Origin of the sequence: Martelella sp. HB161492 (assembly GCF_013184775.1) — a bacterium.
In the GTDB taxonomy this organism is placed as follows: domain Bacteria; phylum Pseudomonadota; class Alphaproteobacteria; order Rhizobiales; family Rhizobiaceae; genus Martelella.
In genome coordinates this window covers 171,294-214,322 of sequence record NZ_JAATVV010000010.1, presented here as the reverse complement: position 1 = coordinate 214,322, position 43,029 = coordinate 171,294, and the positions used below count along the sequence as shown (strand labels likewise).

Sequence of the window (43,029 nt, the reverse complement as noted above, 5' to 3'; positions counted from 1 at the left end):
GCCCGGTGCAATCAGCGGGGTCGAGATCTTGAAGACCTTGCGATTGAAGAAGGCCTTCGACCGGCTGTCGGCCTGCACCTCCGGGTCACCGGCTTCATTCATCCCCCATTTGGCAAGATCATCCTGCACCTGGGCGCGCGGCGAGATCATCGACAGGCCGGCCGCCGAATTGGCACCCGCCGCCTGCACCGCCCCGCGCCCGTCGATCCGTTCCTTGTAGAGGATCGAATTGCCACCGTCGCGGCTGCCATCGGCAAACAATGCTCTGACCGAGGTCGTCTCGCGTAACAGCGGCATCAGCTTGGTCTTCGACCAGCGCGAGGCGTTTTCCTCTGTCGGGTGGACATAGAGGAAGTCGCAGGGGTCGAGTTCCAGCGTACCGAGCAGGAAGATGTTTGCCAGCACCGTGCCACCGACCTGGGCGGATTTGGCCAGCGAGACAATCGAACAGGGATCATCCGGCGAAAGCGCCTTCAGGATCTCTGAGAAGAATGGAAACATATCCTCGCGATAAGGGCCGGGAAAGGCCGAGATCCGCTCGGAGAAGACGATGTTGTCCTTTGCCCAGGCGAGATAGTCGACCGGTGGCGGTGGTTCGCAGACTTCCGCCAGCGCCTCATAGATCAGCCGCAGCGGGTTGAACAGGATCGTCATGATCTGGCATGTCCTCGTCATCCGGCGCTTCAAGCGTCTCCGGGGTCTTGTCCCTGATGGCGCGGAACGCCTCCGCTGCGGCCTGCCGGATCGACCGCCATTTGCGGGTCAGTGCCTTTTGCAGGTCCCGCTGCGGCAGGCCGAACTCTTCAGAAAGCGTCGTTGCCAGATCCGGCAGCCCCTGCTCCATCACCTTGAAGGCTTCCGAGATCCCCCGGCCGGCCTCGCGCTTTGCGTCTTCCGTGCGGACATAAATGCCCGCCTCTTCACGTTCCTGCCGCGCCATCTGGGCGGTCTTGTATTTTTGCTGTTGCAGCCGCTCGCGGGCGAGAAGCTCGGCCAGATCCTCCTCGGGTGACGGCGGGCGGAGCGGCAATTGCCCCGCCCCGCCCGGCCGTGCTTCGGCACGGGGGAAGTCAGCCTGTTTGCGAACTGTGGCTGTCGCTGCTTTCCCGTTGGCGCCAAATCCTTGCGCGGGATCGATTGAAAGGCCGAGCTGGGCGATGGCTGGACCAGGACGGATCCGGGCAAAGCGCCCCTCGCCCTCGATCGCATCGCCATGGATCTGCCCGGCGCTTAGATATTGCGAGACCCGGCCGGGCGAGACAGCAATCAGCGCTGCAAAGGCGGCCTTGGTCATGCTCTCCGGCATGGCTTCCATGGTGGCTAAACTCACCCTGTCTTTAGTTTAGGCTTGGACTTTAGGCTCAAAAATCCGGCTCAGACTGGCCAGACCGCGCGGTGCCAAATACCCGCGTGGTGACCGGCCCCAGGAAGGACCCGCGACATTTTGCCGAGGGGCTGAAGCCCCGCCGTCAGTGCTTGGCGAAGGTCTTGCGGAATGCCCGTTCAAAGGTGCGATCCATCTTGGCCCGCACTACCTCGGCGACGATCTCGTTCAGCTTCAGCCGTTCGGTGTAGGCCGTGGCCGTGACAAACAGGATGACCGGATAGAAGCCGCGATCCGGCGCACGGCCCGAGAACCAGATGCCCCGTGCCAGATCAGACCGCCCCTCAGGCACGAAGAACTGATAGGCCTTGGCCTTGCGCTTCCGCCGCTTGCTGTCTTTCGACACACGGGTGGTGCCCGAACCACGATAGTCGATCTTCAGATCACGCATGACGCGGTTCAGAAAGCCTTGCGTCATGTTGCCGTATCGGTCGAGCGGCGTCTGTCTTGCTGGCACGGCAACCTCATTGCGCCGCATCAGCCCGCGCCCGATCAGCTGTTGTTCAAACGCCTTGTGCCCGCGCATACCGCCCTCAATCTCCGGGCCGAGGAAGGCCGTGGCCGGAAGACCGCCTTTCGTGCGGTCACCCGTCGCGACAACGGCAGAGTTCCGATTCGCCAAAGTCGCGTTGTCGTAGACGATGCCACGCACCGCGTAAGGCGTCGGCCGGTCAAACACCGTCTTCATCCGCGCCTTCACCTCCCGCATGGCGTCGTAGGCCAGCCAGTTCAACGCCAGCACTTCCGCCTTCGGCAGAAGCTCGCGTTGCACCGAGGTCATCTTCGCCTCGAAGCGGGAAAGGTCGATATCAATGTGGGCTGAAAGCATAAGCAAATAGCCCGTCTGGCATTTGCCAGACGGGCGCCGTCCTAAAAATCAGGGTGCGCCGTAAGATTTCGTAAAACCATGGCACAACATCAGGTCTCTGCGCCAAGGTCGTCAAATGAATACTGAAATCGAACCCATGGGTACGCCACGACCTACCAAAAGACAAGCTGACGTAGTTACTCAGTTTGTATTTTAGTAAATCAACATTTAAGGCATCGGCCTAAACTGCAAAACCTAAAATGAGAGGCGACCATGGGGGTATGGCCGCCTCTCTCAGGGGCCTTCAGAGCACTCGCACCCGTTCGCCGTCATGGGGGCGTCGGCGAATTTGGGGACCTCTGTCCCAGGCTCAAGAAGGTAGTGTAAAGATAGCAAAAACAACCAATACAGGCAATAAGTACGGCTATTACCACCGTCAAAAACAAAACCCGCTCAGGCGGCTGCCGAAGCGGGTGTTTTCTGATCTTTTTCAGTGTGCTCAAGCTATGTCAAACAGCTGCTGTCGATCAAGGAAAAAGTGACGCATAAATTATGCTGTCATTTCAATATCTTGATTCGATACAGACGCAACACCTAACCATGGTGCTGTGTCGTGTTTCATCGACACCAGACTGTGTCGCGACAGCTCGCCCCCAAGCTCACGCTCCAGTATCTTGAGCGCCGCCTGCCAGACCAGCCAGTCGATCCGTGCGGCGATGGCACCCCGAAGCGAGCCATCCAGCTCATAGCGGCGATAGGCGCCTTTCTTCGGGCGCTGCGCCCGGCGATCATAGCCATCAACCTCAAGCCGGTGGATCTTGCCGAAGCGGTCCTTCGATTGCTTCATCATGAACCATGCGGGTTTGCCCAGCCGCATGATCATCTTCTCTGCCGGCCGCTCGGCAAACCAGTCAGGCCCACGCTTCAGCACCGCACAGGTGACGATCAGGTTATAGGCGTGACGTCCGGTCTGGCGCTCGCCGCGCAGCTTTTCATGCACCAGCACCCGAGCCACCTCGGCCGCGATCAGCCCACGCTCATCATCCCATTCCGGGAAGGGCTGCCAGCCGTCAGGAATATCGAAGCCATGCCGCGTCAACGCCTTCACCGCCTCGGCAACCTTCAGCGCATCCTCATGCGGCTCACCGAGATCAATATCAATCGGGATCACGCCAAAGCCATTGGGCGAGCGGTCCACCATCGTGCCCAAAGTCTCCACTTCCGACATGGCCGACCATGCACTCTTGATCATGGCCGGGCCGAGAAAAGCCTTAGGCCCTGCCCCTTCCTTGCAAAGCTCTTCCGTGAAAGCCCAGGTCAGAAGCTCTTTGATCGTCAGTTTTGTCATTGCGTCCCATTTCCTTCCCGGATTTGCCGTTTGCTTCCCATCTTTCAATTTTGCCTCCCATAAGCCGCTTCTTATATTTATTGTTTTCATTAGATAATTCCGTCCCTGTGGGACGATAGGGAGGCTAGGGAAGATAAGTAATCACCCTCTACATGTGCGAAGCCGTGAACTGTTTTTTAAAAGCGCGGCCCTCGCCGCAGAGGTTCAATTCAATTCACGCGCGCGCGTCATGCGTAGGGTCGCAATTTGCCTCCCTACCTTCCCTAGCTTCCAAACCCATTGATTTTCCAAACCTTTTGGCCGGGAAGGTAATTCGCTTTTGCCGCCCGTAGCCTCCCATTCCTCCCGTTGTCCTTCCCACATGCGGGCAGGCACGCCCGCAAATGCCGAAAATGGCGGTTCAGATTTGGCAAAGGGTCCGGGTTCAGCGAGCATCAGAAGGGCTCCGGCAGCGGTTCGTCGTCGCGATGGAGCGGCGCCACACCGGCCTGTTCACGGAATTCGTCACGAATACGGATCCCGTAATAGAAGGTGGCCGAGGCCTTGCCCTTGCGGAACATGTGCATCATGCCGTCCTCGCCCTGCCAGTTCTTCCGCGCCTGATCTGGGAAACGCTTGGTAAAGGTCGCCTGCTTGAACTCGGAGAGCCCTTCCCGCCGCGCAAATCGCGAATAGGCGTTGAACAAATCGAGCGGGCTTTCCTTGTCGCTGTCGGATCCGGTCACGATGCAGGCGCCGCGCACGAATGCACCGAGCGGATCGTTCTCTTCGCGGTATTCCCGCGTTGCCGCTGAAATGCCTTCCGGCTCCATCAGCCCGCGCTGGAGATAGTCGAGCGCCCCACGCACCATCCAGGCAAAGATGCCAGCCTTTTCGGCGCGCAGCTTGCGCGGCAGATCCCGGTCAACATCGCTTTCAGGAATTTGCACATCCCACGGCACCAGCTTCACACGCCGCCAGATCCCGTCGCTATCATCGCGGATAATCGGCTTGTGGTTGCCGGAAAGAATGATCTTGAATTGTGGGACCAGCTCAAAGAAGTCCTGATTGAGCCGCCGCACCGCGATCACCTCGCCGCCCGTCAGGCTTTTCACCAGCGCGTCTTTGAGATGCACGCCCATTTCCGGCTCGGATGCCGCCACCAGACGCGCGCCCGGCAGGCGGGCGAGATCCGGCGTGGCTTCTGCACCAGAGCGCCGCTTGTCACCGGCAAAGCTGTCGATCGACATGGAAACCGCATAGTCGCCAAGGATCTCGACCATGAGGTCGACAAAGGTCGATTTGCCGTTCCGCCCGGCGCCATAGAAGAACAAAAGGCACTGTTCGGTGGTCAGGCCCAGCAGGCAATAGCCCATATAGCGCTGAATATAGGCGCGCAGATCGGCATTCGGCATGACCTGCTGAAAGAACCGTTCGAAGACGGGAGCCATGGCCTCGCCCTTCAATTCCACTTCAGCCAGTTTACTGATCAGGTCTCCGGAGCGATGCGGGTCAAGCCGCGCCTTCCACTGGCGCTTGCCGTCAATCTCATCGCAGATGAAACGCAGCGTGCCTGTCTGGCAGTTGATCGCATAATAGTCGCGGTTGAACGCGCTCACCTCCCGCGAAAGATACGGTATGGCCTCGCTCAGCATGCAGTTCAGCTTGTTGGTCGAGCAGGAGGATTTGGCGTGATTGTGCCGCGAGGACATGCGCCCCTTGCGGTTTTCCTCAACCTCCTCCAGTGCCGCCACATCCTTCTCCAGCCGTCCATATTCGGCATAGTCTTCCGAGGACCAGGAGGCGGTCGCATCAACCAGTTTGCGCTTTTCGCGTTCCGCATCGCGGCCTTTCCTGATCCGCACCTTGATTGCGGCGAGCGCTTCATGCTGTTCGTCTTCCCAGTCCTGCTTGGCAGGGCCGAGGCGCACCCGTTCCTTTTCAGCCTCCCCGGCATCAGCGATCAGGCTTTCAAGATGGCGCAGACGTTCGCCGCCGGCATCGTCATTCACGGCCGGGGGCTTGCCCATGGCGCGCATACGCTCCCGTGCCAGCCGGCCAGCGTCGATCTTGGCCCGCTCATCGTCAGAGCAATCGAGCATGATGGCTTCGTCATCGATAAATTCGGCGGTGCGATGCGCCCAGGAGCGCACGATTGATCCGGCCGGATCTTCCTTCCAGCGCATGCCATCAAAGCCATGCCAGCCCACATTGATGACGTTCAGCGCCCGGTCACCGAAACGCGAGACGAAGCGGCGGCCATTGCCGATGTCAGTTTCCGGCTCGCCCGCGCATTCTTCCGTCAGCTCTTCAGACGAAAGCGTCAGGGACGGTTCTGCCGCTTCTGGCTCAGCAATCGGCAAAGGGTCCGGGTTATTGGAATAGGCGGCCCGCTTTGCCTCCATTTCGGCAATCGCAGCACGTGCTTCTGGCGACAGGCCGCCCGTCTTGTTCTTGTCAGCCATCGACCAGTTCCATGCAAAGTTCAGAAAAATCGCCGGCGCCCTGTGGCGGCCAATCGGTCGTCACCACGCGGCCGGGAGCAGAAAGCCGCAGCTCTGCCCGCTTCATCGCGAAAGCCGTCATCAACCGCTCGCTGTCGCCGTCAGCAATCAGCACCAGGTCGTCAACGTGATCCGGCACCTGAAAGGCGGAGGCGGGATCCGCATCCGCTTTCGGCAAGGGGCCATCAACGAACACCGGGCGCTCAAATCCGCGCTTGTCGATCCGCTTCTCGCTCGGATGCTTTTCCTTCGACGCCGCAGGGCCCGCCAGATTGCCCAGCGACCCCGCTGCGCAATAGAAGGTGTCATCGCGAAAGCGTTCCAGGCCGGCAACGGCTGCAACGTTCTCAATCCCCTCAGCCACCACCCAGCGGCAGCAGCGCAGATCACCCAGCACCGGGATCAGCATGCCCTTATGCAGCCCCTGCATTTTCTTGGTCGGAAGGGACACGCCATCCTCATCAAGGATCACCGGCCGGCGCTTTGGCTCGACCTCGAGGTCGATCCAAGTCTCATGGCAGCCGTAGACCTTGCCAGTGAGATCAATGAACGGCGCAATCATCGCTGTGCCCGTATAGATGTGGGCTGGGCGTCCAAATGGATCGACGCCGTGCCAATAGGTATGGCGCAGATCGCAACGGATGCTTTCAAACACCGCTTCAGGCATGTCGTGACCAGTGCGAAGCCGCAGATATTCGCGCAGTTCCAGCCCCTCGCCCGGCATCACCAGGGCAGCACCGAAATAGATGCCACGCGCCTTGTGCATCGCCCTCTCACGAAAATACTGTTTCCGCTTGTCAGCCAGTGCCGCGCGCTCCTCGGCTTCCGCCCGCGCCTTCGCCAGTCTCGCCTCACGCGCGGCACGCTCCGCCTCGCTTTCTTCGCCCGCCCCATCGGGAACCGGGCGGCCAAGTACTTCGGCGCAGGCGCCGAGAAAGCCCGAACGGCAGGAAAGATCGAAACCACATTCATGGGCGGCAAGAGAAATGGCATCATGCCCGCCGGCCCCGCATTTGCGGCAATTCCAGACGCCCTTGACCACATTGACGGCATAGGCATCCTTGCCGCCCATCACCGGGCAGGCCCCGGTCCATTCGGCGCCCCGCGCAGCCATGCGGGAAAACTGGACGGCAGCGACAGCAAGCGAGACCGCGCGCGCCTCTTCAACAAAGGCTTCAATCAGCTCTGTCATACGCAAGTCTCCAAGGAATCATCACGTAGGCTCCAGAACAAACCAGCTCGACAAGCTAGGCGGCGCGATGTTGAATGCACCTTCGAACTTTGATGGGGGAATGAATGAACTGGGGTTTCAAGCGCGGGCAAGTCTATAACCGCCGAAACGATATTCACGCGCGCTTTAAGGGGAGCCAGCGGGACGGTATTGTCACTTTTACAGAACATCAGCTGATCGTGATTTTCACGGGTAAACCAGGTATAAAAAACGGCTACCACGATGAACTTCGTGACGACGGAGTATTCGAGTATTTCGGCAGAGGCTCCGAAGGCGATATGGTTTTCAAAAGTGGAAACCGCGCAATTCGTGACCATTGGATAGACGGAAAGGATCTTCTGCTTTTCGAAAAAGAAAAGCATGGCGTGCGCTTCCTGGGCCAGATGGTCTACAGTGGCCATCATTGGCGTGAAGCGCCAGATAGCCGCGGCGTAATGCGGCAAGCCATAGTCTTCGAATTGAGGTGGCTTGAAGCGGTTGTTGCAGCGGATAATAGTACCGATCTCGACCCCAATGCTGACCTTCTTCAACTGAAAGACCGCGCGCGCGCCGCAATTCGGCTTGAGAACAAGCCCGCTCAACGTCAAACTGTGAATGTCTATGATCGAAGCAAAGCGGTCCGTACCTATGTATTGGCGCGTGCAAAAGGTCAGTGCGAAGGTTGCGGAGAAGAAGCACCATTCATCAAGCCAGATGGGGAACCTTATCTTGAGCCACACCATCTGCGTCGATTGAGCGATGGGGGGCCTGATCATCCGGCCCACGTGATTTCTCTTTGTCCCAATTGCCACAGGCGAGTGCATTTCGGGCGAGACGCCACAGAATACAATCAGAGCCTGGTCACGCGAATGAGGGCAATTGAGCCCGATTTTCGCTAACATCGGCGGATATCGATCGGCAGGATTTAGAAGCATTCCGTTATCTCACTTCTGCGCTTCAACCGCTCATCGAGCTTTTCTTCCAGCAAAAGGCGTGCTTCCAGCTGGAACCGGTCAGGCGCATGGCGAAAGTCCTCGCCAATCTCAAACTCGCCGAAGCGGTGATCGCGCGCCTCCTTTGGCAGTCGGGTCAGCTCCATTTTCTGCCCCCTGCCGCGTGCAGCGGTGCTTCAACAGCTGGCGCCGGGCGAGCAATCAACGCCGCTTCCGCCGCATCGCGCCGAGCGCACCAGTCATCCAACTGGGCCGCAAATTCCGCCGTCATCCCGGCAACCGCGCCGCTTTGCCAACGGCGGCGATAGGCTTCCTGCATTTCAATGCTGTCGAGCGTTTCGGTGAACCAATAGCCCTGCACCCGCGAACCGGCCGGAATGGCCTCTATCGCCGCCACGCTGTCAGCCACGGCCGCCCATTCCGGCAGGCCGTAAAGCCCGCGATGAAACACCATCAGGCACGCCTTCTCCGGGGCATCGGTTGCCAGATAGAGGCGGATCTCAGTCATCGCCCCGCCCTGCCCGATCGAGAACCCGGCAAACATCCGCTTCAGCCACGCGGCACACGCGGCCGATTTCCGCCGTCGTCAGAAGCTCGGTTTCCCAAAGGTCGAGAATGCGAAGCCTTACGGAACGGCTGATTTCTGCCGGCCGATAGCCGCCGGTGCGATCCAGCACCTTGTGGCTGCGCCAGGGCGCGACCAGGCCGACCGTGTCAAAGACCTGATCGGCGATCCGAAACAGCTCTTCGCGTACCGGATCGCGCAGAGGCCCCATTTCCATGGCTTCAGCGGTCATTCGGCACTTGATGGCGTAGTCTGTGGCGTCCTTGACGCTCACCCGGCCATTTCCGGCACAGGTCTGGCAGCGCTGGCGCTTATAAGCCAGATAGCCCTCGCCCATGCATTCCGGGCAGATGATACGTGTCACGCGTGGCATTGCATTCATGGTCTTGCTCCTGTGAGACGGGAAAACGTCGTAAAGATCGCGGGGCAAAGGGCGCGTCATGGCGCAGCCCTTCCCGGAAAGACGATGCGGAAATGGTGCGCGCACCAGCTTTGGCCGAGCATGGTCTCAGCGCCGCAACACGGCATGTCCGGCCCGCCAGCGGCATCAAAGGCGACCAGCGGAAATCGGCATTCGCGCGCGGTAAGCGCCGCAAAAGTCTTCGGTTCAACACCTTCAATTGCGTGTTCGGACAGGTCGCGTTCCGTGCCCCGAAATGTCGTGTGACGGAATGGCAGGCCGAAATGCGCCATGCGGGCCGTTGCCTTGGCCGGCTTTTTCGAAGCGGCGGCAGGCTCGCTCTTTTCCCGCTTCGGCAACAGATCGCGCCGCTGCTTCGCCAGCACGCCAACCGTTGTCCGATCGCAGCCAAGCGTCTCGCCGATTGCCCGATAGCTCTTGCCATCAGCCCAAAGCGCGGCGGCGCGCTGGCGCAGTTCATCCGTCCAGGCGAAACGCTCAGCCTTGGCTTTCGTTCGAGGCGCAGGCTTCGCCGGCGCAGCAGATTTGGCCGCGGCTACCGGCTCATGCGCAATTTTCGGAAAGAGATCGCGCTTGCGACGGGCAAGCCCGGCAACGGCATTGCGGCTTACGCCAAGATGCGTGGCAATCTGCCCGTAGCTCATGCCCTGGCGGCTTAGCGCAGCGGCGCGGACAACATTCGCATCGGTCCAGAAGCTCATTCGCAGCTTCCTTCCACCCGATCGGCAAACATCGCGAGCAATCTACGGACCTTGTCGAGAAGCCGGCGCAGACGACGCTTTTCTTGCGGATCAACGCTGCCGTCTTCCATGGCCTCAAAAGCCGCATTCAAGAGAGCGCCAACGCCTCGGTTCAGTTCGCCAATATCCCTGTATCCAAGTGGCTCCCCGTCATACGCAACATCATCGCGCACCAGCCGATAGCCTTGCAGCCGCGCAAGCTCTGCGGTGATGATCGGCATGCCTGCCTCGAGATCGGCTTCCAGTGCCACGTCGATCGGCATGAAATATTTGGCAAAGTCGGGCGATGGCAGCGTGTAGCGCGAGAGCTGGGCCTGCCCTACCCGTGTGCAATGCTGAAAATTCTCCGGCCCGCCGACGATATCGACCGCCCGGCGGCAAACTGCCTTCAACATCTGACCTGTCTTTTCGGAAATTGAGCGCAACTGTCCTGCTCCCGCAAAGCATCCGCTTTCGGAATGAGTGTTTCGGTGTCATTCGGTGATCGGCGTTTCCCCCGCCGCTAGGGTGATATGGTCAGCCTCAGATCACGGAGGGCCGCATGGAAGAAAGTGCATCAGGATCGCTCCGTTTGTTTCAGATTGACCTCCGGAGCAGAGCCGAAAATGTCAGGGCGAAGCGCATATCGCGAAAGACCTGTCAGTGCCTCAACAGCAAGGACGCGACCGACAGGTACCCGTTTCCACTGGGAAACAGCCTGACAGCTCACGCCGCCCAGAGCTTTGGCAAGAGCGGCTGGACCACCGGCCCGCTGCTTAGCTTGTTCGCAAATCGCTTTCATGACGATAATGAAAGCATTTCTTTCCTTTTAATGCAAGCATATCTTTCGATGAAAGGTTGCCTTTCGTCGGGCATAGTGCGCGCATGATAGCTCAGCGAAAGACAGACAAAGAGCGCGGCGCGCGCATCCGCTTCGTCCGCAAGGAAATCCTGAAGATCAGATCTCAGGAGGAATTTGCCGACCTGTTGAGCCAGCACGGCCAGCCCATTACGCGCGGCGCCGTTGGTAACTGGGAACTGGGCAAGGATGTCGGCCTCGATAACCTCACCCGCATCTGCCAGGTCGCCAAGGTCAGCCTCGACTGGCTCGCCTATAATCGGGGCACGCCGAAGCCAGTGGGTATTTCGAGCTTTGAGCCAGAATCGCAAGACCAGGACGAGGCAATCCCCGTATTCACACGAGAACATTGGAAGGGATCGCAGGAAGGTTCGATTCCAGAAATCGACGGCAAGTTGGGGGCGGGCCAAGGGCAACTCGGCGAAGTCATCAACCTTCCGATCGGAAGAGAGACTATCTCAGGACATGCAGTGAAGGCGGAATGGACATTACCGGTCGATTACCTGCGCAACGAAGCCAAGGCCTCTCCTAAGCACACTGTCGTCATGGAAATCGTTGGCGACTCAATGGTTCCGACCTACCAGCCCGGCGACCGCGTGTTGGTCGACCTTGCGCAGACGACACTCTCTTCCGACACGGTCTATGCGATTTCTGACGGCTACGGAGAGCCACAAATCAAGCGGCTTCAGCGCGTGCCCTTCAGCAACCCGCCGGAGGTGATCATTATCTCAGACAATATGAGCCTGCAGAGCTTCACTGTTGAACTGGAGCGTCTGACGATCATTGGACGGATTTGTGGTGTGATTGCTCGACGCTAACGCACCAAAATATAGGCTTTCCACTCTTTATCTATAGAAACATCCTGCTTGAGATATTTACTTGTAACGTTGAAAATACTATTTTTTTGGCAAAATTAGTCATCGAAAACTGGTACTTCCCATGCTCGAAGAAATAGCACTCGATCGCATCGATACGACAACGGCCTCGAATCAAGCAACGTTTGACACAGAATATGACTACGAAGCTCTCCAAAGAGCTCACCGAGAAGCCGACAACAAATGGGCAAATTTCAAAGCAGACGAACGTCAGACTTTCAAAGATATTGTTAAGTACAAAGAAAGCCTTAAGCTCAAAGACTTAAAAGACCCAAATCTCGTACCCGCCAAAAATTATAATCTCATTTCGAAAGAAACTACTGAGAGATGCAATCAATACGACCCGAGAAGCCACATCGTAATAGATCCATTGGATTTTGATGCATCGACAATTGAATTAGTTGAAAGTATAGAGAATGTAAAGGAAATTCAATCTACATACAAGATTAGAAAGCTATGCTCTGGAAGAGATAAAAAATCAGGGATAAATGAAAATGAGGCATCCAGAATAAAAAATTGCTTAACACAAGGTCGAGAGCTATTTGTAGCCGGCCGAGACGGATCATTAATGGTTAAGCCACTCAACTTATTCTACTCAATGACTGCATATTCTTACGGAATCATAATATTAAATAATCCCCTCAGATTCAGGAAAGACATGCTGCCCGGGTCGCACGGAATGTCCTACCTACCGCAAGACATAGTATCTCAGTTTGGTGGAGACCTTCCACAGGGAACATTCAGTGACCTTGTAGGATCATTTCCGGCTCAACCAATAACGTCGGCGAATTTATCGTTCAGCATTGACTGTCGAGATTCCCTTATAAATTATCACAACACAAGATTTACGACCGCTCTCGGAACACTTTTAAGTATGATACCCGAGATGTCAGAATACTATGAGTTAACGACGCGTAGGCAAAGCAGATGCTACCCGCTCGAAATTGTTAACGCGAGCAATCCAAGGACAGTGACGTGGGAGTTTCAAATCGGTGACGGCAATAGGAAACCCTCAAAGACCGAGCTGGATAAATCATTCCCGGGCTTCCCCCAGTCTGAAAGCCATGGAAAAGCCATTGTAACAGTCCCTGCATCATCTGCCAGTGATATTCGCGCCACGATATACACAGACATTAGAGGGAAATTTTGGTTTATTGAAAACCCATTCTTTCCGGTAATATTACCGGAGATCGCCACTCAATTTCTAATACTTAGCACGTTCTCAAATATCATGAGATACAGACCTGACGAATGGGGAAACGTGCTCTCAAACGATGTGTCTTCAGATATATCTCTAATTACTCGTCATTATTTTTCATCTCTGCAAAAAAAATTCCTAATATTGATTTTAAGATCATTGTCTAGATACTTCCCGACATCTGCTTGATAGATTTTATCTACCACAACATAGCAGTCTAGGATGACAATCTGCGCTAATTGCGCCAACCTCCGCTCTTCTGATTAGACAGCATATTGACCGACCGTAAAATGAAAGATATGCTTTCATTTTACGGTCGGTCAATATGCTCCATGGGGACACGTGACCGCTTTTCCTCACCAATTGGTATGCGCAAAGGAACAAAAGGGGATCATCGATGAAAGGTCATTGCACTTCTGCTCCGATATCGTTGTTTCAGACACCTGCTAGAATGATGAAATGTATGTCATTAATGAGCCAAGAAATCGTGTTCCCGACAATCTCAAGAACTCTTTCTAAGTTTCCACGCTTCAATAGTCAGCATGTCGGTCCTTCATATTCAATAGCACAGCACTGCGTCATGGGTGCAGAAGCCCTACGCTGTGAGAGAGCGGACGACGTAACGGCTGCGCTGTTCATACTGCATGACGCCTACGAAGCTTTTATCGGAGACATCACTATGCCCGCCCAGGATGCGATCGCACTACATGCAGAACGGCAACTTACTGGCGCAGGGCGAGCCTTTCGCCACGGCTTGGCGACGCTGAAATCTGATTGGGATAAAGCTATCTATTCCGCAGCCGGCCTCCCCACGCCCGACATCTGGACCAACCGCCAGCGCTATCTTGTCGAAACAATGGATCGACGCATGACCTGCTATGCGGCCATCGCGCTTTTCGGGCCTGAAGCCGCGAAGGCGTTTCCGCGGCTGAAAAGGCCGCTCACCCGTGGGGCAATCGTGCCATGGGGGCCGATGAAGGCCGAGGAGGCTTTTCTTTCGCTGTTGGGCGATCTCATCGGCCGTGACCGTCTTCTGGATCAATCCCACGCTGCGGCGGCACATGCAGCGCTGAACAGCCTTTGAAGCCGCCATGCGCTTCGTTGTTCGCATGGAAAACAGAGCCTGGCCTTACGACACCCCGCCGCACGACCAAATCGTAGAAGCAAAGACCGCAGAGGAAGCGCGCCGAAAGGCACTGGCGCTCGATCAATATGCCGACATCCTGTCGGTTCGCCCGCACAAAGGAGAATGAGATGGCCGAATCGGTCAACAAAGTCATCCTGATCGGCAATCTCGGCGCCGATCCCGATATCCGCACCGCACAGAATGGTCGAAAGATCGCCAATCTCAGCATAGCCACCTCGGAAAGCTGGCGCGACAAGACAACTGGCGAGCGAAAAGAACGCACCGAATGGCACCGCGTCGTCATTTTCAGCGAGCCACTGGTGAAGCTCGTTGAGCAATTCCTGAAGAAGGGAGCGAAGGTCTATATCGAGGGCCAGTTGCAGACCCGCAAATGGCAAGACAATGCTGGCCAGGACCGCTATTTGACCGAGGTCGTGCTGCAGGGCTTCAACGCGGCGCTGACCATGCTCGACGGCCCAGGCGGCAACCGCCCGCCGCCCGCGCCAGATCCATCTGATTATGGGCATGAGCGCACGCGCTCAGGCGCGACAACGCACCAAAGCCCGCCCGATCTTGATGACGACTTTCCGTTTTGAGGAGCAAGACCATGACCATATTGCCACAAAACCGAAAGCAGCGTGCCAGCCCAGCGACAGTTCGCTCGTATCTGAAGGTTGCGCGCGAAGCCGGCCTGACTGTGGATAAGATGTGCATAGACGGTGGAAAGGTTGAAATCCACTTTGCCGATCTGGAGAGCCCTCGAAGACCGATAGATGATGGGGATCTTGAAAAATGGTAGGTCATGCAATGAAAGTCGATTTCCCCGGACTTGTTCGCGAAGAGCTTCCCAGCGGCAATTTTCGCTATCGCGTGCGCCCGGAGGGAAACCCGAAACGCAAGATCAAGATCCATTGCCAGCCGGGGGATGATGACTTTCAGCGGCAATATCTGGCGGCCCGGCGCGGCGAGAAACCGGAGCCACTGCGTCAGGCATCAGACTATGCCAAGCCAAAATCAATCGGGTGGCTGGTCAACAGCTACCTCGAATACCTCGCCAAGCGCGTTGAAGCCGGCACAACAAGTGCAAAGACCCTGAAGAAAAAGAAAAACCTACTTGCCCGACTGCTTAAGCGCCCCGACCGGGTGATGCTGATACCTCAGGAAAAACTGATCGAGATGCAGGACGAAATGAGCGCCACGCCTGCGCAGGCGGACGCCTTCATCGCAGCCATCGGGGTTATGTATGACTGGGCTGCGAAGCGGCGCTATTTGTCGCAAAACCCGGCACACGGCATCGAGAAGATCTACATCAAGGGCAGCGGGTCCACCCCATGGAAAGCGACTGACGTAAAAGCTTTCTTCGCCAAGCATAAGCCTGGAACAAAGCCACATGTCGCCATGTCCGTTCTGCTTTGGACAGGCTGCCGTATCGAGGATCTGACAATTCTCGGCCGCCGTCATGAATGCATTCTTGACGGGATCGAGGCCATTCGCTTCACGCCGTGCAAGAAGGGATCGACAGAAGTGACGATCCCCATGTTGCCACCGCTGAAAGATGCCACGCGGTCGATGAAGGTCGAAGGCATAACCTACGTGCTGGGGCGTGGCGGGAAGCCATTTGCCAGCGGCGACAGCATGTCCGCAATGTTCAAGCGATGGTGTGTTGATGCCGGATTGCCGCATCTTTCCGCACATGGTGTGCGCAAGGGATTGGCTGAATTGCTCGCAGAACTCGGATGCAGCCAGTATGAAATTATGGCCATCCTTGGCCATTCAGAGGCCAAAACAAGTGAGATCTACACCCGCCGAGTTGAACGCTGGAAACTGGCCCTGACGGCCATGGACAAGGTCAACCTGTCCCACGCATGGGTTTGACGTGGTACACAACGCGCGCCAAGCACTTGAAATTGCTTGTCTTTATAGGGCGGTGTGGTGCCGCTGATAGGACTCGAACCTACGACCCCATCATTACGAATGACGTGCTCTACCAACTGAGCTACAGCGGCAATCAATGCAGAGGGGCTGTTACAGGGAATAGGCGGCTTTTTCAAGCGCATTCCCCCATGAAAGTGAAAAAAAGCAGTTGCCGCCGGAACCGCCTTGGCCGATCCGGCGACTGACCGGTATCGATTTTCAAAAGCACGCCGCAGCCCGCCAGCAGGGCCGATCCGGTTCGCGGCCTCAAAGTTCACATCGCGCTGCGCCGGCGCATGGCGCGCGCGGAAAGGATGCAGGCCGACAGGATCAGCGCGCTGCCGGCAAGGGTTGCCGCCGTCGGGATTTCACCAAAGAAGAGATAGCCGAACAGCCCGGCCCAGACGAGCGCGGTATAATCAATCACGGCATAGACCGATGCCGGAATGCGAGACAGCCCGGCAATCAGCAGCAGATAGCCGATCGCACCGAAGAGCCCGATCAGCGCAATCTGCCAGTAAAGGCCGGCATCGGGACTTTGCCAGAAAATCGCCGCTGTCGGCAGGGCGAACAGGGCGGCAAACGCGCTCTGCATCATCGAGAGTGCCGCCGGATGATCGCTGACCGAATCGATCTTCATCACCAGCGCGCCCGCGGCATAGGTCAGCGGTGCCAGAAGCGCTGCCAGCAGCGGCGACATGGCGACAGCGCTGCCCGCGTCACCGTCCACCCGGGCAAAGGTGATCACGCCGGCCCCGGAAATTGCCAGCAGCACGGCGCCAAGCGTCGCCTTCCCCAGGCGCTCCTTGAGAAAGAAAGCCCCCATCAGCGCCAGATAGATGGGCGAGGTCATGGCCAGCGCCAGCGTCATGACAAGCGGCAGCCTGGCAACCGCATAGAAGAACAGCATTGCCGTCACCGCCATCAGAAAACCGCGCAATGCATGGCTTTTCATATATCCCGGACGGATCCCGCGCCGGAGGAAAAACCCCATGAAGACAGCCAGAAACAGTGCCGAACCCATTGTCCGCAGAAAGACGACCTGAAAACTGGAAAGCTCTGCCCCGAGGCTCTTGGCCAAGGCATCGACGCCGGAAAAAAACAGCGTCGCCACAATGGCAAAACCGGCCCCGGAAACGCCTGAGACGGACGGCGCTGATACCGTCATTGCGATGCACCGGAACCGGCAACGGCACGTCCGGACCACATCGGCATGATGATCGCAACGCCATATTTCTGCATGACACCCCCTCCGGCACCCGGTCCGCTCGTCTGCGCTGCGGCCAGCAAATGCCGTTAGCGGCCCGCACATTACCCGTCAAGGCTGCCGGCGCCAACGGCAAAATCGCCCCGCCAGCTGCCCTGGCGGCTTGGCCTCTAGCCAATTTTCTGGCAAGCCGGGGGCCAAGTGCCCACAGCCATTTCACCATGACCCGAGGAAAAACCATGGCCAAGATGATCCACTCGATGATTCGCGTTCTCGACGAGGCCCGTTCGATCGATTTCTACGATGTCGTGTTCGGGCTGAAGCCCGTCGACCGCTATCCTTTCGACGGTTTCACCCTGATTTATCTCGCCAATGAAGACACCGGCTTCGAACTGGAGCTCACCGTCAATGACGGCCAGAGCGAAGCCTATGACCTTGGCAATGGCTATGGCCACCTGGCCGTATCGGTCGACGACATTGATGCCGAATATGAACGCCTGACCAAGATCGGCCTGCCGCTCGGCAAGCTTGTCACCATGGAGCGCGACGGCGCAGACTTTGCCCGGTTCTTCTTCATCACCGATCCCGATGGCTACAAGATCGAAGTGCTTCAGCGCGGCGGACGTTTCAGGTAACGCCGGGCTTTCAAAACCCGATCCGGGCGAGAACGAAATCGGCGCGGGCAGCAATATCCGTCTTCGGCAAGGCCACGACGTCATAACCGAGCTGCGGGTAGAAGGCTGCCAGCCGCTCATATTCGTCCATCGCCGCTGAAAGCCCGTGCCGGCGTTCTGCGTCCTGCACATAGATCTCCGGCCAGGGCGGTGCCATGAAGACCTGCCGGTGACAGAAATGGCGGTGGGCGCGGGCAATATCCGCCGCCTGCCCCGTCGCATGGCTGAGCGCTGAAATGGCATCGACAAGACCGCGGTCGAAGAAGACGGGACCTTCAAGCCGTGTTGCCGCCGCGTAATCTGAAAGCGCGACCGCAACCAGCCGCAGGGCAAATCCACGTGGATTTTTCCAGGGCAGATTGGCGCCGTCGCCGGAGATTTCCTCGGCGACGATCCGCCGTCCGGGTTCGCTCACCGTGTTGAAGCCACGCGCGGCGAGGGCGTCGACGAGACTGGACTTGCCGCCGCCCGAACAGCCCGAAATCAGGATAAAGCGATCCATATCAGTGTATGACACCCGGACGGCGGATCAACCGGCAGCCTTGCAGGCAATGCCGGGATCATTCTCGCCCTTGCGCATATCGTAAAGCGTGGCGTCATCGCCCTTTGTCCACCAGACATAAAAGCCCGAAACATAACGCGCGCCTGACGCGGCGATCGCTTCCGATGCGACCGTGAACTGATCGTCGAAGGCAAGGGTTGCAAGATGAACATCGCCGGCATTGATATACTGCGCCTTGACCGACGTGCCGCCGCAATCGTAATCAGCATCAATGGTCGCGGCCGTGACCCCGGCAGGCAGCGGAATGGTGATGGCGTCTTCGGCAAGCGCCGGCGTGACAGCAAGAAGCGCAAGAGCAAAGTTGGCGCCAGCCAGAGCGATGAGGGCTTTCATGTGTGTCTCCTTTGGGCCGGCTGATGATCCGACCGTCTCCCGATACATTGATTTCCGGAAATGGCAAATCACTGCCTTTCCGATTGATCTTGCTCAAGGCCCGGCCCAAGCCTTAGCCTTAAGTCGTAACTCAACTTGCATACGAGCCTGTTTCAAACGCATGATTGCCCATGTCCGGGCTTTCGTCATAACGTCATTCAGGCCAGCGAGACAGTCCCGGAAAGGCGCCTTGCGGCCGCCGACGGGGATGCCGATGCAACGAATGCGACTTTCTGCTTGCGGCCAGACCGAAAGCGACAGTTCAGATGCGCAAGGATGGCAGGACGGATCGAGAAAATGAAGGCCAGAATGACAAGATATATCGGGCCAGGTTTCGCTGTTCTTCCGCTCGCTTGCCTCACCGCTCTCCCAAGCTTCCTCTCAAAGAATTTCTAAAAGGAGTTCATTCCCATGGCTGACAAATTCGACGTCGCAGGGTTCAACAAGGATTTCATCAAACGCGCTGCCGAAAAGCCCGCGATCACCGTTGCCGTCGTTCATCCCTGCAGCCGCGATGCGCTCCTGGGTGCCGTTGAAGCCGCTCACGAAGGTCTGATCATCCCGATTCTGGTTGGCCCCGAAGCCAAGATCAAGGCCGTTGCCGAGGAAAACGGCATCAATATCGACGGCTACCAGATCGTCGACACGCCGCACAGCCATGCTTCCGCCGCCCAGGCCGTCGCCCTTGCCTCCAAGGGTGAAGTCGAAGCCCTGATGAAGGGCAGCCTGCATACCGACGAATATATGAGTGCCGTGCTGAAGAAGGATGCCGGCCTGCGCACCGGCCGTCGCATCAGCCATGTCTTCGCGATGGTCGATCCCGAATATCCCAAGCCCTTCTTCATCACTGATGCAGCGATGAACATCAAGCCGGACCTGGCCGCCAAGGCCGATATCGCCCAGAACGCCATCGATCTGATGATCGGCATTTCCGAAACCCCGATCACACCGAAGGTCGCGGTTCTGTCCGCCGTGGAAACGGTCAACCCGGCCATTCAGTCCACGATCGACGCGGCCTGCCTGTCGAAAATGGCCGATCGCGGCCAGATCACCAATGCCATTGTTGACGGCCCGCTCGCCTTCGACAACGCGATCAGCCTCGAAGCCGCCAAGATCAAGGGCATTTCCTCGGTCGTTTCCGGCGATGCCGACATCCTGCTGACGCCGGATCTGGAAAGCGGCAACATGCTGGCCAAGCAGCTGGTTCTGCTTGGCGGCGCCACCTCCTCGGGCATCATTCTCGGTGCCCGGATCCCTGTCATCCTCACGAGCCGCGCCGATGGTGCGCAGTCGCGCATCGGTTCCTGCGCGATCGCCGTTCTGATGGCGGATGCCCGCCGCAACGGCCGCATGCCTGCGCTGTGACATGCGCCCGGGACTGATCCCTGACGGTCAGGCTGGTCTGGCCCTCGTTCGGATTGCCCCGTAACATCGCAAGCGCTGCTCGTTTCAAACCCGTCGCCATTCCATGGCGGCGGGTTTTATGCCGTCCGGCCATTGCAATCGACAGGAACAGGCGTATAAACGCCGCCCCTTCCCTCTTGTTGATGCATTTTGCGAAAGGATGTCGCCATGACCGCTCTCGGACTGGATTTCGGCACGACCAATACCGTGATTGCCATGCCAGACACCAAAAGCAGCAATGCCGGTGTGACCCATTCGCTGCGATTCGAGAGCATTGCCGGCGAGACCGATACGATGCGCACCTGCCTGTCCTTCATGCGCGACCGCCAGCCGGCCGCCCCGCTTCTGACGGAGGCAGGAGCCGCCGCCATCCGCACGCTGATCGACCATCCTGGTGAATGCCGTTTTCTGCAGTCGATCAAGACCTATGCCGCCAGCCCGATCTTCAAGGAAACCGCCGTGCATGGCAGGCGTCATAGCTTTGCCGATCTGATGACCGTTTTTCTGCGCAAGCTGATGAATTATGCCGGTGATAACTGGCCCACAGATGTGAGCCGGGTCGTGGCCGGACGTCCGGTGCGCTTTGCCGGAATCGGCGCGGATGAGAGCCTCGCGCTTGAACGCTATAACGAGGCCCTGTCGCGCTTCGGCTTTCCCGAGATCCGCTTCGTGCTCGAACCGGTCGCCGCGGCCTGGTATTTCGCCGAAAGGCTGACATCCGATGCCAATGTTCTGGTCGCCGATTTCGGCGGCGGCACCACCGACTATTCGATCATCCGCTTTTCGAAGACGGCTGGCAAACTCGCCGCCGAACCGCTGTCGCATTCCGGTGTCGGCGTTGCCGGTGACATGTTCGACTATCGCCTGATCGACAATGTCGTCAGCCCGATGATCGGCAAGGGCTCGCAATATAGGAGCTTCGGCAAGCTGCTTGATGTGCCGTCGAACTATTACGCCAGTTTCGGTCGCTGGAGCCAGCTGTCGATCTTCAAGACCACGCGCGATTTTACCGATCTGAAGAGCCTCACGCGCGACGCCATCGAACCTGACAAGCTCGAGCTCTTCATCGATCTGATCGAAAATGACGAAGGCTATCCGCTCTATGAAGCGGTCTCGGCGACCAAGCGGGCGCTGTCGGATGCGGAGGAGGCGGAATTCTTCTTCGCCCCGCTTGGCCGCAACAGCCGCACCACGGTGCGCCGCGCAGATTTTGAAGGCTGGATTGGCGCCGAGCTTGTGCAGATGGAAGAGGCTCTTGATGAAGGCATCGCCGCCTCGGGCCTTCAGGCCGGCGATATCGACAAGGTGTTCCTGACCGGCGGCTCATCCTTCGTGCCAGCGGTGCGGCGCATCTTCGAGAACCGGTTTGACAGGACCAGGATCGAAACCGGCGGCGAATTGCTGTCCATTGCCCATGGGCTGGCGCTGATTGGTGCCGGCGACGATTTTCCAAAGGAGCTTTGACGGTCAGACCGCTTCTGCAACCGCCAAAGCCATAGAGAGAAGGCCGTTCCGGCCGGAACGAGGTCCGGCCGGCGAAGAGCGCGGTCCGATTGGGTCACGCCGATCCGCGCCCATAAGAACGATGCGTAGATCCAATGAGATAGAGCGTCATGCTGCGTCCAAAAGGACGCGCGGCACTCTAGCCGCCAGCGGCAAGCCTTGCCTGCTTGGCGGCAAGACGGGCACGGATGTGATCGACATCGGCGCGCGGCGTCGCGGCAAACAGCGTCTTGGTGTAATCATGCTTCGGGTCGGTGAACACCTCGTCGCGCGTGCCGCGTTCCACCACCTCACCGAAATACATCACCATGATCTCATCGCAGATATAGCGCACCACCGACAGATCATGGCTGACGAAGATATAGGTGAGCTGCAGCTCATCCTGCAGATCCGCCAGCAGATTGAGGATCTGTGCCTGTACCGAAAGATCGAGCGCCGAGACAGGCTCGTCCAGAACCAGCAGGCTCGGATTGAGGATCAGCGCCCGGGCAATGGCGATGCGCTGACGCTGGCCACCGGAGAACATGTGCGGGTAGCGCTCGTAATGTTCCGGCCCCAGACCGACCTTTTTCAGCATGTCATGGGCCTTGTCGCGGCGGTCAGATGCGGACAGATCCGTATTGAGCTGCAGCGGCTCGGTCAGCACATCGCCGACCTTCTGACGCGGGTTGAGCGAGCCATAGGGGTTCTGGAACACGATCTGCACCCGGCGGCGCATCTCCGCCGTCGGCCGGTGCCTGGCGATATCGACAACATGGCCGCCAAGCTTCAGTTCGCCCGAAGTCTGCGGATCAATCATGGTGATGATGCGGGCGAGCGTCGATTTTCCGCAGCCCGATTCCCCCACCAGCGCCAGCGTCTTGCCGCGCTCGACGGAAAAGTCGATGCCCTTCAGCGCCTGCACGGTGCGCGGCTTGCCGAACATGCCACCGGGAATGATGTAGTCGCGGGTGATCTTCCTGCCTTCGGCGACGATATCGCTCATTCGCCATCTCCTGCAAATTCAGCCGTGTAATCGATGGTCGGCAACCGGTCGCCCGTGGCGTTTTCCGGCAGTGCCGACAGAAGCGCCCGCGTATAGGCGTGTTTCGGCGCCTCGAACAGCGACAGCACATCGGCCTCTTCCATCTTGCGGCCGTGATATTGCACGATCACGCGGTCTGCGGTTTCCGCCACCACGCCCATGTCATGGGTGATCATGATCATCGCCATGCCGGTTTCCAGCTGCAGCCGCGCCAGAAGTTCGAGGATCTGCTTCTGGATCGTCACGTCGAGCGCGGTGGTCGGCTCGTCGGCAATCAGCAGCTTCGGCTCGCAGGCCATGGCGATGGCGATCATGATGCGCTGGCACTGGCCGCCCGACATCTGGTGCGGATAGGCCTTCAGCTTCTCCTCCGGCTCGGGAATGCCGACGGCCTTCAACAGTTCCAGTGCCCGGGCATGGCGGCCCTTGCGGTCAAGCTTCAGATGCTGTTTCAGCACCTCGTCGATCTGGTAGCCGGCGGTGAAGCACGGATTGAGGCTGGCAACCGGCTCCTGAAAGATCATGGCGATATCCTTGCCGATGATCCTGCGCCGCTCCTTGACCGGCATGGTCATCAGATCGCGGCCCTCGAACAGCACGTGATCAGCGGTCACGGTTGCCGTTGGCGGCAGAAGTCCCATCACCGCCAGCATGGCAACCGATTTGCCGGAGCCCGATTCACCGACGATCGCGAGCACCTCCCCCTTGTCGATGACATAGGAGGCCTTGTGCAGCACCGTTGTCTGACCCGAGGCGGTCGGAAAGGAAACGGAGAGATTTTTCACATCGAGAAGTGACATGGGCTCAGCTCCGCTTCAGTTTCGGGTCAAAGGCGTCGCGCAGGCCGTCGCCGACCAGATTGATCGCCAGAACCGTGATCAGGATAGCAAGGCCGGGGAAGGTGACGACCCACCAGGCGGAGAGAATGAATTCGCGCGCTTCAGCCAGCATCGTGCCCCATTCCGGGGTCGGCGGCTGGGCACCCATGCCGAGAAAGCCAAGGGCAGCGGCATTCAGGATCGCGTCCGAGAAGGACAGCGTGCCCTGCACGATCAGCGGCGACAGGCAGTTGGGCAGGATGGTTCTAAACATCAGCCGGCCGTTGCGGGCTCCGGCGACGCGGGCGGAGACAACATATTCCCGACGCGACTCCGCCATGACGGCGGCACGGGTCAGACGGGCGAAATGCGGCTGCAGGACGAGCGCGATGGCAATCATCGCATTGAACAGTCCGGGGCCGAGAACCGCGACCAGCACAAGCGCCAGAAGCAGTGGCGGAAAGGCAAGAATGACGTCCATGACGCGCATGATCGCAACATCGACCCAGCCACGGAAGAAACCGGCAAGCAGGCCGAGAACGATGCCGAAGAACAGCGCGATGGAAACGACGACAATGCCGATCAGCAGTGAAAAGCGTGAACCGAAGATCAGTCGCGAGAGAATATCACGGCCGAGCGCATCGGTGCCAAGCAGATAGGTGAACGTGCCCTTGGCTTCCCAGACTGGCGGCGTCAGCCGCATGGCGACATTTTGCTGATCGGGATTATGCGGTGCAAGAAAGGGGGCGAAAATCGCCACGAGAATGAGCGCGACAATGATGGCAAGGCCAATGACGGCGCCCTTGCTCTGGCTGAAATAATGCCAGAATTCGGCGAGCATCTGCAGGCGGACATGTCTGCGCTGGGCCGCGGTGACGGTGACGTTATCGGTCATGGCGGTCCTCCTATTGGTGGCGAATGCGCGGGTTGATGAGGCCATACATGAGATCGACCACAAGGTTGACCAGCATGACGAGACCGGCGATCAGGACGAGGCCGCCCTGGACAACCGGATAATCGCGGCGTGAAATGGAATCGATCATCCACTTGCCGATACCCGGCCAGGAAAAGATCGTCTCTGTCAGGATCGCGCCCGCCATCAGCATGCCGACCTGGAGGCCGATCGTGGTGACCACCGGGATCAGCGCGTTTCTGAGCGCATGAACGCCGATGACGCGATTGCCCGACAGGCCCTTGGCGCGGGCGGTGCGGACATAATCCTCGCCCATCACTTCCAGCATGGCCGAGCGCGTCTGCCGCGCAATCACCGCCAGCGGAATGGTTCCGAGCACGATGGCCGGCAGGATGAGATGCGACAGCGCCGAGGTAAACGCGCCCTCCTGGCCTGACAGCAGGGAATCAATGGTCATGAAGCCGGTGACGGCCGGGAAATAATAGAGCAGCGAGATACGCCCCGAAACCGGTGTCCAGCCCAGCACACCCGAGAACAGGATGATCAGCAGCAGCCCCCACCAGAAGATCGGCATGGAATAGCCGGTCAAGGCCGCGCCCATGGCTGCCTGATCGAACCAGGAGCCGCGCTTGACAGCGGCAAGGACGCCGGCGGGAAGGCCGATTGCGACCGCCAGGATCATGGCGCAGATGGAAAGCTCGGCGGTTGCCGGAAAACGGGCCAGAAATTCGGTCAGCACCGGTTGCTTGGTCGACAGCGAAATGCCGAAATCACCGTGCAACAGCCCCCAGACATAATCGAAATATTGTATGACGATCGGCCTGTCATAGCCGAACTGGTGCACCAGTTCCTGATAGCGTTCGGGCGAAATGCCGTGTTCGCCGGCCATCAGCAGAATCGGATCGCCCGGCAGAACGCGGACGAAACCAAAGGCGACAATGGTGATGCCGATAAAGGTCGGCACAATCAGCAGGAGCTTGCCGAGAATGAATTTGATCATGGGTATGCCCTGATAGGGAAGAGGGCCGTTCAGGCGGCCCTCTTCTTTGTCTCTGAAACCTTACTCAGCGATATCGACACCGTCGAAACGGTGATAGCCGAGCGGATCGATGACGAAGTTTTCCACCGACTTGGTCATCGGGATATAGACCGTGGAATGGGCAATCGTCGCCCACGGTGCCTGTTCCTTGAAGATGACCTGTGCCTGTTCGTAAAGCTTGGTACGCTCGGCCATGTCCGAGGTGACCTTGGCCTTCTGGATCAGATCCTCGTAAGGCTGATAGCAGAATTCGGCAACGTTTGACGACGTGCCGACGGCATCGCAGCCAAGCAGCGTGGCGAGGAAGTTGTCGGGATCGCCGTTGTCACCGGTCCAGCCGAGCAGAACCGCACCGTCATGATCCTTTTCTCCGGAGCGGGCGAGATATTCACCCCACTCATAAGAGACGATCTCGGCCTTGACGCCGACCTTGGCGAAATCGGCCTGCAGCAATTCTGCCATGCGGCGGGCATTGGGGTTATAGGGACGCTGAACAGGCATGGCCCAGATCTTCATCGACAGATCGGTCACACCGGCATCTTCCAGCATCTTCTTGGCGGCATCGGGATCATAGGGATCATCCTGTACCGCATCATTATAGGACCACATGGTCGGCGGGATCGGGTTCTTGGCGACCTGGCCCGTCCCCTGGAAGACGGCATCAATGATGGCCGGCTTGTCGATCGCCATGTTGAGCGCCTTGCGGACCTTCGGATTGTCGAAGGGCGCCTGGGTGGTGTTATAGGCAAGGTAACCGATGTTGAGACCGGCGCTTTCCTCGACATTCAGCTTGTCATTGCCCTTCAGCGCCTCGACATCGGCAGGCGAGGGATAGGGCATGATCTGGCATTCGCCGGCTTCAAGCTTCTGCCGGCGCACGGAGGCGTCCGTGGTGATGGCGAAGACGAGATTGTCGATCTTCTGCTTGCCGGCCCAGTAATCCGGGAAGGCCTTGTAGCGGATCACAGCATCCTGCTGATAGGCGACAAACTGGAACGGACCCGTGCCGACCGGCTTCTGGTTGAACTGTTCCTTGGTGCCGGCAGCGGCGAGCTGATCAGCATATTCCTTCGACACGATCGAAGCGAAATCCATGGCCAGATCGGCGATGAAGGGCGCTTCCGGACGGTTCAGGGTGAACTTGACCGTCATGTCGTCGACCTTCTCAACGCTCTTGATCAGGCTCGGGAAGCTCATCGCATCGAAATATTCCCAGGAAATGCCCGGTGCATAGGCATACCATGCATTATCCTTGTCGAGCTGGCGCTCGAAGGAGAACACAACGTCATCGGCATTCATGTCACGCGTCGGCGTGAAGAAGTCGGTGGTCTGGAACTTGACGCCCGGACGCAGGTGAAATGTGTAGGTCAGGCCGTCATCGGAAATGTCATAGCTGGTGGCAAGACCAGGTTCGGTCTCCGTGCTGCCATGCTTGAATTCGACCAGACGATTGAAGATCGTGCGCGAGGATGCGTCGAAGGTCGTGCCGCTGGTATAGGCGGACGGGTCAAAGCCCTCTGGCGAGCCTTCCGAGCAATAGACCAGCGTCTTTGCACTTGCTGCACCACCAAGCGCCACGAAGACCGTGGTCGCCAAAGCCAAAGCTTTGAAATTTTTCATGGTTTTCCCCTTGTATAAACCGGGGCCTCGCCTGTTTCCACCTTGGCGGCCCCACTCATCACGGTCCGAAAGAACGCCTGTGATCAGGCAGACCAGCCTATCTGCAAGATGTTTCCTCCGAACCAAGCCTTTGAGAAGAAGCGCACCCCGCGCGACCCACCGTGCGAGAGTAACGCGCCTTCGTGACGGGACCGTTGCAACAATCTGGCCCGGCGTCACGCGCTGTGCGTGCTGGGAGACTAGTCTTTTTTTTTGACCATGCAATCAAATTTAGCCCGATTTCGGCCATTGTGATCACGCCACAACCACAAGGGCGCTGAATTTTCCCATGAAAACAGGGATCACGAAAAAATAGCCCCGGCATTGCGCATTTTCATGTCGCCGGAGCTGCCACAATTTTACGTCTGTTGCGCACAACCCAAAGGTTGATACCTGTCATGTTCATGTGGAAAGCGTGAATAAAGCCAGACGGACAGCTGCAGCTTGCGGCTTTTTCAGCGTGCCGGAACCGTGATCGCGGCAGCGAGCCTGGCGACATAGGCCTCGAAGCGCTGAACGAGATCGACCTTTTCCGGCGCCCTGAGCCAGGCAACCTGCAATCCGTCCATCATTGCCACGATTTCCACGGCAAGGCCTTCAGGATCGCATTCAGGACGGACCTCGCCGGCTTCGATACCGCGGGCAAAAGCGCCCGCCATCGTCCGGGTGATCCGATCGAAGCGGCCACGAAACCAGGCATGGGCTGGATGATCATCGCTGAGCCCTTCTGCGTTCAGAACCGAGAATACCCGGATCATGTCGGGAATGCCGGCATTGGCGCGGTTGGCGGCAACCAGCTGATCGAGCAGCGCCCGCCAATGCACCACATCCGGATCGAAACTACGCTCCGACTGGCGGTCCCGCCAGGCCAGAACCTCAAGCAGAAGATCAACCTTGCTTGGGAAATAGTGGAGAAGGCCCGGAAGGGTAAGGCCGACCTGCGCCGCCACGGAGGCAATCGAAGCGCCGCGATAGCCCTCGCGCGAGAAGATCTCGACCGCGGCAGCGACGATCTCGGCGCGGCGCATCTCGCCCTTTGCCGAGCGCTTGCGCACCGCCTCGCCCCGGCCTCTTTGCGGCGCCGCACGGCCCATATCCTGCGTTCCCATCAGCACTCCTCTTTCCTGCCTCTTTCTCCCGCAAAACCGATGACAGCACAATCATGAATATTTTACCTACTTATTGGTAGCTTTTTCTCGCATTCCCATTATCTTCATGGGGACGGAAAGCTGGAGGATTTTCATGGATAAGGCCGTAGCCGCGGGGCGCGACATCGAAGCGCTGGTCAGGGACATGACACTTGAGGAGCAGGTTTCCCTGTTGTCCGGCGCCGATTCATGGACCACCAATGCGGTACCACGGCTTGGCATCCCCAAGATCAAGGTTTCCGATGGTCCCAATGGCGCGCGCGGCGGCGGTTCTCTGGTTGGCGGCGTCAAGGCGAGCTGCTTTCCCTGCGCCATTTCGCTCGGTGCCTCATGGAGCGCGGATGCCGCCTATGCGATGGGCGCGGCGCTGGCCAAAGAGGCGCGCTCGAAGGGGGCGGCCGTGCTTCTGGCGCCCACCGTCAACATCCACCGTTCAGGGCTCAACGGGCGCAATTTCGAATGCTATTCGGAAGATCCGGCGCTGACCGCGGGTCTTGCTGTCGGCTATATCACCGGCCTGCAGGACAATGGCGTTGCGGCGACGATCAAGCATTTCGTTGGCAATGATTCCGAATATCAGCGCCAGACGATCTCCTCCGACATTGACGAACGGACGCTGCGTGAAATCTACCTGCCGCCCTTCGAGGCCGCGGTGAAAAAGGCCGGCGTCTGGGCGGTGATGTCATCCTATAACCGGCTGAACGGCACCTATACGAGCGAAAATGGCTGGCTTCTGACCACGGTCCTGCGCGCGGAATGGGGCTATGACGGCATCGTCATGTCCGACTGGTTTGGCTCCCACTCGACCATCGGCACCGTGAAAGCGGGGCTCGACCTTGAAATGCCGGGACCGACGCGCGACCGCGGCGAAAAGCTTGTCGACGCCGTCAGAAGCGGTGCGCTCAGCGCCGATTTCGTTGAGACATCCGCAGCGCGAATGCTGACGCTGATCGAGCGGGTCGGCGCCTTCGATGATCCCGAAATTCCGGCGGAAACGTCGCTTGACACACAGGAAATCCGCGCCCTGATCCGCAAACTTGCCGCCGATGGCAGCGTGCTGCTGAAAAATGACGGCATCCTGCCACTGGCGCAGGCCAGGGTGAAGACAATCGCCGCGATCGGCCCCAATGCGACAGTCGCCCGGATCATGGGCGGCGGCAGCGCCCAGATCAACGCGCATTACCGCATCAGCCCGGTCGACGGACTGAAGGCGCTTCTCGGAGATGATGCGGTGCTGACCGCGATCGGCTGCTCCAACAATCGCCTGGCAAGCCTTGTGGAGACGCCGCTCACCGTCGCCTTCTATCAGGGCACCGAACTGGCCGGCACGCCAGTTCATGTCACCACGGCAGAGGCGAGCGACTTCTTCTGGTTCGATATGCCGAACAAGGAAATCGATCTCGACGATTTTTCGGTGCGCATCTCCGGCAGCTTCACCGCAGAGCGGACCGGGCTTTACGAGCTAGGCCTCACCAATGCCGGTCTTGCCAATCTCTTCCTTGACGGTGAGAGGGTGATTGATGGCGAGACCGACTGGAAACGCGGCAATAACTATTTCGGCACAGGCAATGACGAACGCCGCGCCACGGTCGAGCTTCTCGCCGGACGGCGCTATGACATCACCGCCGAATACCGCCCGGTCGACGAGAAGGAGGACGGCATCAATATCCGCGCCATGCGCTTCGGCATTGAATATGTGCTGGGCGAGGCCGAGATTGATGCTGCAGTGGAGGCCGCGAGAGCTGCTGACATCGCCGTGCTGTTCGTCGGACGTCAGGGGGAATGGGATACGGAAGGCCTCGATCTGCCGGATATGCAGCTGCCAGGCCGTCAGAACGAACTGATCGACCGTGTTGCAGCCGAAAATCCTGATACGGTCGTGGTGCTTCAGACCGGCGGTCCGGTGGAAATGCCCTGGCTGTCGCGCGTCCGCGCCGTGATGGAAATGTGGTATCCCGGCCAGGAACTGGGTCATGCCGCAGCCGACCTTCTGTTTGGCGCGGCAGAGCCCGGCGGCCGCCTGCCGCAAACCTTTCCGTCCCGCCTCCACGATGTTTCCGCCTTTGGCAATGACACGATCGGCTATCCCGGCCGCGATGGCCATGTGGAATATCGCGAAGGCATATTCGTCGGCTACCGTCATTTCGACCGCACGGCAACAAAACCCGCCTTCCCCTTCGGCTTCGGGCTTTCCTATACTGCGTTTCGCTGGGGCACGCCGGTCCTTTCGGCCACGACAATCGGTGAGGAAGGCGTCTCGGTCGAGATCGACGTTACCAATATCGGCACGCGCCGCGGGTCCGATGTCGTGCAGCTTTATGTTGGCGAGACAGACCCTCAGGCCGAGCGCCCGGTAAAGGAACTGAAAGCCTTTGCCCGCCTGACGCTTGACCCCGGCGAGACACGCACGGCCGGCCTGTCGCTGTCGCTGCGCGATCTGGCCTATTTCTCCGTTGAAGATCAGGCTTTCAGGGCCGATGCCGGGGACTATGACATTTCCATCGCCGCCAGTGCCACCGATATCCGCGCCCGGCTGACGCTGACGCTTGAAAGGAATTGGATCGAAACACCCTGACCGCAGGTCAGGCATGGCATTGCACCCGGTTCTCCTCCCTCCCATGTCCGGGTGTCACTGACCGCCCGTCCGGCCCTCCCCGGACGGGCGGATTTTTTGGACTTGATTTCAGCGCTTCAAGACGCTGAAACTCGCCCGGCAAGAGAGGAGACAGGCACCGTGGAGCAGAACGACCATATCCGCCAGGTGATCGCCGCCTATGATGCCCGGTTTTGGACGCATTATGCCGATTTCGTGGCGCAGGACCGGGACTACACGGCGCGCTCGACCTTTCCGGTCCATGTCACCGCCTCGCTGTTCGGGTTTTCAGCGGATCTTTCGGCCGTGCTGCTGATCCATCACAAGATCATCGGCCGCTGGTTTCAGCCAGGCGGGCACCTGGAACCCGGCGAGAGCCTGACGGGTGCCGCCTTTCGCGAGACCCGCGAGGAAACCGGGCTGATGGCCGAACTCAAGCCCGACGCCACGCCGATCAGCATCGATCTCCACCGGATTGCCGAAAATCCCAAAAGGCAGGAGCCGGAGCATTATCACCTCGATATCCGCTTCGCCGCCCGGCTGTCCGGCACCCTCACCCCCGATCTGGCGGAGGTGAAGGCGGCCGAATGGTTTCCCGTTACGGCCGTTGATACGGTGGATGAACGCATAAGGCCGCGCCTGCCGCTATTTTTCGGCTGAGGCCGCGCGTGCGGCAAAGAAAGCCGACAGCCCATTAAGATCATCGGTATTGAGGAGGTCGGCGCCGGCATCGAGAAGATAGGTCCATACCGCATCGCGCCCCGGCCCCGGTTCATCCGGCGTTGCATAGAAGCGTACCTTGGCGCCACGCTCATGGCCCTTGGCGATGATCTTGCGGATGAAGCGATCCTCGTTGTCGTTCAGTGGCCCCTCGCCCTTCCAGTGGGTAATCTGCGTCCACTTCTGGCTCAGCATCACCATGGCTTCGGGCGGCATGTTAAGGTTCAGCTCGACATAGCTTGCATCGGTGAAGGCGTAGCGCTCTTTCTCCATGCGCAGCACCTGCCAGGCTGAAGAGCCGGTGAGCACCAGCGTCACGGCGCCGGGCGTGACGACGCCATCGCGATAGCTGGTCAGCATGCCGGCATAGGCGGGCAGCAGTTTTTCAAGCGCCCGATAGGTGTCCGGTCCATCCTGCTTCAGATCGACCAGCAAGATCAGCGGCTGATCCTGGTCGGCATAGACCTTGCCGTCATTGTCCCGGACACGGGCGAGAAGCGGATCAAGATAGAGCGCCTGCAAGCTGCGCTCATCGCCGAGTTCCGCAGCCGTGTGGCCGACGAGGAGCCTGCCGTCGCGCAGCATGATATCGGCCTCGATACTCATGAAGCCGCGGTCCAGCGCATCGAAAAGCGGGCGTTGATGCCAATAATCATTATGGGCGTGGGCGTGATCGAGCGGCGTGACGGCAAAGGCCGGAAATGTGAGGAAGAGCGACATCAGAAAGGCTGGGAAGAAGCGGAGCATGGCAATATCTTTGTTTGACGCGGGTCTTCGCTCTCTACGCCCTCTGCATGACATGTCCGTAACAGCCTCATCCTTTTGTCGGCTGTCATTGGCGGACCGGCCCATCCGTGCTACCGCCATTGATGGAGAATGGAGGACAAGCCGCCCGTGACCGATGCCAATGCCCACGCCGAACTGATTGCCGTGCTTACCGCCGTGACGGAGGATGCACCGCGGGTGATGACGGTGGAGGCCGGCGTGAAACTGCCCTCCGGCCCGTTTATTTCCGGGCATCGCAGCCTGCAGGCCGGCCTGCGCGACTGGGTCGAGGACCAGACCGGCCATCCGGTCGGTTATCTTGAACAGCTTTACACCTTTGCCGATCGCGATCGCGGCGGCGTACGCAACGAAGATGACCGTCACATCATTTCGATCTCCTATCTCGGACTGGTGCGCGAACAGGCCCCACCCGGCGGCGGGCGCCCCTTGTGGAAGGACTGGTACAGCTATTTTCCCTGGGAGGATCTGCGCGGCGGACGCCCGGACATCCTCGAAAACATCGTCGAGATGCTCAGCCAATGGGCCGAGAGCGAGCGGCCCGGCCGCGATTATCGCCGCCATCGCCTCGATTTTGCCTTCGGCCTCAACGGCGCCGCATGGAATGAGGATCTGGTGCTGCAGCGCTATGAGCTGATGTATGAGGCCAAGCTGGTGGCCGAGGCCGGTTCGGCACCGGCTTTCTGGTTCGGCAAGCCGATGGCCGCCGATCACCGGCGCATTCTCGCCACCGGCATTGCCAGGCTGCGCGCCAAGATCAAATACCGCCCCGTTGTTTTCGAGCTGATGCCGGAGCAGTTCACGCTTCTGCAATTGCAGCGCGCCGTCGAAGCGCTGGCGGGCCTGAGGCTGCACAAGCCCAATTTCCGCCGCCAGATCGACCAGCAGGCACTGATCGAGGAAACCGGCGCCGTGACCGCCGAAACCGGCGGCAGACCCGCAAAGCTGTTTCGCTACCGCCATGCCATCCTCGAAGAGCGCGCGCTCTCCGGATCACGTCTCCCCACCACCCGGCATTGACATAAACTCAATGGGAGAATATGAATCGCGCTCTAAATATACTCAAATAGAGTATTAAGGAGAGAGCGATGAATGCCGGTTTTGACGCCAACAGACTGTATGAGCGCGTGTCACGGGTGATGCCAAAGGCCGAATGGCTGAGCCATGCGGATGACGTGGAGGCCATTCTAACGCTGAAACGTGAGAAGAATGCCGTTATTCTCGCCCATAACTACCAGACGCCGGACATTTTCCACGGCGTCGCCGACATTGTCGGCGACAGCCTGGCGCTGGCCCGCAAGGCGGCAGAAGCGGAGGCCGATATCATCGTTCTGGCGGGCGTGCATTTCATGGCCGAAACCGCCAAGCTCCTGAACCCGGAAAAGACCGTGCTGATCCCGGATATGGCGGCCGGCTGTTCGCTCGCCGATTCGATCACGCCTGAAGATGTGGCGCTGCTGCGCGCCGCCCATCCCGGCGTTCCGGTGATCACCTATGTCAACACCTCGGCGGCGGTAAAGGCGGCCTCGGATATCTGCTGCACCTCCGGCAATGCGAAAAAGATCGTCGAAGGGCTCGGCGTGCCGAAGGTGATCATGATCCCGGATGAATATCTCGCCCAGAACATTGCCCGCGAGACCGATGTCGAGATCATCACCTGGAAGGGCCATTGCGAAGTGCATGAACTCTTCACCGCCGAGGATGTGCGCGAGATGCGTGAGGCCTGGCCCGGCGTTCAGGTGCTGGCCCATCCCGAATGTCCGCCCGATGTGGTGGCTGAAGCCGATTTCGCCGGTTCGACCGCGCTGATGTCAGCCTATGTCGGCGACAACAAGCCGGCGCGTGTGGTGCTGCTGACCGAATGCTCGATGAGCGACAATGTCGCCGTCGATCACCCGGAGGTCGATTTCGTCCGGCCCTGCAATCTCTGCCCGCATATGAAGCGGATCACATTGAAGAACATCCGTGATGCGCTGGAAAACAACCGCCACGCCGTGACTGTCGACCCGGCAATCGCCGGCGATGCGCGCCGTGCCGTGGAGCGGATGCTGGCCCTATGAACACGCCCGTCATCATTATCGGCAGCGGTATTGCCGGTCTTGTGGCGGCGCTGGAGCTTGCGCCGCTGCCGGTCACCCTCATCACCCGGGCCGGCGCCGGCGAGAAAACCTCCAGCGCCTGGGCCCAGGGTGGCATCGCTGCTGCGGTTGGTGCCGACGACACGCCGCAGCTGCAGCTTGAAGACACGCTTCGGGCCGGCGACGGGCTTTGCGATCCGGCAGCCGCCACCGCAATCCTCACCAGGGCCCCGGCCGCAATCCAGCTTCTGGAACGCCACGGCGTCCGTTTTGACCGCAATGGCGACGGCGCCTATGCGCTGGCGCTGGAAGCTGCCCATTGCCGCAGGCGGGTACTGCATGCCGAGGGCGACAGATCCGGCGCCGCCATTGTTGCAGCCCTTGTCCGTCAGGTCCTGTCAACGCCCTCGATCCGGCTGATGACGAACACATCGGCCCGGCGGCTGATTGTCAACGAGGGCCGGATCGCAGGCGTGCTTGCCGAAAAAAGCGGACGGTTTTTCACCCTTGCGAGCGACCGCGTGCTGCTGGCAACCGGCGGCATTGGCGGACTTTATGCGGCCTCGACCAACCCGCCCGGCAATTTCGGCCAGGGCGTGATGCTGGCCGCGCGCGCCGGCGCCCGTCTTGCCGACATGGAATTCGTCCAGTTCCACCCGACCGGCCTTGCTGTCAATGCCCGCCCCGTTCCGCTGATCAGCGAGGCGGTGCGCGGCGAAGGTGCGGTGCTGATCAATGATCATGGCGAGCGCTTCATGGCCGGAACCAAAGGCGGCGAGCTCGCGCCGCGCGACGTGGTGGCGCGGGCGATTTTCGCCGAGATTTCACGCGGCAATAAGGTGTTTCTCGATGCCCGGGCCTGCCTTGGCACAGGCTTTTACGCCCGCTTCCCGGCAATCACCGCAATCTGCCGTCAGGCCGGCATTGACCCGGCGCACGCGCCGATCCCGGTGGCACCGGCCCAGCACTATCATATGGGCGGGATTGATGTTGACGACAACGCCCGCAGTTCCGTTTCCGGCCTCTGGGCCGCCGGTGAATGCGCCGCGACCGGTCTGCACGGGGCCAACCGGCTCGCCAGCAATTCGCTGACCGAGGCGGTGGTGACGGGCGCACTGGCAGCGGCAGATATCGCCGCAGCGGCGGAGGCAGCACCAGCCCGCGCCATTGCCGTAACCGACCCCGGCCGGTCCCTGCCGAGTGTCACCCCGACGACCGGTAATATTCGCCCGATCATGAGCCGCCACCTCGGCGTGCTGCGCTCGGCTGAAGGCATTCATCAGGCGATCCCGGCGCTGCTTGCCCATTATGACGCCGATGGTGCCGATGCCGATCCGGCGCTGGTGGCGCTGGCGATCGCTGTCTTCGCCGATCTGCGCGACGAGACGCGTGGCGGCCATGCCCGCGCCGACTTTCCGCAGAAGCGGCCGGCAGCGATCCGGAACCGGATGGGCCTCGATGCAATCCTCGACCATGCCCGCAATCTCACCCCCCTTGCCCGGAGTGCCTGAACCATGACTGCCCCCCTGCTTCGCCCGATGATCGAACCCGTGATCCGCAACGCGCTTGTCGAGGATCTGGGGCTTGCCGGCGACATCACCTCCAATGCGGTGATCCCGTCCGGTCATCGCTCCAGCGTAACGATGGCGACCCGGAAGAAGGGCGTTGTCGCCGGGCTCGACGCCGCGGCGCTTGCCTTTGAACTGGTCGATCCGGCCATCACCATGACCCGCCATGTGGACGATGGCGCCGCCGTTTCACCGGGAACGCGGATCGCAACGCTTTCCGGTCCCTCGCGCGGACTTCTGACCGGGGAACGCACTGCGCTCAACATTTTGTCGCATCTCTCCGGCATTGCCAGCGTCACCGCCGGCATTGTCGAGGCGGTTGCAGGCACGGGCGCTGCCGTGGTGTGCACCCGCAAGACAACACCCGGACTTCGCGCGCTGGAAAAATACGCCGTGCGCATGGGCGGCGGCGGCAATCACCGCTTCGGCCTGTTCGATGCGGTCCTGATCAAGGACAACCACATCGCCATTGCCGGCGATATCGCCATCGCCATCGAACGGGCGAAGAAAAATGCGGGCCATATGGTGAAGATCGAAGTCGAGGTCGACACGCTCGATCAGCTGCGCACGGCCATGGCAATCGGCGTTGATGCGGTGCTGCTCGACAATATGGGTGCGGAGCTTTTGGCCGAGGCTGTCTCAATCGTCGATGGCCGCGCGATCACCGAAGCCTCGGGCGGCATTACGCCGGAGACAGCCGGAGCGCTTGCCCGTGCCGGCGTCGACCTGATCTCGGTCGGCTGGCTCACCCACTCCGCGCCCATCCTCGATATCGGCCTTGATTTCGTGTCAGAAGAGTGAGCGGCCAGGCTGAGGCGATGCGCGCACCGCCAGCACGCCCGTTCATCGCTCAGGCGTTATTGTTCCATCCGGTTTCGGCAAGCCATTTCCGCGCTTCGTCACCCATAGTCTGAAGCTCTCGAACCGAATTGGTCCGGCCGGACACGGCGATGGCTCAGAGATCGTAATACCAGGGCGCCACAAGCGCGAAGGTGATGGTGACCACCAGCACCAGCGGAAAGCCGGCGCGGATGAAATCCCTGAAGCTGTAATGGCCCGGCCCCATGACCATGAGGTTGGTCTGATAGCCGATCGGCGTGGCGAAGGAACAGTTGGCGGCATAGATGACGGCGGCGGCAAAGGCTTCCGGTGGCGCACCGACCTGACGCGCCATGTTGATGGCGATCGGGATGAACAGTGCTGCGGCGGCATTGTTCGACAGGAGATTGGTGAGGATCGCCACCGTGATGAACAGGATGGTGATCACCACTGGCGCCGAGGCACCGCCGCTGAGATTGACAACGGTTTCGGCAATCAGCCTGGCCCCTCCCGTCGCTTCCAGCGCCGTCGCCATGGCGATCGAGGCACCGATCAGGAGGAAGATCTGCCGGTCAAAGGCACGCGCTGCCTGCTGCAGTGTGAGGCAGCCAAAGGCAACCATCATCACGGCACCGGCAACGGCGTTGACAGCGATCGGCGAAATCCCGGTTGCCGACAAGATGACGATCGCCATGAAGATCAGCGCCGCGAGGATTGATTTGTCACGCGGCGGCACCGGCTCGGCGGAATGTTCCAGAAGCAGGATATCGTGATTGCCACGGGTGCTGGCGAAATCTTCCTCCGTGCCGCCGAGCAGCAGCGTGTCGCCCGCCTCCAGCCGGATATAGGTCAGCGGAATTCGGCCCATGCGCGATTTCCGGCGGACGCCGAATACCGTCACGTTGAAGCGCGCCTGGATACCGCTGAAGCGCACCGTCCGGCCCTCGAACATCGACCCTGGTGCAACCACGGCCTCGACAAGCTGGTAGCGCGGCCCGGCCTTGCGCGGATCACGCGGCAGCGAGCCGTCCGGCGGTGCTGCCAGATCGAATTCGCTCTTGGCGATCAGATCCATGAACCCCTTGCGGGTGCCGATCAGCTGCAGCCGGTCACCCGGCGCCAGAACAAGACTGTCATCATAGGGCGGCAGCAGCGTCGTGCCATCGGCCCGGGTGAGCACATGCAGCGCCATCGGTGCGAGATCGGGAAAGAAGCCGGAACGCGGACGCTCGCCGATGAAGCGGCTGTTGGGCAGGACAACCAGATCGCCGACAAATTGCGTGCCATCGGTATCCTCGGCGGCCTTGACCTCCGCCTTGCGCCCGGACAGCACCCGCGGCATCACGAGAAGCACATAGAGATAGCCGACCACCGCCAGGATGACGCCCATGCCGGTGATCGAGAAAAACCCCATCTTGACGCCGAGCTGGTTGGCCAGGCCGACGGCGATCATATTGGTCGACGAACCGATCATCGTCGTCATGCCGCCGAGAATGGTGACGAAGGAAAGCGGCATGAAGATCTGATAGGGCGACAGGCGGTAACGCGCCGCCAGCGAGGTCAGCACCGGAATGAAGATCACCACCACCGGTGTATTGTTGAGGAAAGCCGAGGTAACGCCGACAACAATGAGGATCACCACCACGGCAAGCTTCGGATTGCCGCGGTTCATCCGCCCGATGATATCGGCAACCCCTTCCAGCGCATCGGTGGCAAAGAGCCCCTTGCCGACGATCAGAAGCGCCAGAACCGTGACCAGTGCCGGCGAGGAGAAACCCGCGAGAAGCTGGTCGATGGACAGCGCTGCGCCGCTGTCAGACGTGTAGGGGAAAGTACCGAACAGGACCAGAAGGGCAGACAGGATGCCCAGCGAGACGACTTCGATGGAAAAACGGTCAAGCGCGAAGGCAATCACCGCACCCGCAATAATGACAAATGTGAGTATCAGATGGATCGAATCCATGAAAACAAAGAGCCCCAGAAAACGGAACGGAATGAAAAGTAGAAATTCAATATAGTGACATATGCACTTGCCAGCGCTGGAATGTAAACTCCCCCGGATCAGCTCGCGCCGCGAGCGCACCCCGCCAATCTGGCACAGCTGCGCCTTTCTTTCATCAGCCGATAGGATACGCCCCCCAAGCCTTCGCCGCAAAGCCGGTGCTGACGGCGCGACAGATTTTTGTTTTTTATCTTGATAAAAGTAATCATGTTTGTAAAAAGATCAGACAATAGCTGACCATAAAACTCAGGATTTCACCAATGACTATCGTCAAGGCACGCCATTTCGGGGCGGCCGTTGCTCTGCTCCTCGCCGGACCGGCACTCGCCGACCCGATCACCTTCACCGACCAGGAAAACCGGACCGTGACGCTGGAAGCGCCGGCAAGCCGCATCGCCTCTATCCCGATCCCGATGGCCTCGACGCTGATTGCCATTGACGGTGGCACCGACAGGCTGGTCGGCATGAACCCTTCGGCCAAGCAGGCGATCATGGACGGCATTCTCGGCAAGATCTTCCCTGAGGCAAAGGATATCCCCTCCGATATCACCGCCCCGAATTTCATCCCGAATGTCGAGGAACTGGCCGCCACCAATCCTGACCTTGTGATCCAGTGGGCCGATCGCGGCCCCGATTATGTCGACCCGATCACCAATGCCGGCATGACCGCAATGCTGATTTCCTACGGCACCGAGGACAAGGCCCGCGCCTATATGACCATGACGGCCGAAGCCATGGGCAAGCCCGAGCGCATTGCCCCGCTGATCGACTGGCGCGAAGAGGTTGAAGCGGAGATCAAGGCAAAGACGGACGGTCTTGCCAGCAGCGACCGGCCGAAGGTGCTCTATCTGCTGCGCGCCATGGACGGCATCAAGGCCTCCGGCACGATCGGCAACTACAATGCCTGGTATATCGACCTTACCGGTGGCCAGAACGCAGCCGCCGATCTGGAAGGCAATGGCGTGACCATCAATCCCGAGCAGATCGCCAGCTGGAACCCGGATGTCATCCTGCTCAACAATTTCGAGAGCGACATTTCCCCGGAGCGGATCTATTCCGATCCGATCCTGTCGCTCACCAATGCAGCCCAGAACCACAAGGTCTATCGCATGCCGATGGGCGGCTATCGCTGGGATCCGCCGAACCAGGAAAGCCCGCTGACCTGGATGTGGCTCGCCGACCTTCTGCATCCCGAAATCTTCGACTTCGATCTGCGCACCGAAATGAAGACGGCCTACAAGACCATCTACGACTATGATCTGAGCGATGAGGATATCGATCAGATCCTGTGGATGGATCTCAATGCAGGCGCGGCCAATTACGATCAGTTCAAGAGCCGGTCATGACCGATATTGCAGCCGGACCGCGCAGCCTTCGCGTGGCCGGCTCCCTTCGTTTCGGCCTTTTTGCCGCCATGGTGATCGCCCTCATCGCGGCAATGATCTTTGCCATCGGCGCAGGACGCTTTGCCGTTTCGCCGGCAAGGATCATCGCGATCATCGCGGCCTGGCTTGCCGATCCATCGGCCCCGCTTGAAACCATCGACCAGCGCATCGTCCTTCTGGTGCGCATGCCGCGCGTGCTGCTCGCCGCCGTGACCGGGGCGGCGCTGGGGGTCGGCGGCGCCGCCCTTCAGGGTGTGTTCCGCAATCCGCTGGTCTCCCAGCAGGTGCTCGGCATCAGCCAGGGCGCAGCCTTTGGCGGCGCGCTTTCCATCCTTGTCGGCTTTTCCGGCGTGACGCTTCTCGGCATTGCCTTCTTCTTCGGCCTTGCCGCTCTCGTCATGGTCGGCCTTCTCGCCCGCATCAACGGGCGCACCGAGGTGGTCACCGTCATTCTGTCCGGCATGGTGATCGGTGCGCTGTTTGCCGCGCTCGTCTCTGTCGTGCAGTTTGTCGCCGATCCCAACACCTCGCTGCCGGCGATCGTCTACTGGCTGATGGGCTCCTTTTCGACGGCGACCTGGCCACGCCTTTTTCTCGGACTTCCCGGCCTTGTGATCGGCATGGCGGTGATCTTCCTGTTCCGCTACCGGCTGAACCTTCTGGCGCTGGAAGATACCGAAGCCCGCTCGCTCGGCGTCAATCCGGATCGCGAGCGCTGGATCATCTTCATCGCCACGGCGCTGACGACCGCAACCTCCGTTGCCGTTGCCGGGATTATCGGCTGGATCGGCCTTGTCATCCCGCATGCGGCACGCATTCTCGTCGGCGAGGATCATCGCGTGCTGATCCCGGCATCGGCCATATTGGGCGCGGCCTATCTGACCTTCATCGATACGCTGGCACGCACACTGACAGCTGCGGAAATTCCGCTTGGCGTGCTGACGGCGCTGATCGGCGCACCGGTTTTCGGCCTGCTGCTGCGCCGGCATTTTTCAAAGGCGGAACGGCCATGATCGGGCTCGACAATGCCAGTGTCGCCTTCGGCGCCAAAACCATCTTCGCAAATGTGAGCTTCACGCTTCCGGTTGGGCGTTCCATGGCAGTGCTCGGCCCCAATGGCCGCGGCAAGACCACGCTGCTGCGCGCCCTGCTCGGCTTTCAGCCCCTGAAGGAAGGCCGCCGCCAGGCCCCCAAGATCGCCGGCTATGTGCCGCAGCACGGGGCGTCGGTGGCAAAACTCTCCGGTCTCGATGTCGTGGTGATGGGCCATGCCGCGCGGATCGGCCTGTTCGGCCAGCCGGGCCGAGATGATATCGAGGCCGCCCATCAGGCTCTCGAAACGGTTGGGGCGTCGAAGCTCGCCGAACTGCGCTATGACCGGATGTCTGGCGGCCAGCGGCAGATGATCCTGATTGCCCGCGCGCTCGCAACCGGTTCTGAAGCGCTGATTTTCGACGAACCGACCTCGGCGCTCGATCTCGGCAATCAGGCCAGAACCCTCGATCTTCTGAACCTTCTGCGCGCCCGCCGCGACAAGGCGATCCTGTTTACCACCCATGACCCCAATCACGCATTGGCGGCGGCCGATGACGTGCTGCTGATGATGCCTGACGGGCACGAGCGCTTCGGAACGGTAGACGAGATGATCCAGCCCGCACCGCTTTCCGCGCTTTACGATGTGACGATGCGCTGGGTCGATGTCGAAGGCGATGATGGCGGCAAGCGCCGCGCCATCGTGCCGGCTTTTGCCGGAAGGAAACACTGAACATGTCGATACTTTACCTGCAATCGGCCCATGAAGGGCCCTCACCCGCCTTTCGCCAGGCCGCTGCTGATGGCAGGCTCACCATCATCCCTCAGGAGGCCCTGACGGAGGCCCATCTTGAAAGTCATTCCGGCCTGATCACCGGCAATCAGCTCGATCAGGATGCCATGCTGGCCTTCAAGCCGGCGCTCGAGGCCTTTCTGGCGCGTGGCGGACGCTGGTTCTTCAACGGGCTGATGGTGCGGCCGCTTGTCGACGGCATGGCACAGCATCGCCCGATCGCCCATCCGAAGCGCGCCGATTTCGACCTTGCCAGCATCAATCCGCATCCGATTTTCGCAAGGGTCGATCTGCAGGCGATCGAGACGAACAGGGGCGTTGCCGGCTTTTACGGACGCGGCTGCAATCCACTGCCCTCCGGTGCCATCGCCATCAACGGCCTTGGCAGAAAAGGCGTTCCGGTCGACTGGGTCTGGCCGCGCGCCGATGGCGGCCGGATCTTTTCCCATGCCGGCAACGACCTGTCCACCATGGGGCAGGAAACCGGCCTGCCGCCACTTCTGGCGGAGCGCATCATGGCCTGGACTGAAGGCGGTGCCTGCGCCGATCCGGCCATAGCCCGGCCGGCGACACCACTGGAAGAACTGCCGCTTGACAGCGCCGAGACCTTTGCCGGCCATCGCGTGGGCGCCCGGAGCGGCCGGCGTATCGTCACGGCATCCGCCGGCACCTATTATCATATCCGCAGTCTTGAGGGCCCCGCTTATGGCGATGCTTTCGACGTGATCACAACACCCGAGGCGCTGGGCGACGTCCTCACCCCCGGCGATGTGCTCTGGGTGCCATGCCGGACGCCGGCCAGGCGCATGATGGCACAGCGCGCCGTGATTGACCGTCATCTTGAGGCCGGAGGCACGGTCATCGCGCTTGGCGAGAGCCAGTCACAGCTGTTCCTGCCAAACATCGCCTTCACCCCAACACCGACGAACTGGTGGTGGTGGCTTGATCCCGAGGCCGATCTCGGCGTCTCGATCGCAAACCGCGACCATCCGCTGATGCGCGGCATGGAAGACCGCGATGTCACCTGGCACCTGCATGGCTGGTTCACGCCGCCTGACGATGCCGACGTG

At 59.8% G+C, this 43,029-nt stretch carries 46 protein-coding genes and 1 tRNA gene (1 of these 47 cut by a window edge); 21 read left to right on the top strand and 26 right to left on the bottom strand.

Annotation, left to right across the window (positions count from 1 at the left end):
- The 8 genes from HCK86_RS17450 to HCK86_RS24320 all read right to left on the bottom strand — a co-directional run.
- Window positions 1-654 (bottom strand): phage terminase large subunit family protein (locus HCK86_RS17450; protein WP_176085753.1); only part of this gene is annotated, 654 nt, incomplete at its 3' end.
- The gene (locus HCK86_RS17445; protein ID WP_176085752.1) at window positions 617-1,330 is read right to left on the bottom strand and encodes a hypothetical protein; all 714 of its coding nucleotides are present in this window, start codon (window positions 1,328-1,330) and stop codon (window positions 617-619) included. The genes HCK86_RS17450 and HCK86_RS17445, both read right to left, overlap by 38 nt.
- A 139-nt stretch (window positions 1,331-1,469) precedes the next feature.
- The gene (locus HCK86_RS17440; RefSeq protein WP_176085751.1) at window positions 1,470-2,213 is read right to left on the bottom strand and encodes a hypothetical protein; all 744 of its coding nucleotides are present in this window, start codon (window positions 2,211-2,213) and stop codon (window positions 1,470-1,472) included.
- A gap of 529 nt (window positions 2,214-2,742) precedes the next feature.
- Window positions 2,743-3,540: a hypothetical protein gene (locus HCK86_RS17435; protein WP_176085750.1), complete on the bottom strand. Its 798-nt coding sequence runs from the start codon at window positions 3,538-3,540 to the stop codon at window positions 2,743-2,745.
- Between the two features lie 204 nt (window positions 3,541-3,744).
- Complete coding sequence (locus HCK86_RS17430; RefSeq protein ID WP_176085749.1) at window positions 3,745-3,975, bottom strand: hypothetical protein; 231 nt, start codon at window positions 3,973-3,975, stop codon at window positions 3,745-3,747.
- Complete coding sequence (locus HCK86_RS17425) at window positions 3,975-5,984, bottom strand: phage/plasmid primase, P4 family (RefSeq protein WP_176085748.1); 2,010 nt, start codon at window positions 5,982-5,984, stop codon at window positions 3,975-3,977. Before HCK86_RS17425 ends, HCK86_RS17430 begins: the two co-directional genes overlap by 1 nt.
- Window positions 5,977-7,215: a P4 alpha zinc-binding domain-containing protein gene (locus HCK86_RS17420; protein ID WP_176085747.1), complete on the bottom strand. Its 1,239-nt coding sequence runs from the start codon at window positions 7,213-7,215 to the stop codon at window positions 5,977-5,979. The genes HCK86_RS17425 and HCK86_RS17420 overlap by 8 nt, the downstream gene beginning before the upstream one ends.
- Window positions 7,212-8,018, bottom strand: coding sequence for a hypothetical protein (locus tag HCK86_RS24320; protein ID WP_348641095.1), 807 nt, complete (start codon window positions 8,016-8,018; stop codon window positions 7,212-7,214). The genes HCK86_RS17420 and HCK86_RS24320 overlap by 4 nt, the downstream gene beginning before the upstream one ends.
- Between HCK86_RS24320 and HCK86_RS24315 the strand changes: the two genes are divergently transcribed.
- A complete protein-coding gene (locus tag HCK86_RS24315) occupies window positions 7,938-8,132 on the top strand; it encodes an HNH endonuclease signature motif containing protein (protein WP_348641094.1) in 195 nt (64 codons plus the stop codon). The two genes, HCK86_RS24320 and HCK86_RS24315, sit on opposite strands and share 81 nt — an antisense overlap.
- A 26-nt stretch (window positions 8,133-8,158) precedes the next feature.
- On the opposite strand, the gene HCK86_RS17410 is transcribed toward HCK86_RS24315, so the two are convergent.
- The 6 genes from HCK86_RS17410 to HCK86_RS17385 form a co-directional block, all read right to left on the bottom strand.
- Window positions 8,159-8,332, bottom strand: a complete 174-nt coding sequence (locus HCK86_RS17410) for a hypothetical protein (RefSeq protein WP_176085745.1) — start codon at window positions 8,330-8,332, stop codon at window positions 8,159-8,161.
- Window positions 8,323-8,694, bottom strand: a complete 372-nt coding sequence (locus HCK86_RS17405; RefSeq protein ID WP_176085744.1) for a hypothetical protein — start codon at window positions 8,692-8,694, stop codon at window positions 8,323-8,325. Before HCK86_RS17405 ends, HCK86_RS17410 begins: the two co-directional genes overlap by 10 nt.
- The gene (locus tag HCK86_RS17400; protein WP_176085743.1) at window positions 8,687-9,133 is read right to left on the bottom strand and encodes a hypothetical protein; all 447 of its coding nucleotides are present in this window, start codon (window positions 9,131-9,133) and stop codon (window positions 8,687-8,689) included. Before HCK86_RS17400 ends, HCK86_RS17405 begins: the two co-directional genes overlap by 8 nt.
- 56 nt (window positions 9,134-9,189) lie before the next feature.
- Window positions 9,190-9,873 carry a GcrA family cell cycle regulator gene (locus HCK86_RS17395; RefSeq protein WP_176085742.1) on the bottom strand — a complete coding sequence of 228 codons (684 nt, stop codon included), beginning with the start codon at window positions 9,871-9,873 and terminating at the stop codon, window positions 9,190-9,192.
- The gene (locus HCK86_RS17390) at window positions 9,870-10,307 is read right to left on the bottom strand and encodes a hypothetical protein (RefSeq protein WP_176085741.1); all 438 of its coding nucleotides are present in this window, start codon (window positions 10,305-10,307) and stop codon (window positions 9,870-9,872) included. Before HCK86_RS17390 ends, HCK86_RS17395 begins: the two co-directional genes overlap by 4 nt.
- A 161-nt stretch (window positions 10,308-10,468) precedes the next feature.
- Window positions 10,469-10,693, bottom strand: a complete 225-nt coding sequence (locus tag HCK86_RS17385; RefSeq protein WP_176085740.1) for a Cro/CI family transcriptional regulator — start codon at window positions 10,691-10,693, stop codon at window positions 10,469-10,471.
- A gap of 83 nt (window positions 10,694-10,776) precedes the next feature.
- On the opposite strand from HCK86_RS17385, the gene HCK86_RS17380 reads away from it, so the two are divergent.
- The 7 genes from HCK86_RS17380 to HCK86_RS17350 all read left to right on the top strand — a co-directional run bounded on the left by HCK86_RS17380 (window position 10,777) and on the right by HCK86_RS17350 (window position 15,824).
- Complete coding sequence (locus tag HCK86_RS17380; protein ID WP_176085739.1) at window positions 10,777-11,568, top strand: S24 family peptidase; 792 nt, start codon at window positions 10,777-10,779, stop codon at window positions 11,566-11,568.
- Window positions 11,569-11,689: 121 nt separating this feature from the next.
- Window positions 11,690-13,012: a YaaC family protein gene (locus HCK86_RS17375; RefSeq protein ID WP_176085738.1), complete on the top strand. Its 1,323-nt coding sequence runs from the start codon at window positions 11,690-11,692 to the stop codon at window positions 13,010-13,012.
- A gap of 391 nt (window positions 13,013-13,403) precedes the next feature.
- Window positions 13,404-13,907: a hypothetical protein gene (locus HCK86_RS17370; protein WP_176085737.1), complete on the top strand. Its 504-nt coding sequence runs from the start codon at window positions 13,404-13,406 to the stop codon at window positions 13,905-13,907.
- 7 nt (window positions 13,908-13,914) lie between these two features.
- A complete protein-coding gene (locus tag HCK86_RS17365; protein WP_176085736.1) occupies window positions 13,915-14,076 on the top strand; it encodes a hypothetical protein in 162 nt (53 codons plus the stop codon).
- A gap of 1 nt (window position 14,077) precedes the next feature.
- Window positions 14,078-14,545, top strand: a complete 468-nt coding sequence (ssb, locus tag HCK86_RS17360; protein WP_176085735.1) for a single-stranded DNA-binding protein — start codon at window positions 14,078-14,080, stop codon at window positions 14,543-14,545.
- A gap of 11 nt (window positions 14,546-14,556) precedes the next feature.
- Complete coding sequence (locus tag HCK86_RS17355; protein WP_176085734.1) at window positions 14,557-14,748, top strand: hypothetical protein; 192 nt, start codon at window positions 14,557-14,559, stop codon at window positions 14,746-14,748.
- 8 nt (window positions 14,749-14,756) lie between these two features.
- Window positions 14,757-15,824 carry a tyrosine-type recombinase/integrase gene (locus tag HCK86_RS17350; RefSeq protein WP_246739653.1) on the top strand — a complete coding sequence of 356 codons (1,068 nt, stop codon included), beginning with the start codon at window positions 14,757-14,759 and terminating at the stop codon, window positions 15,822-15,824.
- 55 nt (window positions 15,825-15,879) lie between these two features.
- On the opposite strand, the gene HCK86_RS17345 is transcribed toward HCK86_RS17350, so the two are convergent.
- Together HCK86_RS17345 and HCK86_RS17340 are read right to left on the bottom strand one after the other, a co-directional pair.
- A tRNA-Thr gene (locus HCK86_RS17345) sits at window positions 15,880-15,955 on the bottom strand.
- A 182-nt stretch (window positions 15,956-16,137) separates the two neighbouring features.
- Window positions 16,138-17,031 (bottom strand): DMT family transporter, encoded by an 894-nt coding sequence (locus HCK86_RS17340; protein WP_176085732.1) that lies wholly within the window; start codon window positions 17,029-17,031, stop codon window positions 16,138-16,140.
- Window positions 17,032-17,309: 278 nt separating this feature from the next.
- Between HCK86_RS17340 and HCK86_RS17335 the strand changes: the two genes are divergently transcribed.
- The gene (locus HCK86_RS17335; RefSeq protein WP_176085731.1) at window positions 17,310-17,705 is read left to right on the top strand and encodes a VOC family protein; all 396 of its coding nucleotides are present in this window, start codon (window positions 17,310-17,312) and stop codon (window positions 17,703-17,705) included.
- 10 nt (window positions 17,706-17,715) lie between these two features.
- Here the strand turns inward: HCK86_RS17335 and HCK86_RS17330 are convergent, their stop codons facing one another.
- Together HCK86_RS17330 and HCK86_RS17325 are read right to left on the bottom strand one after the other, a co-directional pair.
- Window positions 17,716-18,246 (bottom strand): AAA family ATPase, encoded by a 531-nt coding sequence (locus tag HCK86_RS17330; RefSeq protein WP_176085730.1) that lies wholly within the window; start codon window positions 18,244-18,246, stop codon window positions 17,716-17,718.
- A 27-nt stretch (window positions 18,247-18,273) separates the two neighbouring features.
- Window positions 18,274-18,639, bottom strand: a complete 366-nt coding sequence (locus tag HCK86_RS17325) for an MliC family protein (protein ID WP_246739652.1) — start codon at window positions 18,637-18,639, stop codon at window positions 18,274-18,276.
- Between the two features lie 450 nt (window positions 18,640-19,089).
- On the opposite strand from HCK86_RS17325, the gene HCK86_RS17320 reads away from it, so the two are divergent.
- Both HCK86_RS17320 and HCK86_RS17315 read left to right on the top strand, forming a co-directional pair.
- A complete protein-coding gene (locus tag HCK86_RS17320) occupies window positions 19,090-20,043 on the top strand; it encodes a bifunctional enoyl-CoA hydratase/phosphate acetyltransferase (RefSeq protein WP_176085728.1) in 954 nt (317 codons plus the stop codon).
- A 207-nt stretch (window positions 20,044-20,250) separates the two neighbouring features.
- Window positions 20,251-21,546 carry an Hsp70 family protein gene (locus tag HCK86_RS17315; RefSeq protein WP_176085727.1) on the top strand — a complete coding sequence of 432 codons (1,296 nt, stop codon included), beginning with the start codon at window positions 20,251-20,253 and terminating at the stop codon, window positions 21,544-21,546.
- 178 nt (window positions 21,547-21,724) lie between these two features.
- Here the strand turns inward: HCK86_RS17315 and HCK86_RS17310 are convergent, their stop codons facing one another.
- The 6 genes from HCK86_RS17310 to HCK86_RS17285 all read right to left on the bottom strand — a co-directional run bounded on the left by HCK86_RS17310 (window position 21,725) and on the right by HCK86_RS17285 (window position 28,147).
- A complete protein-coding gene (locus tag HCK86_RS17310; RefSeq protein ID WP_176085726.1) occupies window positions 21,725-22,570 on the bottom strand; it encodes a dipeptide ABC transporter ATP-binding protein in 846 nt (281 codons plus the stop codon).
- Window positions 22,567-23,409: an ABC transporter ATP-binding protein gene (locus HCK86_RS17305; RefSeq protein WP_176085725.1), complete on the bottom strand. Its 843-nt coding sequence runs from the start codon at window positions 23,407-23,409 to the stop codon at window positions 22,567-22,569. Before HCK86_RS17305 ends, HCK86_RS17310 begins: the two co-directional genes overlap by 4 nt.
- A 4-nt stretch (window positions 23,410-23,413) precedes the next feature.
- On the bottom strand, window positions 23,414-24,322 hold the full coding sequence (locus HCK86_RS17300; RefSeq protein WP_176085724.1) for an ABC transporter permease subunit: 909 nt from the start codon (window positions 24,320-24,322) through the stop codon (window positions 23,414-23,416).
- A 10-nt stretch (window positions 24,323-24,332) separates the two neighbouring features.
- Window positions 24,333-25,340 carry an ABC transporter permease subunit gene (locus HCK86_RS17295; protein WP_176085723.1) on the bottom strand — a complete coding sequence of 336 codons (1,008 nt, stop codon included), beginning with the start codon at window positions 25,338-25,340 and terminating at the stop codon, window positions 24,333-24,335.
- Between the two features lie 60 nt (window positions 25,341-25,400).
- A complete protein-coding gene (locus tag HCK86_RS17290; protein ID WP_176085722.1) occupies window positions 25,401-26,999 on the bottom strand; it encodes an ABC transporter substrate-binding protein in 1,599 nt (532 codons plus the stop codon).
- Between the two features lie 494 nt (window positions 27,000-27,493).
- Window positions 27,494-28,147 carry a TetR/AcrR family transcriptional regulator gene (locus tag HCK86_RS17285; RefSeq protein ID WP_246739651.1) on the bottom strand — a complete coding sequence of 218 codons (654 nt, stop codon included), beginning with the start codon at window positions 28,145-28,147 and terminating at the stop codon, window positions 27,494-27,496.
- 133 nt (window positions 28,148-28,280) lie between these two features.
- Between HCK86_RS17285 and HCK86_RS17280 the strand changes: the two genes are divergently transcribed.
- Together HCK86_RS17280 and HCK86_RS17275 are read left to right on the top strand one after the other, a co-directional pair.
- Window positions 28,281-30,761, top strand: a complete 2,481-nt coding sequence (locus tag HCK86_RS17280) for a glycoside hydrolase family 3 C-terminal domain-containing protein (RefSeq protein WP_176085721.1) — start codon at window positions 28,281-28,283, stop codon at window positions 30,759-30,761.
- A 159-nt stretch (window positions 30,762-30,920) separates the two neighbouring features.
- Window positions 30,921-31,439: an NUDIX hydrolase gene (locus HCK86_RS17275; RefSeq protein ID WP_210259948.1), complete on the top strand. Its 519-nt coding sequence runs from the start codon at window positions 30,921-30,923 to the stop codon at window positions 31,437-31,439.
- On the opposite strand, the gene HCK86_RS17270 is transcribed toward HCK86_RS17275, so the two are convergent.
- Complete coding sequence (locus tag HCK86_RS17270; RefSeq protein WP_176085720.1) at window positions 31,425-32,246, bottom strand: phosphatidylinositol-specific phospholipase C/glycerophosphodiester phosphodiesterase family protein; 822 nt, start codon at window positions 32,244-32,246, stop codon at window positions 31,425-31,427. The two genes, HCK86_RS17275 and HCK86_RS17270, sit on opposite strands and share 15 nt — an antisense overlap.
- Window positions 32,247-32,393: 147 nt before the next feature.
- On the opposite strand from HCK86_RS17270, the gene HCK86_RS17265 reads away from it, so the two are divergent.
- The 4 genes from HCK86_RS17265 (at window position 32,394) to nadC (ending at window position 36,729) form a co-directional block, all read left to right on the top strand.
- A complete protein-coding gene (locus HCK86_RS17265) occupies window positions 32,394-33,302 on the top strand; it encodes a hypothetical protein (RefSeq protein WP_176085719.1) in 909 nt (302 codons plus the stop codon).
- 68 nt (window positions 33,303-33,370) lie between these two features.
- Complete coding sequence (nadA, locus tag HCK86_RS17260) at window positions 33,371-34,342, top strand: quinolinate synthase NadA (protein ID WP_176085718.1); 972 nt, start codon at window positions 33,371-33,373, stop codon at window positions 34,340-34,342.
- The gene (locus HCK86_RS17255; RefSeq protein ID WP_176085717.1) at window positions 34,339-35,871 is read left to right on the top strand and encodes an L-aspartate oxidase; all 1,533 of its coding nucleotides are present in this window, start codon (window positions 34,339-34,341) and stop codon (window positions 35,869-35,871) included. Before nadA ends, HCK86_RS17255 begins: the two co-directional genes overlap by 4 nt.
- A 3-nt stretch (window positions 35,872-35,874) precedes the next feature.
- Window positions 35,875-36,729: a carboxylating nicotinate-nucleotide diphosphorylase gene (gene nadC / locus HCK86_RS17250; RefSeq protein ID WP_176085716.1), complete on the top strand. Its 855-nt coding sequence runs from the start codon at window positions 35,875-35,877 to the stop codon at window positions 36,727-36,729.
- A gap of 154 nt (window positions 36,730-36,883) precedes the next feature.
- On the opposite strand, the gene HCK86_RS17245 is transcribed toward nadC, so the two are convergent.
- On the bottom strand, window positions 36,884-38,710 hold the full coding sequence (locus HCK86_RS17245) for an SLC13 family permease (protein WP_176085715.1): 1,827 nt from the start codon (window positions 38,708-38,710) through the stop codon (window positions 36,884-36,886).
- A gap of 299 nt (window positions 38,711-39,009) precedes the next feature.
- Here HCK86_RS17245 and HCK86_RS17240 point away from each other — a divergent pair, with 299 nt between their 5' ends.
- The 4 genes in view from HCK86_RS17240 to HCK86_RS23965 are tightly spaced (at most 2 nt apart) and all read left to right on the top strand, a layout consistent with a single transcriptional unit that may run on beyond the window.
- Window positions 39,010-40,095: an ABC transporter substrate-binding protein gene (locus HCK86_RS17240; protein WP_176085714.1), complete on the top strand. Its 1,086-nt coding sequence runs from the start codon at window positions 39,010-39,012 to the stop codon at window positions 40,093-40,095.
- Window positions 40,092-41,147 carry an iron ABC transporter permease gene (locus HCK86_RS17235; RefSeq protein WP_176085713.1) on the top strand — a complete coding sequence of 352 codons (1,056 nt, stop codon included), beginning with the start codon at window positions 40,092-40,094 and terminating at the stop codon, window positions 41,145-41,147. The genes HCK86_RS17240 and HCK86_RS17235 overlap by 4 nt, the downstream gene beginning before the upstream one ends.
- Window positions 41,144-41,899 carry an ABC transporter ATP-binding protein gene (locus HCK86_RS17230; RefSeq protein ID WP_176085712.1) on the top strand — a complete coding sequence of 252 codons (756 nt, stop codon included), beginning with the start codon at window positions 41,144-41,146 and terminating at the stop codon, window positions 41,897-41,899. The genes HCK86_RS17235 and HCK86_RS17230 overlap by 4 nt, the downstream gene beginning before the upstream one ends.
- 2 nt (window positions 41,900-41,901) lie before the next feature.
- On the top strand, window positions 41,902-43,029 hold the 5' portion of the coding sequence (locus tag HCK86_RS23965; protein WP_210259946.1) for a hypothetical protein. The gene runs 177 nt beyond the window's last position; 1,128 of the gene's 1,305 nt are visible here — the first part of the coding sequence; the start codon lies at window positions 41,902-41,904; its stop codon lies beyond the right edge, outside the window.

Excerpts from the sequence above, each read along its gene's own strand:
- HCK86_RS17440 (WP_176085751.1), bottom strand. The coding sequence starts at position 2,213 with ATGCTTTCAGCCCACATTGATATCGACCTTTCCCGCTTCGAGGCGAAG.
- HCK86_RS17435 (WP_176085750.1), bottom strand. The coding sequence starts at position 3,540 with ATGACAAAACTGACGATCAAAGAGCTTCTGACCTGGGCTTTCACGGAA.
- HCK86_RS17430 (WP_176085749.1), bottom strand. The coding sequence starts at position 3,975 with ATGCTCGCTGAACCCGGACCCTTTGCCAAATCTGAACCGCCATTTTCG.
- HCK86_RS17425 (WP_176085748.1), bottom strand. The coding sequence starts at position 5,984 with ATGGCTGACAAGAACAAGACGGGCGGCCTGTCGCCAGAAGCACGTGCT.
- HCK86_RS17420 (WP_176085747.1), bottom strand. The coding sequence starts at position 7,215 with ATGACAGAGCTGATTGAAGCCTTTGTTGAAGAGGCGCGCGCGGTCTCG.
- HCK86_RS17410 (WP_176085745.1), bottom strand. The coding sequence starts at position 8,332 with ATGGAGCTGACCCGACTGCCAAAGGAGGCGCGCGATCACCGCTTCGGC.
- HCK86_RS17405 (WP_176085744.1), bottom strand. The coding sequence starts at position 8,694 with ATGACTGAGATCCGCCTCTATCTGGCAACCGATGCCCCGGAGAAGGCG.
- HCK86_RS17400 (WP_176085743.1), bottom strand. The coding sequence starts at position 9,133 with ATGAATGCAATGCCACGCGTGACACGTATCATCTGCCCGGAATGCATG.
- HCK86_RS17395 (WP_176085742.1), bottom strand. The coding sequence starts at position 9,873 with ATGAGCTTCTGGACCGATGCGAATGTTGTCCGCGCCGCTGCGCTAAGC.
- HCK86_RS17390 (WP_176085741.1), bottom strand. The coding sequence starts at position 10,307 with ATGTTGAAGGCAGTTTGCCGCCGGGCGGTCGATATCGTCGGCGGGCCG.
- HCK86_RS17385 (WP_176085740.1), bottom strand. The coding sequence starts at position 10,693 with ATGAAAGCGATTTGCGAACAAGCTAAGCAGCGGGCCGGTGGTCCAGCC.
- HCK86_RS17380 (WP_176085739.1), top strand. The coding sequence starts at position 10,777 with ATGATAGCTCAGCGAAAGACAGACAAAGAGCGCGGCGCGCGCATCCGC.
- HCK86_RS17375 (WP_176085738.1), top strand. The coding sequence starts at position 11,690 with ATGCTCGAAGAAATAGCACTCGATCGCATCGATACGACAACGGCCTCG.
- HCK86_RS17370 (WP_176085737.1), top strand. The coding sequence starts at position 13,404 with ATGGGTGCAGAAGCCCTACGCTGTGAGAGAGCGGACGACGTAACGGCT.
- HCK86_RS17365 (WP_176085736.1), top strand. The coding sequence starts at position 13,915 with ATGCGCTTCGTTGTTCGCATGGAAAACAGAGCCTGGCCTTACGACACC.
- ssb (WP_176085735.1), top strand. The coding sequence starts at position 14,078 with ATGGCCGAATCGGTCAACAAAGTCATCCTGATCGGCAATCTCGGCGCC.
- HCK86_RS17355 (WP_176085734.1), top strand. The coding sequence starts at position 14,557 with ATGACCATATTGCCACAAAACCGAAAGCAGCGTGCCAGCCCAGCGACA.
- HCK86_RS17350 (WP_246739653.1), top strand. The coding sequence starts at position 14,757 with ATGAAAGTCGATTTCCCCGGACTTGTTCGCGAAGAGCTTCCCAGCGGC.
- HCK86_RS17340 (WP_176085732.1), bottom strand. The coding sequence starts at position 17,031 with ATGACGGTATCAGCGCCGTCCGTCTCAGGCGTTTCCGGGGCCGGTTTT.
- HCK86_RS17335 (WP_176085731.1), top strand. The coding sequence starts at position 17,310 with ATGGCCAAGATGATCCACTCGATGATTCGCGTTCTCGACGAGGCCCGT.
- HCK86_RS17330 (WP_176085730.1), bottom strand. The coding sequence starts at position 18,246 with ATGGATCGCTTTATCCTGATTTCGGGCTGTTCGGGCGGCGGCAAGTCC.
- HCK86_RS17325 (WP_246739652.1), bottom strand. The coding sequence starts at position 18,639 with ATGAAAGCCCTCATCGCTCTGGCTGGCGCCAACTTTGCTCTTGCGCTT.
- HCK86_RS17320 (WP_176085728.1), top strand. The coding sequence starts at position 19,090 with ATGGCTGACAAATTCGACGTCGCAGGGTTCAACAAGGATTTCATCAAA.
- HCK86_RS17315 (WP_176085727.1), top strand. The coding sequence starts at position 20,251 with ATGACCGCTCTCGGACTGGATTTCGGCACGACCAATACCGTGATTGCC.
- HCK86_RS17310 (WP_176085726.1), bottom strand. The coding sequence starts at position 22,570 with ATGAGCGATATCGTCGCCGAAGGCAGGAAGATCACCCGCGACTACATC.
- HCK86_RS17305 (WP_176085725.1), bottom strand. The coding sequence starts at position 23,409 with ATGTCACTTCTCGATGTGAAAAATCTCTCCGTTTCCTTTCCGACCGCC.
- HCK86_RS17300 (WP_176085724.1), bottom strand. The coding sequence starts at position 24,322 with ATGACCGATAACGTCACCGTCACCGCGGCCCAGCGCAGACATGTCCGC.
- HCK86_RS17295 (WP_176085723.1), bottom strand. The coding sequence starts at position 25,340 with ATGATCAAATTCATTCTCGGCAAGCTCCTGCTGATTGTGCCGACCTTT.
- HCK86_RS17290 (WP_176085722.1), bottom strand. The coding sequence starts at position 26,999 with ATGAAAAATTTCAAAGCTTTGGCTTTGGCGACCACGGTCTTCGTGGCG.
- HCK86_RS17285 (WP_246739651.1), bottom strand. The coding sequence starts at position 28,147 with ATGGGAACGCAGGATATGGGCCGTGCGGCGCCGCAAAGAGGCCGGGGC.
- HCK86_RS17280 (WP_176085721.1), top strand. The coding sequence starts at position 28,281 with ATGGATAAGGCCGTAGCCGCGGGGCGCGACATCGAAGCGCTGGTCAGG.
- HCK86_RS17270 (WP_176085720.1), bottom strand. The coding sequence starts at position 32,246 with ATGCTCCGCTTCTTCCCAGCCTTTCTGATGTCGCTCTTCCTCACATTT.
- nadA (WP_176085718.1), top strand. The coding sequence starts at position 33,371 with ATGAATGCCGGTTTTGACGCCAACAGACTGTATGAGCGCGTGTCACGG.
- HCK86_RS17255 (WP_176085717.1), top strand. The coding sequence starts at position 34,339 with ATGAACACGCCCGTCATCATTATCGGCAGCGGTATTGCCGGTCTTGTG.
- nadC (WP_176085716.1), top strand. The coding sequence starts at position 35,875 with ATGACTGCCCCCCTGCTTCGCCCGATGATCGAACCCGTGATCCGCAAC.
- HCK86_RS17245 (WP_176085715.1), bottom strand. The coding sequence starts at position 38,710 with ATGGATTCGATCCATCTGATACTCACATTTGTCATTATTGCGGGTGCG.
- HCK86_RS17240 (WP_176085714.1), top strand. The coding sequence starts at position 39,010 with ATGACTATCGTCAAGGCACGCCATTTCGGGGCGGCCGTTGCTCTGCTC.
- HCK86_RS17235 (WP_176085713.1), top strand. The coding sequence starts at position 40,092 with ATGACCGATATTGCAGCCGGACCGCGCAGCCTTCGCGTGGCCGGCTCC.
- HCK86_RS17230 (WP_176085712.1), top strand. The coding sequence starts at position 41,144 with ATGATCGGGCTCGACAATGCCAGTGTCGCCTTCGGCGCCAAAACCATC.